Origin of the sequence: Mycobacterium hackensackense (genome assembly GCF_025822555.1) — a bacterium.
GTDB classification, from domain to species: domain Bacteria; phylum Actinomycetota; class Actinomycetes; order Mycobacteriales; family Mycobacteriaceae; genus Mycobacterium; species Mycobacterium fluoranthenivorans.
The window spans coordinates 399,373-457,043 of sequence record NZ_JACKUC010000030.1 but is presented as its reverse complement, the minus strand read 5'-3'; the positions used below and the strand labels follow the sequence as shown (position 1 = coordinate 457,043).

At 68.0% G+C, this 57,671-nt stretch carries 48 protein-coding genes and 1 tRNA gene (2 of these 49 only partly in view); 28 read left to right on the top strand and 21 right to left on the bottom strand.

Annotated elements, in window-relative coordinates; all coding sequences use genetic code 11:
* Both H7J86_RS11645 and H7J86_RS11640 read right to left on the bottom strand, forming a co-directional pair.
* Positions 1–536, bottom strand: the start of a protein-coding gene (locus H7J86_RS11645) for an APC family permease (RefSeq protein ID WP_267291094.1). The gene continues 895 nt to the left of window position 1, outside the view; the window shows 536 of its 1,431 coding nt (coding positions 1–536); it begins with the start codon at positions 534–536; the stop codon falls past the left edge of the window.
* The gene (locus tag H7J86_RS11640) at positions 533–1,639 is read right to left on the bottom strand and encodes a DmpA family aminopeptidase (RefSeq protein ID WP_267291092.1); all 1,107 of its coding nucleotides are present in this window, start codon (positions 1,637–1,639) and stop codon (positions 533–535) included. The genes H7J86_RS11645 and H7J86_RS11640 overlap by 4 nt, the downstream gene beginning before the upstream one ends.
* Positions 1,640–1,736: 97 nt before the next feature.
* On the opposite strand from H7J86_RS11640, the gene H7J86_RS11635 reads away from it, so the two are divergent.
* The 4 genes from H7J86_RS11635 (at position 1,737) to H7J86_RS11620 (ending at position 5,722) form a co-directional block, all read left to right on the top strand.
* Positions 1,737–2,348 carry a TetR/AcrR family transcriptional regulator gene (locus H7J86_RS11635; RefSeq protein WP_267291090.1) on the top strand — a complete coding sequence of 204 codons (612 nt, stop codon included), beginning with the start codon at positions 1,737–1,739 and terminating at the stop codon, positions 2,346–2,348.
* 158 nt (positions 2,349–2,506) lie between these two features.
* Positions 2,507–2,872: a nuclear transport factor 2 family protein gene (locus H7J86_RS11630; protein WP_267291088.1), complete on the top strand. Its 366-nt coding sequence runs from the start codon at positions 2,507–2,509 to the stop codon at positions 2,870–2,872.
* Between the two features lie 76 nt (positions 2,873–2,948).
* The gene (locus tag H7J86_RS11625; RefSeq protein WP_267291086.1) at positions 2,949–3,308 is read left to right on the top strand and encodes an AAA family ATPase; all 360 of its coding nucleotides are present in this window, start codon (positions 2,949–2,951) and stop codon (positions 3,306–3,308) included.
* Positions 3,309–3,340: 32 nt separating this feature from the next.
* Entirely contained in the window at positions 3,341–5,722 is a 2,382-nt protein-coding gene (locus H7J86_RS11620) for a LuxR family transcriptional regulator (RefSeq protein ID WP_267291084.1), read from the top strand.
* Here the strand turns inward: H7J86_RS11620 and H7J86_RS11615 are convergent.
* Positions 5,694–6,701 carry a 1-aminocyclopropane-1-carboxylate deaminase gene (locus tag H7J86_RS11615; protein WP_187098058.1) on the bottom strand — a complete coding sequence of 336 codons (1,008 nt, stop codon included), beginning with the start codon at positions 6,699–6,701 and terminating at the stop codon, positions 5,694–5,696. The two genes, H7J86_RS11620 and H7J86_RS11615, sit on opposite strands and share 29 nt — an antisense overlap.
* Before the next feature lie 77 nt (positions 6,702–6,778).
* Here H7J86_RS11615 and H7J86_RS11610 point away from each other — a divergent pair, with 77 nt between their 5' ends.
* From H7J86_RS11610 to H7J86_RS11600, 3 genes are all read left to right on the top strand, one after another.
* Positions 6,779–7,435 (top strand): GntR family transcriptional regulator, encoded by a 657-nt coding sequence (locus H7J86_RS11610; protein WP_187098059.1) that lies wholly within the window; start codon positions 6,779–6,781, stop codon positions 7,433–7,435.
* A gap of 361 nt (positions 7,436–7,796) precedes the next feature.
* Positions 7,797–8,624, top strand: a complete 828-nt coding sequence (locus H7J86_RS11605) for an alpha/beta fold hydrolase (RefSeq protein WP_267291082.1) — start codon at positions 7,797–7,799, stop codon at positions 8,622–8,624.
* A 37-nt stretch (positions 8,625–8,661) separates the two neighbouring features.
* Positions 8,662–10,197 carry a GMC family oxidoreductase gene (locus H7J86_RS11600; protein ID WP_267291080.1) on the top strand — a complete coding sequence of 512 codons (1,536 nt, stop codon included), beginning with the start codon at positions 8,662–8,664 and terminating at the stop codon, positions 10,195–10,197.
* A 74-nt stretch (positions 10,198–10,271) separates the two neighbouring features.
* On the opposite strand, the gene H7J86_RS11595 is transcribed toward H7J86_RS11600, so the two are convergent.
* The 4 genes from H7J86_RS11595 to H7J86_RS11580 all read right to left on the bottom strand — a co-directional run bounded on the left by H7J86_RS11595 (position 10,272) and on the right by H7J86_RS11580 (position 14,649).
* Entirely contained in the window at positions 10,272–10,865 is a 594-nt protein-coding gene (locus H7J86_RS11595) for an Rv1733c family protein (protein ID WP_267291079.1), read from the bottom strand.
* A gap of 105 nt (positions 10,866–10,970) precedes the next feature.
* The gene (locus H7J86_RS11590; protein ID WP_267291077.1) at positions 10,971–11,894 is read right to left on the bottom strand and encodes a 3-hydroxyacyl-CoA dehydrogenase; all 924 of its coding nucleotides are present in this window, start codon (positions 11,892–11,894) and stop codon (positions 10,971–10,973) included.
* A complete protein-coding gene (locus H7J86_RS11585) occupies positions 11,891–13,156 on the bottom strand; it encodes an iron-containing alcohol dehydrogenase (RefSeq protein WP_267291075.1) in 1,266 nt (421 codons plus the stop codon). Before H7J86_RS11585 ends, H7J86_RS11590 begins: the two co-directional genes overlap by 4 nt.
* On the bottom strand, positions 13,153–14,649 hold the full coding sequence (locus H7J86_RS11580; protein WP_267291073.1) for an NAD-dependent succinate-semialdehyde dehydrogenase: 1,497 nt from the start codon (positions 14,647–14,649) through the stop codon (positions 13,153–13,155). Before H7J86_RS11580 ends, H7J86_RS11585 begins: the two co-directional genes overlap by 4 nt.
* A 99-nt stretch (positions 14,650–14,748) precedes the next feature.
* Here H7J86_RS11580 and H7J86_RS11575 point away from each other — a divergent pair, with 99 nt between their 5' ends.
* Entirely contained in the window at positions 14,749–16,503 is a 1,755-nt protein-coding gene (locus tag H7J86_RS11575; RefSeq protein WP_267291071.1) for a sigma-54-dependent Fis family transcriptional regulator, read from the top strand.
* Position 16,504: 1 nt separating this feature from the next.
* Here H7J86_RS11575 and H7J86_RS11570 read toward each other — a convergent pair whose 3' ends face one another.
* Entirely contained in the window at positions 16,505–17,236 is a 732-nt protein-coding gene (locus H7J86_RS11570) for an SDR family NAD(P)-dependent oxidoreductase (protein WP_090358595.1), read from the bottom strand.
* A 186-nt stretch (positions 17,237–17,422) separates the two neighbouring features.
* Here H7J86_RS11570 and H7J86_RS11565 point away from each other — a divergent pair, with 186 nt between their 5' ends.
* The 4 genes from H7J86_RS11565 (at position 17,423) to H7J86_RS11550 (ending at position 22,015) form a co-directional block, all read left to right on the top strand.
* Entirely contained in the window at positions 17,423–18,367 is a 945-nt protein-coding gene (locus H7J86_RS11565; protein WP_267291044.1) for an alpha/beta hydrolase, read from the top strand.
* Positions 18,368–18,381: 14 nt separating this feature from the next.
* Positions 18,382–20,013: a flavin-containing monooxygenase gene (locus H7J86_RS11560; RefSeq protein ID WP_267291042.1), complete on the top strand. Its 1,632-nt coding sequence runs from the start codon at positions 18,382–18,384 to the stop codon at positions 20,011–20,013.
* A gap of 362 nt (positions 20,014–20,375) precedes the next feature.
* Entirely contained in the window at positions 20,376–20,756 is a 381-nt protein-coding gene (locus H7J86_RS11555) for a hypothetical protein (protein ID WP_267291040.1), read from the top strand.
* Positions 20,753–22,015, top strand: a complete 1,263-nt coding sequence (locus H7J86_RS11550; RefSeq protein ID WP_267291038.1) for a DUF6575 domain-containing protein — start codon at positions 20,753–20,755, stop codon at positions 22,013–22,015. Before H7J86_RS11555 ends, H7J86_RS11550 begins: the two co-directional genes overlap by 4 nt.
* Before the next feature lie 86 nt (positions 22,016–22,101).
* Here H7J86_RS11550 and H7J86_RS11545 read toward each other — a convergent pair.
* Positions 22,102–22,175, bottom strand: a tRNA-Gly gene (locus H7J86_RS11545).
* Between the two features lie 145 nt (positions 22,176–22,320).
* Between H7J86_RS11545 and dcd the strand changes: the two genes are divergently transcribed.
* The 5 genes from dcd to H7J86_RS11520 all read left to right on the top strand — a co-directional run bounded on the left by dcd (position 22,321) and on the right by H7J86_RS11520 (position 27,176).
* A complete protein-coding gene (dcd, locus tag H7J86_RS11540; RefSeq protein ID WP_090358604.1) occupies positions 22,321–22,890 on the top strand; it encodes a dCTP deaminase in 570 nt (189 codons plus the stop codon).
* 212 nt (positions 22,891–23,102) lie between these two features.
* Entirely contained in the window at positions 23,103–24,740 is a 1,638-nt protein-coding gene (locus H7J86_RS11535) for a DUF7159 family protein (protein ID WP_267291036.1), read from the top strand.
* Positions 24,741–24,759: 19 nt separating this feature from the next.
* Positions 24,760–26,070, top strand: a complete 1,311-nt coding sequence (locus H7J86_RS11530) for a cytochrome P450 (protein ID WP_267291034.1) — start codon at positions 24,760–24,762, stop codon at positions 26,068–26,070.
* A 2-nt stretch (positions 26,071–26,072) separates the two neighbouring features.
* Positions 26,073–26,798: a maleylpyruvate isomerase family mycothiol-dependent enzyme gene (locus H7J86_RS11525; protein ID WP_267291032.1), complete on the top strand. Its 726-nt coding sequence runs from the start codon at positions 26,073–26,075 to the stop codon at positions 26,796–26,798.
* Between the two features lie 9 nt (positions 26,799–26,807).
* Entirely contained in the window at positions 26,808–27,176 is a 369-nt protein-coding gene (locus tag H7J86_RS11520) for a nuclear transport factor 2 family protein (RefSeq protein ID WP_267291030.1), read from the top strand.
* Here H7J86_RS11520 and H7J86_RS11515 read toward each other — a convergent pair.
* Both H7J86_RS11515 and H7J86_RS11510 read right to left on the bottom strand, forming a co-directional pair.
* On the bottom strand, positions 27,173–28,414 hold the full coding sequence (locus H7J86_RS11515) for a YibE/F family protein (protein ID WP_090358614.1): 1,242 nt from the start codon (positions 28,412–28,414) through the stop codon (positions 27,173–27,175). The genes H7J86_RS11520 and H7J86_RS11515 overlap by 4 nt on opposite strands.
* Before the next feature lie 31 nt (positions 28,415–28,445).
* Positions 28,446–29,738 (bottom strand): pyridoxal phosphate-dependent aminotransferase, encoded by a 1,293-nt coding sequence (locus H7J86_RS11510; RefSeq protein ID WP_170847278.1) that lies wholly within the window; start codon positions 29,736–29,738, stop codon positions 28,446–28,448.
* An 89-nt stretch (positions 29,739–29,827) separates the two neighbouring features.
* Between H7J86_RS11510 and H7J86_RS11505 the strand changes: the two genes are divergently transcribed.
* Positions 29,828–30,229, top strand: a complete 402-nt coding sequence (locus H7J86_RS11505; protein ID WP_235632891.1) for a hypothetical protein — start codon at positions 29,828–29,830, stop codon at positions 30,227–30,229.
* A 60-nt stretch (positions 30,230–30,289) separates the two neighbouring features.
* Here H7J86_RS11505 and H7J86_RS11500 read toward each other — a convergent pair whose 3' ends face one another.
* The 3 genes from H7J86_RS11500 to H7J86_RS11490 form a co-directional block, all read right to left on the bottom strand.
* Complete coding sequence (locus tag H7J86_RS11500) at positions 30,290–33,298, bottom strand: heterodisulfide reductase-related iron-sulfur binding cluster (protein ID WP_267292875.1); 3,009 nt, start codon at positions 33,296–33,298, stop codon at positions 30,290–30,292.
* Positions 33,299–33,602: 304 nt separating this feature from the next.
* The gene (iniR, locus tag H7J86_RS11495) at positions 33,603–36,110 is read right to left on the bottom strand and encodes an isoniazid response ATPase/transcriptional regulator IniR (RefSeq protein WP_372517257.1); all 2,508 of its coding nucleotides are present in this window, start codon (positions 36,108–36,110) and stop codon (positions 33,603–33,605) included.
* Positions 36,111–36,119: 9 nt separating this feature from the next.
* Complete coding sequence (locus H7J86_RS11490; protein ID WP_267291028.1) at positions 36,120–37,958, bottom strand: Hsp70 family protein; 1,839 nt, start codon at positions 37,956–37,958, stop codon at positions 36,120–36,122.
* A gap of 196 nt (positions 37,959–38,154) precedes the next feature.
* Between H7J86_RS11490 and H7J86_RS11485 the strand changes: the two genes are divergently transcribed.
* The 4 genes from H7J86_RS11485 (at position 38,155) to H7J86_RS11470 (ending at position 43,493) form a co-directional block, all read left to right on the top strand.
* A complete protein-coding gene (locus H7J86_RS11485; protein WP_267291026.1) occupies positions 38,155–38,682 on the top strand; it encodes an Rv0340 family IniB-related protein in 528 nt (175 codons plus the stop codon).
* A gap of 259 nt (positions 38,683–38,941) precedes the next feature.
* Entirely contained in the window at positions 38,942–40,030 is a 1,089-nt protein-coding gene (locus H7J86_RS11480) for an IniB N-terminal domain-containing protein (protein ID WP_267291024.1), read from the top strand.
* A gap of 78 nt (positions 40,031–40,108) precedes the next feature.
* Positions 40,109–41,956: a dynamin family protein gene (locus H7J86_RS11475; protein WP_187098080.1), complete on the top strand. Its 1,848-nt coding sequence runs from the start codon at positions 40,109–40,111 to the stop codon at positions 41,954–41,956.
* Positions 41,957–41,978: 22 nt separating this feature from the next.
* Positions 41,979–43,493, top strand: a complete 1,515-nt coding sequence (locus tag H7J86_RS11470; RefSeq protein WP_090358626.1) for a dynamin family protein — start codon at positions 41,979–41,981, stop codon at positions 43,491–43,493.
* 12 nt (positions 43,494–43,505) lie between these two features.
* Here the strand turns inward: H7J86_RS11470 and H7J86_RS11465 are convergent, their stop codons facing one another.
* From H7J86_RS11465 to H7J86_RS11450, 4 genes are read right to left on the bottom strand one after another with little or no spacing between them, the layout of a single operon-like run.
* Positions 43,506–43,901, bottom strand: a complete 396-nt coding sequence (locus H7J86_RS11465) for a hypothetical protein (RefSeq protein WP_139169989.1) — start codon at positions 43,899–43,901, stop codon at positions 43,506–43,508.
* Positions 43,902–43,941: 40 nt separating this feature from the next.
* Positions 43,942–44,880, bottom strand: coding sequence for an LLM class F420-dependent oxidoreductase (locus tag H7J86_RS11460; RefSeq protein WP_090358630.1), 939 nt, complete (start codon positions 44,878–44,880; stop codon positions 43,942–43,944).
* Positions 44,881–44,890: 10 nt separating this feature from the next.
* Positions 44,891–45,514 (bottom strand): TIGR03085 family metal-binding protein, encoded by a 624-nt coding sequence (locus H7J86_RS11455; protein WP_090358632.1) that lies wholly within the window; start codon positions 45,512–45,514, stop codon positions 44,891–44,893.
* 15 nt (positions 45,515–45,529) lie between these two features.
* On the bottom strand, positions 45,530–46,090 hold the full coding sequence (locus H7J86_RS11450; protein WP_187098081.1) for a hypothetical protein: 561 nt from the start codon (positions 46,088–46,090) through the stop codon (positions 45,530–45,532).
* A gap of 91 nt (positions 46,091–46,181) precedes the next feature.
* On the opposite strand from H7J86_RS11450, the gene H7J86_RS11445 reads away from it, so the two are divergent.
* Positions 46,182–47,003 carry a hypothetical protein gene (locus tag H7J86_RS11445; RefSeq protein WP_267291022.1) on the top strand — a complete coding sequence of 274 codons (822 nt, stop codon included), beginning with the start codon at positions 46,182–46,184 and terminating at the stop codon, positions 47,001–47,003.
* Here H7J86_RS11445 and H7J86_RS11440 read toward each other — a convergent pair.
* The 3 genes from H7J86_RS11440 to H7J86_RS11430 all read right to left on the bottom strand — a co-directional run bounded on the left by H7J86_RS11440 (position 46,987) and on the right by H7J86_RS11430 (position 49,636).
* On the bottom strand, positions 46,987–48,303 hold the full coding sequence (locus tag H7J86_RS11440; protein ID WP_090358638.1) for a DUF445 domain-containing protein: 1,317 nt from the start codon (positions 48,301–48,303) through the stop codon (positions 46,987–46,989). The two genes, H7J86_RS11445 and H7J86_RS11440, sit on opposite strands and share 17 nt — an antisense overlap.
* A gap of 66 nt (positions 48,304–48,369) precedes the next feature.
* Complete coding sequence (locus H7J86_RS11435; RefSeq protein WP_267291020.1) at positions 48,370–49,200, bottom strand: Abi-alpha family protein; 831 nt, start codon at positions 49,198–49,200, stop codon at positions 48,370–48,372.
* 184 nt (positions 49,201–49,384) lie between these two features.
* Positions 49,385–49,636, bottom strand: a complete 252-nt coding sequence (locus tag H7J86_RS11430; RefSeq protein WP_267292869.1) for a hypothetical protein — start codon at positions 49,634–49,636, stop codon at positions 49,385–49,387.
* Positions 49,637–49,832: 196 nt separating this feature from the next.
* Between H7J86_RS11430 and H7J86_RS11425 the strand changes: the two genes are divergently transcribed.
* The 5 genes from H7J86_RS11425 to H7J86_RS11405 all read left to right on the top strand — a co-directional run.
* Positions 49,833–52,439: a LuxR C-terminal-related transcriptional regulator gene (locus H7J86_RS11425; RefSeq protein WP_267292867.1), complete on the top strand. Its 2,607-nt coding sequence runs from the start codon at positions 49,833–49,835 to the stop codon at positions 52,437–52,439.
* 127 nt (positions 52,440–52,566) lie between these two features.
* Positions 52,567–52,875 carry a hypothetical protein gene (locus H7J86_RS11420; protein ID WP_187098085.1) on the top strand — a complete coding sequence of 103 codons (309 nt, stop codon included), beginning with the start codon at positions 52,567–52,569 and terminating at the stop codon, positions 52,873–52,875.
* A gap of 212 nt (positions 52,876–53,087) precedes the next feature.
* Positions 53,088–55,958: an ATP-binding protein gene (locus H7J86_RS11415; protein WP_267291018.1), complete on the top strand. Its 2,871-nt coding sequence runs from the start codon at positions 53,088–53,090 to the stop codon at positions 55,956–55,958.
* Positions 55,955–57,475 carry a response regulator gene (locus H7J86_RS33385; protein ID WP_267291016.1) on the top strand — a complete coding sequence of 507 codons (1,521 nt, stop codon included), beginning with the start codon at positions 55,955–55,957 and terminating at the stop codon, positions 57,473–57,475. Before H7J86_RS11415 ends, H7J86_RS33385 begins: the two co-directional genes overlap by 4 nt.
* 4 nt (positions 57,476–57,479) lie before the next feature.
* Positions 57,480–57,671: the 5' portion of a peptide ligase PGM1-related protein gene (locus H7J86_RS11405; RefSeq protein WP_090358647.1), read on the top strand. The gene runs 1,371 nt beyond the window's last position; 192 of the gene's 1,563 nt are visible here — the first part of the coding sequence; it begins with the start codon at positions 57,480–57,482; its stop codon lies off the right edge, out of view.

The window sequence follows — 57,671 nt, the reverse complement described above, 5'->3', positions numbered from 1 at the left end:
ACCACGACGATGCCGATCTCGCATGCCAGAGCGACGCCCAGGACCTTCGCGCTGAGCTCGATGTGCCGGTAGCCGAGCACCGCCACGATCAGCAGGACCGCGAAAGCATAGACAGGCCAGGGGATCACGGGTCCGCCGTAGTGCGTCACCGTGTCGTTGATGGCCCAGCCGATGTACCCGTAGATACCGATCTGGATGGCGGTGTAGGCGATCAGCGCGACGACGGCGATACCTTTGCCCATGCGTTCACCCAGGCCGACGGTGACGTAGGAGAAGAAGGCGCCGGCCTCGGGGACATGGGGCGTCATCGTCACGAAGCCGATGCTGAAGACCAGCAGCACCAGGGCCGCGATGACGAAACCCATGGGTGCACCGGCGCCGTTGCCGAGCCCCATGGCCAGTGGCATGTTGCCACCGATCACGGTCAGCGGGGCGGCCGCGGCGACGACCATGAACACGATTCCGATGGGGCCGAGATGCCCGGTGAGGCGCTTGCCCGTGCCGTCCGGGACGGTCTTCTCCGGTGTGGTGGTCATGAGATCTCCTGAGCGTCAGAGGTATTGGTGCGCATGGCCTGGCGCAACAGGTCGTGGTCCACGGCGTGCGCGGTGAAACCGCGGTGGCCGGTCAGGGTGGTGGCGGCGACCATGGCGTTGACGATGGCCTCCTCGGTGGCCTCGATCGTCAGATCGAACAGCCGGGTCATCAACTGCGGTGCGACCATCCGCAGGGGGATCTCGGGGCGTGGCGTCGACGCGTCCTCGTCCCATGCGTACGGGGGGATGCCACGGTTGCCGGTGGAGAAGGCCAGCATCAGGTCCCCGCTGTACTGCTCGCCGGTGCCGCCGACCCGGCTCACCGCGAGCGCGCTGCGCTGAGCCAGCCGGGTGCACTGATGGGGGAGCAGCGGGGCGTCGGTGGCGACGATGACGATGATCGAGCCCGAGCCCGGTTCGTACTGCCTCGGCAGGTCGGGCAACGGAACCCGGTCCGGTCCGATCAGCTGCCCGACGGGGACACCGTTGATCCGGAGTCGTTCGCGCCGTCCGTGATTGGCCTGTACCAGGACGCCGATCGTGTACTGGCCGGAGACCGTGTCGGTGACGCGTGACGAGGTGCCGATGCCACCCTTGAAGCCGTGGCAGATCATCCCGGTGCCGCCACCGACATTGCCCTCGGCCGGCGCGGCGGAGGAGGCATTCTCGAGCGCGGCCCGGGCATGCTCGGGCCGGACATGGAAACCGTTGATGTCGTTGAGCAGACCGTCGTAGGTCTCGCCGACGACGGGCAGGGACCAGTAGATGCCCTCACCCCGGGCGCGCACCTGCGCTGCCACCAACTCATCGCGGACCACGCCGACGCTGTGGGTGTTGGTGAGCCCGATCGCGGTGGTGAGTTCACCGGATTCCCGGATCCATTCCAGGCCGGTCAGCTCGCCGCTGCCGTTGAGGCGGTGCGAGCCGGCGAACACCGGTTCGGTCCAGATGCCGTCGTGGGGGACGATCACCGTGACGCCGGTGTTGATGCCTTCGCTCTGCAAGGTGGTGTGTCCCACCCGCACCCCTGGGACATCGGTGATGGCGTTCTTCGGTCCGGTGGGGTGTTCCCCGATGACCACGCCGAGGTCTCTGGCACGCATTGGTTCCGCCCGATTCATCGAGAGTTATTTTCCTGATTGGAAAAGAACTATGCGCCCGGGTGCCGCACGGCGCAACAGAAAGGGCAAAATTGGTCCCATGGCACGGCCGAACAAGCAGGTGGAACGGCGTCACGACATCATGGATGCGGCGATCGCGCTGATCGAGCGCCATGATCTGGCCACCCTGAAGCTTGCTGACGTCGCCGAACAGCTCGGACTGACCACCAACGCGGTGCGCTACTACTTCAAGGACATGACGCAGCTGCTCTCGGAGCTGGCGCTGCGTTCCGATGTCCGGTTCTACGACGAGCGACTCAAGCTGCAGAGCCCGTCGGGGGATGCGCGCGAGCAGTTGGTGATGACCATTGCCGCCGGCCTGCCCACCGGTCCCGACGATGCCGAGTGGCGGGCGATCTGGCGGGCCGTGCTGTCCGCCGGATTCGAGCTCGATCAACGCAGGGATGTGCAGGGCATCTACCACCGCCAGGTCGACCTGTACACGGACCTGCTGCTGGCGGGGGCGAAGCGTGAGGCGTTCCGGCTGCAGCAGCCGGCGCGCGATATCGCCATGACACTGATGTCGATGGAGGACTACTTCGGTTACCGGATCGTCGCGCGCGATCCCGGGTTGAGCCGGGCCGTTGCGCTGCGGTTGATGCGGCAGTACGCGGAGTTGGCGACCGGGGTGTCGTTGCCCGAGATCGACTAGCTGCCGGCAGTCCTTCGGGGCAGTGTCAACACATGCTGACGCCGCGCGAAGGACAGGTGCTACGAACTGGCCGATTGTTCGTGTCGCTGAGGCTTCTGGGCCAGATTCAGGCGGCCGGCGCTTGACTCTCCCCCTGGGGGAAACTCCACGGTGGAGTCATGACGACGAACGACACAACAACCAGGGCCACTGCGTGGAACGCTCTTCCCGCGGTGGTCAGGACCTACCTCACTGCGCACCGGGCCCGAGACGTGGACACCGCGATCGGCACCTTCAGTGCCGGCGCGTCGGTGACCGACGAGGGCCGCACCATCCATGGCCGCGAGCAGATCGGCACCTGGCTGGGCCGCGCGGGCGGTGAATACACCTTCACCACCGAGTTCACCCGGGCGACCACGATGGATCACGCGCACGTCGACGTCCTCCAGCGGCTGGAGGGAGATTTTCCGGGTGGCGTGGCAGATCTGCACTACCGATTCACCCTGGACGGCGACCTGATCAGCGGACTGGTCATCGAACCCTGAACCATGCCGACGGCCCGAGCCGGCTTGACAATGCCGTAGCTCCAATATGCAATATATCGCAGCTACGGGGGTGAGTATGGCGGAACTGTTCGGTCGGGGCGTTGAGCTGCATCGGATCGAGCGCTTCCTCGATGGGGTGCGACGAAGTGGCAACACCCGGCTCGTCCGCGGCGAACCCGGCGTCGGCAAGTCCGCCCTACTCGACGCCGCGGCCGACCTGGCTCGTGCGGCCGACATGCTCGTGCTGCGTGCCTCGGGTTCGGAGTTCGAGGCCGACGTCGGCTACTCCGGACTCAACCAATTGCTGCTGTCCCTGCGCGACGACTTGGACCGCCTGCCGCCCGGACCGCGCGATGCGCTGGCGGTGGCATTGGGATTCGGGCCGGGCCCCCACCGGGTGCGCTGCTCGTCTGCAACGCCGCGCTGTCGCTCCTGATCGCAGTCGCGGAACGGAAACCGTTGCTGCTGTTGATCGATGATGTCCAATGGATCGACCGCGCCAGCGCCATGGTGTTCGGCTTCATCGCGCGCCGGGTGGCGGGTCACCCCATCGGGCTGGTGATGTCGTGCCGGGCCGGTAGCGATTGCCTGCTCGATCGCCGCGGACTGACCGAGCAAGTCGTCGAGCCGCTCGACCGCGAGGCCTCCGAGCGCCTCGTCGACGACCAGTTTCCCCACCTACCCCCCGGCGTTCGACAACGGGTGCTCGACCTGGCCCAGGGAAACCCACTCGCGCTGGTGGAACTGCCCGGCCCGCTTACCGGCCCGGCGCCGCTCGTCGACCAGCCCGAGGTCGTGCCGTTGAGCGATCGCCTCCAAGCGCTGTTCACCTCCCGCATCGCGGCCCTCCCGGATGCCACCCGTCGGCTGCTGCTCGCGGCGGCCTTCGATGGCAGCGGTGACGTACGCCTGTTGCGTCAGGCCGGTGGTGAGCGACCCGGCCTCGCCGATCTCGCCCCGGCCGAGCGCGCACAGCTCGTCCACGTCGATGACGGCCCCGCTCGAATCACCTTCCGGCACCCCCTGATCCGGGCGACGATCGTCGCGATGTCCACCCACGAGGAGCGGCGTCACGCTCACCTCGCGCTGGCCGGGTCGCTCCACGGTGACCAGGAACGGCAGGCCTGGCATCTGGCTGCGGCGGCGGTCGGGCCGGACGACGCGACGGCTGGGGTGCTCGACCGAGTGGCGCGTCGAACGATGCTTCGCGGCGATGTGCTCGGAGCCGTGTCGGCACTCGTCCGTGCAGCCGAACTGAGTACCACGCCCCAGGCGCGAGGGCGTCGGCTGGCCGAGGCCGCCTACATCGGCGCCGAGTCCGGCGGCACCCTCGGTGACCCGGAAGCCCTTCTTGCCGAGGCACATCGGGTCGGTCCCGACTCCATGGGAGCGTTGCATGCGGCGAACGCCGCGACGTTCCTGATGCTCAACGGCGGCGGGGACGTCGACACCGCGCACCGACTCCTCGTCGGTGTTATCGAAGCCGCCGACCACGGTCACCGCGCGGATGACACGGCGCTGATCGAAGCTATGCACACCCTGCTCCTTCTCTCCTGGTACGCAGGTACGCCCGCACACTGGGAGTCGTTCTTCCGGGCGCTGCGGACCCTGACCCCCGAACCGCCGGAGATCCTGGCACTGGCCAGCAGGACCTTCGCCGACCCGCTGCGAAGCGGCGCCGCGGCGGCACCCGAGCTGGAGCGTCTCCTCGCCACACTCCCCGGTGAGAGCGATTCGTCGCGCATCGTCCGGATCGGCGCGGCATCGGTGTTCCTCGACCGCCTGGCAGACACTCGTGAGGCGCACTGGCGGGTGGTCCGCCACGGCCGCAGTGGCGGCTCCCCGCGTCGACACATCGGCGCCTTGATGCACCTGTGCCTGGACGACTACCTCACAGGACGATGGGACGAAGCCGAGGAACTCGCCCATGAAGGACAAGAGCTCTGCACCGCAACCGGTTTCACCTTCTTCACGTGGTACTTCCTGTACAACCGTGCGCTGATCGCGGCCGGCCGGGGTCGCGACGACGAGGCGTTCGCGCTGGCCGACGAGATGAGCCATTGGGCACGACCCCGAGCCGCCACCAGTGTCCTTCTCTATGCGCACCACCCCCGAGCGCTCGCGGCGGCGGCCACGGGCGACTTCGAGGCCGCATTCCGCCACGCCGCTGCGCTGAGCCCGCCCGGCGTCCTCACCTTCCACGTCCCACAGTGCACGTGGGTCATGTTCGACCTCGTCGAGGCGGCACTGCGCACCGGTCGCGGCGCGGACGCCCGCGCCCACCTCGAGGTCATGCGGGAGACCGATGTCGCGGCGCTGTCGCCGCGGATGGAGCTGATCCAGCGCGGGGTGGAGGCACTGGTCCTCGACCACGAGGCGGCCGACGCCCGGCTCGAGGAATCACTGGCCTCCCCGGCCTCGGATCGGTGGCTGTTCGAGGCGTGCCGCATCCGCCTGTCCTACGCCGAAGGTCTGCGGAGACGCAAGGATTCGCATCGAGCGCAGCGGCACCTCATCGCCGCCCGCGACGGGTTCGCCGCCCTGGGGGCGAAGCCATGGCTGGCGCGTGCCCGACAAGAGCTGCGCGCCGGCGGATTTCGGTCGTCGCGCGAGCCATCGGAGTCGACGTTGACGTCGCAGGAGCTGCAGATCGCGCACCTGGCCGCCAGCGGGATGACCAATCGGCAGATCGGCGAGCGGCTCTACCTGTCGCACCGGACCGTCGGCGCGCACCTGTACCGCGTGTTCCCCAAGTTGGGCGTGTCCTCACGGGCCGGGCTTCGCGATGCGCTGTCCGCCGACCCGGGCCTGCACGGCCCGGTCAGCCGAACGCGCCCGCGTACGCGTTGAGTGCGGGCTGCCCACCCAGATGTGCGTAGAGCACCGTCGACTCCGGTGCGATGTCCCCACGCCGGACCAGGTCGATCAGCCCGGCCATCGACTTCCCCTCGTAGACGGGGTCGATGATCATCCCTTCCAGACTGGCAGTCAGTCGGATCGCGTCGATGGTGGACTGCACCGGGATGCCGTAGAGGTCGCCGGCCCACCCCTCCAGCACCGTGATCTCGTCGTCACGCAGCGACCGGCCCAGGCCGATGAGATCGGCGGTGTGCCTGGCGATGCGGGCCACCTGTTCACGGGTCTTGACGATGGTCGCGGAGGCGTCGATGCCCAGGACGCGGCGGGGCCGGTCCTGGCCGGCGAATCCGGCGATCATCCCGGCGTGCGTCGAGCCGGTGACGGTGCAGACGACGATCGTGTCGAAGAAGACGCCGAGTTCCTGCTCCTGCTGCTGCACCTCGTAGGCCCAGTTCGCGAAACCGAGTCCGCCGAGCGGATGTTCGGACGCCCCTGCGGGGATGCCGTAGGGGACGCCCCCGGCCGCGCGCACCTCCTCGAGCGCCGTCTCCCAGGAATCCTTGATGCCGATGCCGAATCCGGCGGGGTCCAGGCGGACGTCGGCACCCATGATCCGGGAGAGCAGGATGTTGCCGACCTTGTCGTTGACGACGTCGGGCCAGTCGACCCAGCGTTCCTGTACGAGCCGCGCCTTCATCCCGAGCCGTGCCGCCACCGCGGCCACCTGGCGGGTGTGGTTGGACTGGTAGCCACCGATCGAGACCAGAGTGTCGGCACCCTTGGCCAGGGCATCGGGAACGATGTACTCGAGCTTGCGCATCTTGTTGCCGCCGTAGGCGAGTCCCGAGTTACAGTCCTCGCGCTTCGCCCAGATCCGCGCGCCCCCGAGGTGATCGCTCAGGCGCTCCAGTGGGTGGACGGGGCTGGGACCGAAGAGCAGGGGATGGCGTTCGAAGTCGGCAAGGGACATGATTCCTCGTTCCGTGGAGTGGGGATCGGGTGACGGGTCGACGTTCGCGGGACGCGTTCGACGGTGCATGATGGGGTATGCCGGTTCCCGTTGCCAGCGCCTCCGAAGGGCGGCAATTGCTGCGCGACAGCGTGTTCGTGCGGATTCGCGACGCCATCATCGACGGCACCCTCGAGCCGGGAGAGCGTCTGGTCGACGGAGAACTCAGCGGCTGGCTCGGAGTGAGCCGGACACCGATCCGGGAAGCGCTGGCGCGCCTCGATGCGGCGGGTCTGGTCGAGACGAAGCCGGGCCGGTACACGATCGTCAGCCCGATCGATCCGCGCACCCTGGCCGACGCGCAGGCGGTGACGGCGGCCATGAACGAGCTCGCGGTGCGCACGGCGGTGCCGCTCCTCACCGGTGACGATCTGGCCGGTATGCGCGCGGCCAACGCCGCTTTCGCCGAGGCGCTGCGAACCGGAGACGTCGTCGCGGCCGTCGCGGCCGACGACGCGTTCCATCGAATTCCCGTCGACCGCGCGGGGAACGCAGCCATTGGCATGGTGCTCGACCAGTACACGCCGGTGCTCAGGCGGGTCGAGCGCATCCGATTCGCCTCGCTGCGCGGTCGCGACTCGGTGGCCCAGCACGCCCGGATCATTGCCTTCGCCGAGGCCGGTGAGGCGGATGCCGCCGCGACCGAGACGCGGAAGAACTGGCTGACCCTGGATGCGCACGCCTCCGACGGCTGACCAACGGCGATCGACTTCGGCTGCACCACTTGCTTTTCCGATGAAGTGGTGCCACATGACGACCCCTTCGTGACCGTGGTCGAGGCGACCCGCGGAAAGCGGCGCACCGGCCAATCTGCAAGCGATATGCAATATATCGGAGCTACCTGAGACCGGGCAAGCCGGTATGACGCAGTCGAGTCGAATGACTGCATCGTGCGAGATCGGGACGCGGCGCTTCGGTAGTCGGATGACTGATTCCCTGCCCCTCCACCTGCGCGAGAGTGGTGCGCAGGGGCCGACGGCGGCACCGATGGAACAGCCGCGGCCGCCGTCGCCAGCTCACCCGAGACCGCATCCCGGTCGAAATCCGAGGAGATCAATGAGATTCACATCCCTGTTGACGACGATCACCGCCGGTGCCGTGCTGGCACTCTCGGGCTGCGGCGGCGCATCGGCCGAGCAACCGGGCTCGCCCGAGCAGCCCGCCCCGGCGGTCAAGCCCACCGTGGTGCTGGTCCACGGAGCGTTCGCCGATGCCTCGAGCTGGAACGGCGTCGTCGCGAGTCTGAAACGGGACGGCTACCCGGTGATCGCTGCGGCGAACCCACTTCGCGGGCTGCATGACGATGCGGCCTACGTCGCCGGCGTCCTCAAGAGCGTGCCGGGACCCGTCGTGTTGGCCGGCCACTCGTACGGCGGACCGGTGATGAGCGAGGCCGCCGCAGGCAACCCGAACGTCAAGGCACTGGTGTACATCGCCAGCTTCATCCTGGAACCGGGCGAGAGCACATCCCAGCTGGCCGCCAAGTTCCCCGGCGCTCAGCTCGGGCCGGCCCTGCAGACCGTCCCCGTCCCGCTTGCGGGCGGTGGCACGGCCAATGACCTCTACATCAAGCAGGACGAATTCCCTCGGGTGTTCGCCGCCGACGTGGCACCGGAGGTCGCCGAGCTGATGGCGGCAACCCAACGGCCCATCACCGAAGGCGCGCTGAACGAGCCGGCCACCGAAGCCGCGTGGAAGAGCATCCCGTCGTGGAACATGGTCACCACGGCGGACCTCGCGATCCCCGCCGAATCGATGCGCTTCATGGGTGATCGGGCGAAGTCGCACTCGGTGGAGATCGCGGCATCCCATGCCGTGACCGTCTCCCACCCGGACGCCGTCGCCGACCTCGTCGATCAAGCCGCTCGCGCCACCGTCTCGTGACCGCCAGGCGGTCCGTCACCCGTGCCGAGGAGATCTGATGGGAAGTGATTGGCAGATGCAACGATTCAACGAATACGACTACGTGGTGATCGGTGCCGGATCGGCAGGGTGTGTGATCGCCGCCCGCCTGTCGGAGGATCCCGCCACGCGGGTGTTGCTCCTCGAGTCCGGGCCGGCGGACACCCGGCCCGAGATCTCCGCCCCACCCGCGTGGCCGGCGCTATGGGGCACCGAGGTCGACTACTCCTACGACACCGTCCCGCAGACCGGCACCGCCGGGCTAGCCCACAACTGGCCGCGTGGCCACACGTTGGGGGGCAGCAGCAGCATCAACGCAATGGTGTACTTGCGCGGGCACCCGAACGACTTCGACGGCTGGGCCAAGTCGGGTTGTGCCGGTTGGGATTACGAGTCGGTGCTGCCCTACTTTCGACGCATCGAGACGGTTCCGGCCGCGGACCCGCGCTACCGTGGCACCGACGGCCCGATGGCTCCGGCACCCGCCGCGGCCGAGGTGGCAAATCCGCTGTCCCAGGTGTTCCTCGACGCCGCAGTCGCGGCCGGTTTCCCGCTGACCGACGACTTCAACGGTGCAGACCCCGAGGGCGCCGGTTGGCACGACCTGTCGATCGCCGGGGGGATCCGGCAGAGCACCGCCGCCGCCTATCTGCACCCCATACGCGGCCGAGCCAACCTGACGGTCATGACCGATTCGCGAGCGCACGCACTGAGATTCGCGGGGACGCGTTGCATCGGCGTCGATTTCGTGCAGAACGGCCGTGAAACGACCGTCCACGCCGCTGCCGAGGTGGTCATCAGCGCGGGCGCGGTGGACTCACCGCGCCTACTGCTGCTGTCGGGCATCGGGCCCGCCACGGAACTCCGTGCCGCGGGCGTCGACGTCATCCACGACCTGCCCGGGGTGGGTCGCAATCTGCACGACCATCCCTTGTGCGGCGTCGTCTATGAGGCGGCGCAACCCATTCCGGCCGCAAGGACGAACCACGCCGAGACGTCGCTGCTGTGGCGCAGTGACCCCTCGCTGGCCGGCCCGGACATGCAGCTGATGTTCATCCACGTGCCGTTTCACCCACCGCACCTGGCCGCACCGCCGAACAGCTTCACACTGGCGGTCGCGACGGTGCCGGATGCACGCGGTTCGATCCGGCTGACGGGGCCGGATCCGGACACCCCGCCGCTGATCGATCCGAACTATCTCGGCGTGGAATCGGACGTACGGCGAATGGTCCATGGGATCGAGGTGGCTCGCGAGATCGCCGCCGGCGAACCGTTCGCACCCTGGCGGGCGCGCGAAGTACTCCCGGGCCCCGGCGCCGCCGACGACGAAGGGCTGCGAGCCTTCCTCGCTCGCGGCACCAGCACGTACTACCACCCCGTCGGCACGTGCGCGATGGGCATCGGCGCCGACGCCGTGGTCGGGCCGGACCTGCGCGTGCACGGGCTGGCCGGCCTTCGCGTGGCCGACGCGTCGATCATGCCTCGGGTGGTGCCGGTGAACACGAATGCCGCCACGATCATGATCGGCGAGAAGGCGGCCGACTTGATCCGCTGACGGGAATCCGAACCTGCGCCCCGCGCGAAGGACGGGTGCTACGGACCGGCCGATTGTCCGTCCGAGCATCGCCTCTAGCCCTGCCTGTTGGCCCAACCGTCGTCATTGTGCGCGAACAGGCGGATCTCGCGCTCCCAGGCGCGGTCGCGGGCCCGGTCCAGACCGCGCCGGATCATGTGGGTGCAAAACGCACTGCACAACACCATGCCGATCCAGAGGGTCACCGCGATGGCGACCGAGTTCAGCTCGGCATCGGCCGGCGTCAGCGGCGCGGCAACCACCTTGCCGCTGTCGTCCAGCCAGATGATCATGTGGTCCCCGACCCCGACCGTCGCGGTGCCGGCGACCGACTCGGTACGTGTCCGCGTGCCCTCGTGCCACTGCGCTTCGACGTATGCCGGCGTTTCGAAGTCTGTCGGCAGGCCGACGCCCTCGACGACCGTTGCCTGCACCGGATGCCGGTGGTGCGCCTCCTGCTCGGCTGTCTGCATGCCCCACCCGCGAACGAGGGCGCCTGCCGATACCGCCACCGGGATCGCCACGAGTGCGGTGATCACGATGCCGAGAACCGCCAGGGCCTCGATACGGTCGACGACGCGGACCAGCGGGTTGAGACCGAGTGCGCGGAGGTACCAACCACTACGTCCAGCAAACAATGTGAGGCGCATTACATCGCTACTAGCGGTGCTTTTGTCGTTTCGCGCAAACATTGCTTACAGCCTGGCACTGCCGCGGGCGGCCTGCCAGTCGAACGGCGACCCTGGCGACGGATATCACACCGTCGGGCTCGCCTCGCGCAATCGGAGCAGCTGCCGATCGCGCCACCGCACGCGCTCGTCCCAGTCGTCGAGGTCCAGTAGCGCCCTGCGCTGCGCGGTCACCTCGGCGACCAACTCGGGTGTCCAGGGATCGGACTGTCCGCGCTCGGCACCCATCCGTTGGTACGCCGGCCCCATCTTGTCCGCATGCGATTCGATGCCACCCCGGGTGTTCAGGTCGGCGGTCTCGAACGGGCCGATGATGCTCCAGCGGCGACCCAGTCCGCTGCGCACCACTTCGTCGATATCGTCCACGCTCGCCACCCCATCGCGGACCAGACAGTAGGCCTCGCGCAGGAGCGCACCCTGAAGCCGATTGAACACAAAACCCTCGACTTCGCGGCGCACCAGCACGGGCCGCAACCCCGCCGTGCGGTACACCTCGACCGTGCGCTCGGTGATGGACCCTGCCGTCGACGGTGATGGCACCACCTCGATGACGGGCAACAGGTAGGGCGGGTTTCCCGGGTGGCCGACCAGGATGCGTGCCGCGATGGCGGTATCGAGCCCCTCGGCGAGCCGGCTCGCCACGATCGCCGAACTCGAGCTCGCCAGCGGCACCTCCGCGGCGGTCTGAATTGCTGCCTGCCGCAGCAATTGCTGCTTCACGTCGAGCCGTTCGGGTGCACATTCCTGTACGAACCCCACGCCGAGCAGTGCGGAGTCCAGATCGGAGGTGAACCTAACCCGCGCCTCGACAACGGCGGGGTCGGTGATGCCCAGTAGCTTGAGCCGCTCCCGCAGATCCTCGGCAGCCCGGGGCAGGGCCGCGGCGACGGGATCGTAGACGGCGACGTCGACGCCGCTGCAGGCGAAGAGGATCGCGAACGACACCCCGATGGAGCCCGCCCCGAGGACTGCCACGGGTGGCCGGCTCACAGCTGCCACCAACTCCGGTCACCGTCGTAGCCACGCTCCAGGATCGCCACGACCGATCCGGTGGTCAGCTCACGTGGGTTGTTGGCGGTCAACCGGGTGGCCAGCATCGCCTGCTTGGCGACGAAGTCGAAGTCCTGCGGCGTGAGGCCGAGCGTGCGCAGATCCAGGGGCGCACCGAGTGTCTCCAGAATGGCTTCGATCCGCTCGATCGCCGACTGTGCCTGGCGCTCTTCGGAATCCGACTGCTGAGCCACCCCGAGGATACGGCCGATCTCGGCGAACTCCGGGATGCGGGCGGGCAGGTTGTAGCGCATCACGTACGGCAGCAGCGCGCTGATCCCGAACCCGTGCGGGGTGTGGGTCAGGTTGCCGATCGGGGACTGGATGGCATGCGCGCCCGCCGTCCCCGCGGTGTTGATGGCCATACCCGCGCAGTACGCGCCGAACAGCGTGTCGGACCGCGCGGCGAGATCGACCGGATTCGCCGCCACCGCCGGCAGTGACGTGTTCAGCAGTGCGAGCCCGGTGCGGGCGTAGACGTCGGCCAACACGTTCTTGCCCGTGTACAGGGTGGTCGCCAGTTGGTCGGCGTCGGGGTTTTTCGCTCGCCCCGTGAACGACTCGATGAGGTGAGACAGCGCGTCTGCGCCCGAGGCGGCGGTCAACCCCGGCGGGCAGGTGAGCGTCAGTTCGGGATCGATGATCGCCGCGTAGGCCTCCAGGTGCGGGCTCGCGACCCCGACCTTCATGCCCTGGTCCTCGTCGAAGACCACCGAGATACAGGTGACCTCCGCGCCGGTGCCCCCGGTGGTGGGGACCGTGATGACCGGTATCCCCGGGCCGGGCACCAGGAACTGTCCGTAGTAGTCGCGGACGTCACCGCCGTGCGTCAGCACCACCGAGGCGACCTTGGCCAGATCCATACACGACCCGCCGCCGATCCCCACGATGGCCTGGATCGAGTCGCCGCCGAACCGCTCGGCGATGTCGACGACGTTGCGGCGCGGCAGATCCGGCTCGGTGCCCTCGTACACGGACACCGAAACACCCTGCCGTACCAGCGTTTCGACGACGCTGCCGAACTCGGCGCTGGTTGCCATCCTGGCGTCGGTGACGATCAGGACGCGCTGGGCGATCTCACCGACGACGCGAGCGATCTGCCGACGCTGGCCCGGTCCGAACAGCACCATGGCCGGTTGGCGGAGCAGTCCCAGGCCCAGGTGGTTGGCGGTGTGCAACGGCGAGCCGATGGTGGCGGTCATGACAGGCCTTCCTTCTCGTCGACGGTGACGGCGAGGTACTTGGCCTCGAGATAGTCGTAGATGGCGTCGTGCCCGCCCTCACGACCGAGACCGGAGGCCTTCACACCGCCGAAGGCCGCCGCGGGGTCGGCCATGATCCCGCGGTTGACGCCGACCATGCCGAAGTCCAGGCGTTCGCCGACGGCGACTGCTCGCGACAGGTCCTTGGTGAACACGTAGGCGGCCAGGCCGTACCTGGTGTCGTTGGCGAAGGCGACCGCGTCGGCCGTCGACCCGACCTCGTAGATGGTGGCGACGGGAGCGAACAGCTCGCGGCTGCACAATTCGGCGGGCCTGCCGGTGACACGAAAGACGGTGGGTTCGAAGAAGAATCCGGGACCGGGACGTGCGGAGCCACCGATGAGGAGCTCGGCGCCCGTCGCGCGCAGTGTCTCGACCAGCTCGACGACGGTGTCACGCTGGCGCTGCGAGATGATCGGCCCGACGTCCACACCGGGCTCGAATCCGTTGCCGACGTTCAGTGCCCGAGCGAGCTCCACGAAGCGCGCGGTGAACCGCTCGGCCACCGCGCTGTGCACGATGATCCGGTTGGCCGCCACACACGCCTGACCCGCGTTGCGGAACTTACAGATGACCGCCTGCTGGGCGGCGAGTTCGACATCGGCGTCATCGAGCACGATGAACGGTCCGTCGCCGCCGAGTTCCATGGAGGTGTTGATGATCCCGGGTGCGGCCTGCTCCAGCAGGGTGGCACCCACACCGGTGGATCCGGTGAAGCTGATCTTGCGCAGCCGCTCGTCGGCCATCAGGGCAGCGGACACCGGAGCCGATGCCGTGGTGTGGATGAGGTTCACCACACCTGCGGGAAAGCCCGCCTCGCGCAGTGTTTCGACGAACAGCGCACACGTCAGCGGAGTTTCCTTGGCGGACTTGACGATCACCGGGCAGCCGGCGGCCAGCGCCGCGCCCGCCTTGCGCGCGATCATCAGCATGGGGAAGTTCCACGGTGTGATGAGCAGCGCCGGACCCACGGGCTGATGCGTGGTGATCACGCGGTACCCGCCGTGCGACGCGGGTGCCCAGGTGCCGTGCAGATGCGCGATCTGCTCGGTGTACCAGAGGAAGAACTCCGCGGAGAGCGCGAACTCCGCGCGGGATTCCGTGAGCGGCTTGCCGCTCTCGGCGGTCATCACGTCGGCGAAGGCGTCGGCGCGGGCCAGCAGCAGACGATGGGCGCCGGTGAACAGGTCGGCGCGCTCGCGCGGCGCGATATGGCGCCAGCGGTCCTGCACGCCGGCCGCCGCATCGAGCGCCGCGATCGCCTCGCCCGCGCCGCCGTCGGCCACGGTCGCGATCTGCTCGCCGGTGGCGGGATCGACGACCGCGAACGTCGAGTCCGCCGAGCGCCATTCACCTCCGATGAACAGTCCGGTGGGGATACGTCGGCCGTGCACCACGGCCGTGTCGAGGGGTGTGGCCAGCGTCGTCGTCATGCCCAGTGACGCTAGGACGGGATGGTGCCGCCGGATACGACTGCGTCTTTTTGAGACAGTCGGAGGATCGGGTGGGCCGGCCCTCCTACGGTAGGCTGTGTGATTCAGCTCTCACTTGAGGAGTGGTCGGTGTCGACACGGCCCAGCGGTTCGCGGCTCGAAGAACTGCGCGCGCAATTCCTCACCGCCTCCGACCCCGACCTGGCCGTGCCGCCGGACCTGCTCGAATCGTGGTTGCGCTCCAAGAGCGCGCTGGGCGCCCCGGCCAACGTCCGCGACGTGCCGCGCGTCGACGAGGACCTGCTGGACAACCATCTCCTGGAGATGTTCCAGGCGCCGATGGCCCGCGCCGCGGAGGACCTGGCCGGGTCGGGGATGGGCCTGCTGCTGGCCGACGCCCAGGGTCGCATCGTGCAGCGGTGGTCCCTGGACTCTTCGGCGATGACGCAGCTGGATCGCATCGGCACCGTGCGCGGTGCGGTGCTGGCCGAGGACGCGGTCGGCACCAACGGCGTGGGTACCGCGATCGCCTCGGGTAAGAGCGTGCTGATCGAGGGCGCCGAGCACTTCGCCGACGTCTATCGCGACGCCCTGTGCACCGGGGCGCCGGTGTGGCACCCGATCACCGGCAAACTCCTGGCCGCGGTGACGATGTCGACCAAGATCGACGAGCGGAGCGGCCTGCTGCTACCGCTGACGAATTCGCTTGCCGCCCAGCTGCAACAGCATGTTCTCGATGTCGCCCAGCCCGGGGCGCGGGCGATGCTCGCGGCCTTCCTCGACGCCTCGAAACGTCACGACGGGCCGGTGGTGGCGTTCGGTCCCGACGGGCTGACGATGCGCAGCCGACGCGCGGGGGAGTTGACCCAGACCGATGTCGACCTGATCGGACACCTGTGCGCGGGTCTGCGGCACGACTCGCGGATGAGCGCCGACCTGTCCACCGGGCACACGGCGATCGAGGCCTGTGTGCTCGACGGCGACGCCGGGGTGGTGGCGGCCCTGCGGCCCGCACCGCGTGTCATGTCCGGGCACGGTAAGCCGTCGTCGGATGGGCTGGTGGGACAGACGAAGTCGTGGCTGTCCGCCGCACACCACGTCAGCCGGCACATCGCGGCCCGCACCGCGCTGTTGATCGCCGGTGAACCGGGCAGCGGTAAAACCTCGCTGGCGCTGGGCCGTCCGTATCGGCCCGGCTCGGCGCAGTCCGACGTCACGGTGCTGCACACCGCCCAGCGTCAGATCGTCGGTGATCAGGTCTGGTTGCAGGAACTCTCCGATGCCGTCGCCGGTGCGGCGCGGGTGGTCGTCCGCGGCGTGGAGCATCTCGACTCGCAGTCGTTGTCCGCTCTGCGTGCACTGGCTGACGCGTATGCGGGCCGGGGTTCGCTGCTGCTGACGGTGAGTGCGGCCACGCAGGCCGACGCCGAGGCCGCCGCGACCAGGCTCGGGGTCGCAATGGTGTGGGTGCCCCCGCTGCGCGAGCGGGCCGCAGACATCCCGGCGCTGTGGAATGCGCTTGTCGCACAACGTGCTCCGGGCCTACGGCTGGCGCTGAGCGACGGGGCGCGCCAAGCACTCGAGGCGGCGGGCTGGCCGGGCAACCTCGCCGAACTGCGCACCCTGGTCGCGCAACTGGTGACCGACGGCGTGCGCGGTGTGGTGCACGCCGACCACCTGCCCGACTCGCTGCGCGCCCACCGCTCCTGGTCGATGATCGAGCGGACCGAGATGGAGACGATCCGCCGGGCCCTGCAGGAGGCCGGTGGAAACCGCTCCAAGGCGGCCGAGCTGCTCGGTGTCTCCCGCGCGACGATCCATCGAAAGCTCAAGACCTACAACCTCTCCGGCTGAATCACTGGGCCAGGTAGCCGCCGTCGATCACCAGTTCCGAGCCGGTGACGAAGCTGGCCTCGTCGGAGGCCAGGAACACCACGCCGTTGGCGATCTCCTCGGGGCGGCCGGCGCGGCCCATCGGCGTCTGCGCGACGACGAACTCGTTGATCTCCACTTCCTGCGCATCGGTCAGCGGTGTCTTGATGAAACCCGGGTGTACTGAGTTCACCCGGACGTTGTCCTTGGCGTAGCTGATGGCCGCGCTCTTGGACATGTTGCGCACCGCGCCCTTGGTGGCGTGATAGGCGTGCGCGCCGGCGACCGCGGCGTTACCCCAGATCGATGAGACGTTGATGATCGAGCCGCTGCGCCGGCTCACCATGTGGGGGATCACCGAACGCATGCCCAGGAAGGTGCCGGTCTGGTTGGTGGCGATGACGCGCTCCCATTCGGCCACGCTCAGCTCGTGTAGGCCCTGGTAGGCGATGATCCCCGCGTTGTTGGCGAGTACGTCGATGCGACCGAAGCGGTCGAGTATCTCCTCGATGACGGTGGCCCAGTCCTCTTCCTGCGACACGTCGAGCTGGCGGTAGTGGATACCCGGATGGCGCGGGCCGAACGACTCGTCGGTCTTGGACCTACCGGTGGCGATGGTGGTGGCCCCCTCGCGGGCGAAGGCCTCGGCGATGGCGTGGCCGATACCCCGGCACGATCCGGTGACCAGTGCGACCTTGTCGTTCAAACGATTCATGGCGGCTTCTCCTATGAGTGGGTGCCGCAAGCGTGGCGCGGCGGTCGGCCGCAGCGGTGAGCTGCGTCACGCTGAGACAGCACTGCATCAATTTGCGACACCTTTCGAATGTGCTTGTGACGCAATCACACACTGACTTCAGTGCGGCAGATCACAGCCGCTGCCACCGAGAGTTCAGGAGTTCCCATGACCGCGCGACCGACGGATCCGCTGGGGCGCATCTACGCCGAGTGGACCGAGGAGTTCATCGCCAACCCCGACATGTCGCTGCGGCTGATGCGCTGGCTTTTCGAGGATTGGCAGCGCGTCACCACCGAACCCGAAGGTGTGACGTACAAGTCGACCGAGATCGGCGGCGTCCCGGGCATTCTCGTCACCCCGCTGACCGCCGACCGGTCGCAGGTGCTGGTGTTCCTGCACGGTGGAGGGTTCGCCCTGGGCTCCCCGGCGAGCCACCGCAAGCTGGCCGGGCACGTCGCCGGCGCGTGCGGCACCCACGCGTTCGTCGCGGACTTCCGGCGCGCGCCGGAGCATCCGTACCCGGCTCAGCTCGACGACGCCACCGCGGTGTTCGACGCGCTCGTGGCCGACGGTACCGACCCGGCCGACATCACCTTCGTCGGCGACAGTGCGGGCGCCAGCATCGCGATCGCCACGACCTTGCGCCTGCTGCAGGCCGGCCGGCCGACTCCCGGACTGGTCATCACGGTGTCACCGTGGCTCGACATGGAGAACACCGGGGAGACGCTGGTGTCCAACGACGACACCGACTTCCTCATCGCCCGAGAAGGGCTGCAGGGCAACATCGACCGCTACCTGTCCGGTGGGGCCGATCCGACCGACCCGCTGGTCAATCCGCTGTATGCCGACTTCACCGGATTCCCCGCGCTGTACATCACCGCCTCCGACATCGAGTCCCTCTACGCCGACGCCACCCGGTTGCACGCACTGGTGCAGGACGCGGGTGTCGATGTCACCTTCGATGTGGCGGCCGGGCAACAACATGTATTCCCGCTGCAGGCCGGGCAACTCCCCGCCGCGGATGCCGCCATCGCCACGATCGCGCAGTGGTATCAGACCCGCCGCGCCGCCAACGCACACCGCATCGCCACCCAACCCGCGACCGCCTGACGAAGGACCTGACCATGACCGAAACTCATGACGCCATCGTGATCGGGGCCGGCTTCTCCGGCCTCGCGATCCTGCACCACCTTCGCGAGATCGGCTTGGACACCGTCGTTCTCGACGCCCAGGATGGGGTCGGGGGAACCTGGCTGGCCAACCGCTATCCGGGAGTCCGCACCGACAGCGAGTACAGCTACTACTCCTTCTCGTTCTCCAAGGAGGTGCGCGAGGAGTGGACCTGGACTCAGCGGTACCCCGCCGGAGCGGAGGTGCTGGCGTACCTCAACTTCGTCGCCGATCGTCTCGATCTGCGTCGGGACATCCGGCTTGAGACCCGGGTCGAGTCGGCGGTATACGACGAAGCCGCCAACACCTGGACGGTGTACATCGAAGGTGGTGCCCCGCTGGTCGCCAAGTACCTCATCAGCGGGATGGGGGTGCTGTCGCAGGCGATCTACCCGGATATCCCCGGTATCGACAGCTTCGCGGGCGAGAAGCACCACACCGCCCACTGGCCGCGCGACGGCGTCGACCTGGCGGGCAAGCGCGTCGGGCTGATCGGACTCGGCGCCTCGGGTATTCAGCTGGTGCCCGAGATCGCGCCGCAGGTGGGCGAATTCGTGGTGTTCCAGCGCACGCCGAACTTCATCGTGGAGTCGACGAACGACGCGGTGACCGCCGAGGACATGGCGTGGCTGCGCGACAACTACGACGCGATCTACGAGAAGGCGGCCAACCACCCCTTCGGGGTGGCGATGGAGCCCGCGCAGTTCAGCGCCCTGGAGGTGTCCGACGAGCGGCGTCGGGAGATCTTCGAGGGTAAGTGGAACGAGGGTGGGTTCCACTTCGCCAACGAGTGCTTCAACGATCTGGCCACCAACCACGCGGCCAGCGAGCTTGCCTCGGAGTTCATCCGATCCAAGATCCGCGAGATCGTGAAAGATCCTGCCACTGCGGATCTGCTGAGCCCGAAGACATACTCGTTCAACGGGAAACGGGTCCCGACCGGCCACGGCTACTACGAGGCGTTCAATCTCGACCATGTGCGGCTGGTCGACACCGCGGCCACGCCCATCACGGCGATCACTCCGGCCGGGGTGCGTGTGGGTGATACCGAGTACGAGCTCGACGTGCTGATCTTCGCTACCGGCTTCGATGCGATGACCGGCACGCTGACCAACATCGACATCGTCGGTCGTGAAGGAATCACGTTGCGCGACAGGTGGGAACGGGACGGACTGCGCTCGCACCTCGGCATCGGGGTGCACGGCTTCCCCAACTTCTTCATGTCGTTGGGGCCGCAGACCCCGTACTCGAATCTGGTGGTGCCGATCCAGCTCGGGGCCCAGTGGCTGCAGCGCGCCCTGCGCTGGGCACGCGAGAACGACGTGGACGTCTTCGAGGCCAGTCTCGAATCGGAGGACTGGTGGGCCGAGGAGACCGCACGCACGGGCAAGGCGACGGTGATGTACACCGAGGGCAAGAAGGCAAAGGCATGGTTCCTCGGCGAGAACGTGCCCGGTAAGCCGGAGGCGTTCCTGGTCTACATGGGTGGTGGGCAGGTGTACCAGCACTACTGCCGCGAGCTCGAGGAGTCCGGCTACGCGTCGATGCTCGCGGAGCGCCGGGTGCCGGAGGCGTTGAGTTCATAGAGCCGACAGGAAAAGCCCTGATCCCGCGGAGGCGGGGTCAGGGCTTTTTCGCGTGGAGCCGATGACGGGAATCGAACCCGCGTATTCAGCTTGGGAATCTACGCACACCTCTTCGAGGACGATCACGACAAGCCAATGGCGGCGTTGGGTGTGATGACTGCCGTGGCGCCCCCAGGCGGCAAGGTAATCCCCATAACCGGTGCACGGTGGCTGCCAGACTCCATGAACAGTTCTGCATCGAAACCAGCTCAAGATGCTGAACAGGTCCCGACCTGCGATTAGAGTGTTGGTAAGGACGGCGAAGTATTCGACTCGTCGGTGGTCTCACCGATACTGCTGACTATGACAAGGAGCCCCGGTTGGTGGCGTGGCCAGAGCACTTCCCGGAGTCTTGTCCGCCAGAAGATGCGGAACCAGCACTCGGCAGTTTTTATCGACTCGTGGATGTGCCTTCCTCTGAGGAGGACTTCTTGAGCCACCTGGAACTAAAGCAACTTGGCATTCGTAACTTTCGTAAATTTACCGATGAATGCGTTGCGGCTGGTCTGAGCGTCTATTCCAAGGTCGAAGACATTTACGAACTGCAAAATCTGTTTCCAAAGATGCAAAGTAAAGCCATTGCTCACGGAGAGTTGACGGGCGATGGAGTCATAAAGCCGACCCCAACCAGGGGTAATAGTCACCACACATGGTGGCTGCCACTTGAGAGCGAACCCCAAACTTATTTTACGAGTGTGACGTGAACTGGCTGCCTCGGGATACGCCGCTAGGCGAACTGAAGCTAGAGGAGACTTTCGTTTTTTACGACGGCCCTCGTCTATTCAGTTGTCGAAGTTTGACTGATCAGCTTTATTTAGTCGCGTGGGCAGATGATAGTGATGAAGCCGATCGATGGCTCTATATGCCGATTTCCGACGCGCGGTTGAAGATCATCAAATCTGGCGGTATGTCGGTCCGGTCTGGTTATCTGAACGCCGAGGGCATTGTTTACATTGTCACTATTCCTTATGATGTTTCTGTCGAAGACTCTTTGCAAATGGTCGCACCGAAAGGGATCCCCGCTGATATTTTGCCGGGCGAGCATTGGCTTGACTTAGATACGCAAACCGCCGAGCCGGCCATACCTCCCACTGAACTCGAGCGGCGCGCCAAGCAGGAACACCGTACGCGTGTCCGCTTGGAATTTGACCGGCCAGTTACGTACCGGTCGGAGGCTCCGACGCGTGAGGTTGGACAGATCCTCATTCGTACCCAAATGTTGCTCGACGCCGTTGGAGCGGCAATCGGCGAGGAGCAGGGCGTTGCGCAGGTGGGCCGTATATCAAAGGACAAGCTCCAAAAAACTTCGAGCGATGTACTAGCATTTGCGGCCGCGAGCTTCGTGATTGAGATAGGTGCGAGTTCGTTTGATGACCTTTTTGGCGAATCAGTTTTTGCTGATTCTGTCCTCCAAATAATCGACTTACTCGACCCGCAGCTCAAGTCCCCCGACATTCAAAGTCGCTTAAGTGTTGTCGGCATACGGGCGGCTAAGAGCTTTCGAAAGTTTGTTGTCGAATTAGCAGATTCTGGCGGGAATGTTGCTGTCTCGGCGGCAGGGACAAATATTAGATACGTGGAGCGTCAATTGCCGTCGTCTCGACTCGAAACGCTGGTAAGCATTTTGAGTCACCTCGTTCCTGACGAGGAAGTGGTGGAGATTCGGGAACGCATGGAGTTATTTGCGTACGACGCAAAGAAGAAGCGGTTCGGTCTGAAGGATTCAGATGGCCTCGACTACGAGGGCCGGGTCGATGAGCGTGTGGTCGCCGGAAATCCAAATCCAACTATCAATCGCCGATACCTCGTGGTTGTTGAGGCGTCGAGCGTGCTGGATGAGGCAATTGGCGAGACCAAGACCTCGTATGTGCTGGTACAGCTGATCGCTGTTGACGCTGACGACGATGGCCGATCAGCGGCATCGGGTGTAACCCGACGCGAAGTACCTCCGGGCCGAGCTTGAGGTTCCGAGCATGGGAACCTCTGGGTACGGCCGGGGTGCAGAATTAGGACTAGACCCCTCAAGGGCCCCATCCGCGCTGGTAGGCGTGGAGCCGATGACGGGAATCGAACCCGCGTATTCAGCTTGGGAAGCTGATGTTCTGCCATTGAACTACATCGGCGTACCGGCGAGGCCGGTGATCAGGAAGATTAGCACCGCGTCCCTCGGGCACCCCAACCGACGTCCGTCATCAGATGATGACAACTTTCACGAGACAGTCCCTGGGCAGCGCGTCGCGAACACCGCGGTCTGGTTAGGCTCATCGCGTGCTGCTCTCCGATCGCGATATCCGCGCCGAGATCTCCGCCGGCCGTCTGGCAATCGACCCCTTCGACGACTCCTTGATCCAGCCGTCCAGCGTCGATGTCCGCCTCGACAACCTGTTCCGGGTGTTCAACAACACCCGCTACACCCACATCGACCCCGCGCAGCGTCAGGACGACCTGACCTCCCTGGTCGAACCCAAGGAGGGCGAGCCGTTCGTGCTGCACCCCGGCGAGTTCGTGCTCGGGGCGACGCTGGAACGCTGCAGCCTGCCCGACGACCTGGCCGGGCGGCTGGAAGGCAAATCGTCACTCGGCCGGCTGGGCTTGCTGACGCACTCCACCGCGGGGTTCATCGACCCCGGCTTCACCGGCCACATCACGCTGGAGCTGTCGAATGTGGCGAACCTTCCGATCACCTTGTGGCCCGGAATGAAGATCGGCCAGCTGTGCCTGCTGCGGCTGACCAGCCCCGCGGAGCACCCGTACGGCAGCGCCGCGGCGGGCTCCAAATATCAAGGCCAGCGCGGCCCGACACCCTCGCGTTCCTACCAGAACTTCATCAAGCCATAGCTCCTGCACAGGCTGCGCTGGCATGGTGAGCATCGGAGACGGCCGAGCCTTCTGACCGACACCCGAGTAGGGTCGGTTAAGTGGTCTAGCTAACGCCGTCGGTGGGTAACGACGCCGCTGTTGAGGGCGATGAACTATCTAGTCGGCGCTTTGTGCCGCAGGGGGCGGGCTCGGCGACCTGGATAGTGCAGCAAACACTTTGGAGGGGTTAAGTGGACATCGTATTAGGTGTGTCATTGACACCTACGACGGTGCGAATGGTGCTGGTTGAGGGCGCGAAGGCCGACGGAGCCACCGTCGATCACGATGTCTTCCCGGTGTCGCCGTCGAATGACTCGGCAACTCCCAGCGCGGCCGATCAAGTGGTCGCAGCGGTGCTCGGAACGCAGGAGAGCGCACAAGCCGGCGGGCACCATCTGGCCCATATCGGAGTCACCTGGACCGACCACACCGAAGCCGCGACACTGCGCGACGCACTCGCCGCGCACGGCATCGCCGACGTCATGCTGGTGTCCGAATTGCACGCCGCCAGCGCGCTGGCCCAGGCGGCCGGCGCCGCGGTGGGTTACCACTCGACCGCGCTGCTGTTCCTGGACCGCGACACCGCCACCCTGTCGGTCGTCAACGGCGACGACGGATCCGTGGTCAAGGTGCTCAGCCGCAGCCTGCACAGCACCGACGCCATGGCCGTACTGGCCGATATGGCCGCCGCCGTCGCCGGCCGGGAATCCGCGCCGCAAGGCATGTTCGTCGTCGGCTCCGGCGTCGACGTGTCCTCGGTGAAGGAGCACCTGGAGCACCTGGTCGACATCCCGGTCAGCGCACCGGAGGAATCCGAGCTGGCGCTGGCCCGCGGTGCCGCACTGGCCGCCGCCAACGCCCCCACCTTCGAGGCGTCCACCGTCGGCCTGGCGTACTCGCAGGACCCCGACGGGCCCACCGCCGGCTCGGCATTCGCCCTGGCTTCCGCAGACACCCAACTGGCGGTGTCATCGGCAGCGGCTCCGCTGTTCACCGGCGACGTCGACGCGGCGTTCGCCGAAGCACCCGCGCCCGTGGAGGAGGACCGCAAGCCGTTCCTCCTGGTCGGCAGCGCATTGACCTCGATCTTCGTCGTCGGTGTCGTGGCGCTTGCCGTGTCGTTGGCCGTGAGCATCCGGCCCACCGCCGATCAGCGTCCCTCCCCGGCGCAGAACGCGGTCGCGCCGAGCGCACAGCCGGCCGCACCCGCACCGGTGCCCGAGGCCGCGCCCGTACAGCCGGCCGCACCGCCACCTCCGGCGGAGACCATCAAGGCTCCGATCCCGGTGGTGCAGGAAGCCCCGCAACCACGCAAGGTCTACGTCGAGCAGGCGCCCGCTCCGGCGGCGCCCGCCCCCGAACCCGCCGCTCCGCCGCCGGCACCGGCTCCCGCGGCACCGGTGCCTGACCCGGTCCCGGTCTACGTCCCCCCGCCGGCACCGGCGCCGGTATTCCAGTGGCCGCACCCGGTGTTCCGTGCCCCATGGGATCCGCCCAAACAGCAGTACCCCGACAACGACTACCCGGATCAATATCCGGGCGGCGCCAACGGCGGTTACCCGGGCCAGTACCCGGGCGGCTCCAACGGCGGCTATCCCGGCCAGTACCCCGGTAACTCCAACGGTGGCTATCCGGGCTCCGGCAACCCGGGCGGCAACGGTGGCTATCCGGGTCAGTACCCCGGAAGCTCGAACGGCGGGTACCCCGGCTCGGGCAGTCAGGGCGGCTACGGCAACGGGAACGGCAACGGCAATGGGCGGGGCGATCGCGGCGACGACGGGCCGAAAAAGAGCGGCCCGTGCTTCCTGATCTTCTGCGCTCCCCGCTGACAGCCGTAAGCTCGCACCCATGCGGCAACGGATTCGTTGGCTTGCTCTACACGGGGTGGTGCGCGGACTTTCCGCGGTGGCGGCGCGACGGGGCGACCCTCAGGGTCGGCTGATCGCCGACCCGCAGGCCCGCGCCGACCCGGGCGCCTTCGCCGATGAGATGCGTGCGATGGGCCCGGTCATCCGGGGCCGCGCGGTACTGCTCACCTTCGACCACGCCGTCGCACACGAGGTGCTGCGGTCCGAGGACTGGCGGGTCAGCTCGCTGGGCATCAACCTGCCCAAGCCGCTGCGCTGGATCGTCGAGCACACCTCCAACGATCTGCTGCACCCGATCGAGCCGCCGTCACTGCTGTCCATCGAACCGCCCGAACACACCCGGATGCGCAAGCTCGTCTCCTCGGTGTTCACCACCCGAGCCGTCGCCCGGCTGCGCGAACGCGTCCAGGAACGCGCCGATCAACTGCTCGACGAACTCGGCGGTGACACCGTCGACGTCGTCGACCGGTACTGCTCGCAGCTGCCGGTCGCGGTCATCGGTGACATCCTCGGGGTCCCGGAACCGGACCGTCCCAACATTCTGCACTTCGGCGAATTGGCCGCACCCAGCCTGGACATCGGGTTGACCTGGGCGCAATCTCAGCAGGTCGACGAGGGTATCGCCGGATTCGACAACTGGTTGGGCGGACACCTGCGCCAGCTGCGCCGCAACCCCGGTGAGGATCTGCTGAGCCAGATCATCGCGGCCTCCGACGGCGGCGCCGCCGGCGAACCGCTGACCGAACGCGAGCTGAAGGCACTGGCCGGGCTGGTGCTGGCGGCGGGCTTCGAGACCACCGTGAACCTCTTGGGCAACGGCATCAGGATGCTGCTGGACCACCCCGAGCACCTGGAGACCCTGGCCGCGCGACCCGAACTGTGGCCCACCGCCGTCGAGGAGATCCTGCGGCTGGATTCGCCGGTGCAGATGAGCGCCCGGATCGCCGGCCGCGACGTCGATCTGGCCGGCACCGCCGTGCGGCGCGGTGAGCTGATCATCCTCCATCTGGCCGGCGCCAACCGCGACCCCGCGGTGTTCGCCGATCCGCACCGCTTCGACATCGAACGCGAGAACGCCGGACGGCACCTGTCGTTCTCCGCGGGCAGGCACTTCTGCCTGGGCGCGGCGCTGGCGCGGGCCGAGGGTGAGGTCGGACTGCAGACGTTCTTCGCGCGGTATCCCGACGCGCGGCTGGCCGGGACCGGCGTGCGGCGGGACACCCGGGTGCTGCGCGGGTGGTCGACCCTGCCGATCGCCCTCGGCGAAGCGCGTCCCGCGCTACGGTCGTAGGTGTGGACTTCCGGGCGGTGCTGCTCGAGCAGACCGAACTCTTCGGCGAGGTGATCCGCCAGGCGGATCCATCGACACCCGTCGGCACCTGTCCGGGCTGGACGCTGAACAAGTTGTTCCGCCATGTGGGTCGCGGAAATCGTTGGTGTGCAACGATAATCAGCGAACGGCTGACTGAACCGCTTGATCCGCGCGACGTTCCGGACGGTAAACCACCCGAGGATCTCGACGCCGCCATCGACTGGTTGAACGCCGGCGCCCAACTGATCCTCGATGCCGTGGACCACGTGGGTTCGCAGAAGGTGTGGACGTTCCTGGGGCCGCGCCCGGCCGGATGGTGGGTGCGCCGTCGCGTACACGAACTGACCGTGCACCGCGCCGATGCCGACCTCGCCGTCGGCGCGGAATTCACCCTGCCCGTCGAACTGGCCGCGGACGGCGTGAGCGAGTGGATCGAGCTGAGCACGGCACGCGGACACGGGCTCGCCCCGGGGCAGCGACTACACCTGCATGCCACCGACGACGGGCTGGGCCCGACGGGGGAGTGGCTGGTGGTCCACGACGAAGACGGCCTGGCCTGGTCGCATGCCCACGCCAAAGGTGATGCCGCCGTGCGAGGTCCCGCACTGAACCTGCTGCTGGCCATCACCCGCCGCCGCACCGACGGTGTCGAAGTCCTCGGTGACACCGCCGTATGGGATGACTGGCTGACCAACACGCCGTTCTAGAGTTGGCGCATGAGTACTTCCGAGATCGCGACCGTCCTCGCCTGGCATGACGCCCTGAACGCCCGGGATTTCGACACGCTGGATCAGTTGTGCAGCGACGACATCGAGTTCGGCGATGCCGGTGGCGCCGCGCAGGGACGCACCGCGTTACGGGACTGGGCGCAGACTCTGGGCGATACGGTGACCGTGGGACGGCTGTACGTGCACGACGGCGTGGTGGTGGCCGAGCAGACCGTCACCGGCGATGACGGCGCGGACGCCGACACCTTCGGCTCGGCCTTCCGGGTGGTGCACGACCACGTCACGTCGGTGTTCCGGCATAGCAGCCTGGACGCGGCGCTGGCGGCGACGGAACTCACCGACGACGATCTGGTCTAGCCGCCCGGCTTCTGGTGCGCCGGTCCCGGCGTCGCCAGCACCGCCGCGATGCCCGTCGTCAACGGCACCGACAGCGCCAGCGCGATCCCACCCACCGCGGACCGGGCGATCTCGATGGCCACGCTCTCACTGGTCAGCACGTCGCCCAGCGAACGGTTGGCCACGCTGAACAACAGCAGCAGGGGTAACGCGCTACCCGCATAGGCCAGCACCAGGGTGTACACGGTGCTGGCGATGTGATCGCGGCCCACCCGCATGGCGCCGGTGAAGATGGCCCGCCGGGAGGTCGCGTGTTCGGCCAGTTCGAAGGCCGTCGACGCCTGGGTGACGGTGACGTCGTTGAGCACACCGAGGGAACCGATGACGAACCCGGCGAGCAGCAGGCCGGTGATCGACACATGTCCCAGATACGCCGCGACCTCGTTGTTCTGGTCCTCCGAGAGCCCGGTCAGCTGGGCCAGTTCGATTGCACCCCAAGACAACACAGCGGCCACGAGGAGTGCGGTCAAGGTCCCCAGCAGGGCCGCGCTGGTGCGCAGGCTGACGCCGTGCGCCAGATAGATGACCGCGTACAGGATGGCCGAGGACGCCACCAGGGCGACCGGAACGGCCGAGGCGCCGTCGCGCAGCGCGGGTAGCAGGAACACCACCAGGACGGCGAACGCGACCACGATGCCGATCAGCGCCCGCAGGCCGCGCCAGCGCGCCACCGCGACGACCACGATGGCGAACGCCGCGGCCAGCCCGACCAGCGCCCAGGTCCGCTCGAAGTCGAAGAAGGCATACGTGGTGGCGCCGGCGTCGTCGACCTGGCGGCTCAGCCGTACGTGATCGCCCGCGGCGAGCTGCGGCTGGCCCGGGCCACCGCTGAACTCCAGCAGGGTGTCGGCGCCGGCATTGGGTCCGGACTCGATCGACACCAGGGAGTGCACGCACCGGCCGCCGCCGTCGGGGGCCTCCTGCGGTGAGCCGGTGAGCACGGCACCGGTGGACGGACTGCCGCAGTTGGCCATCTGAGTGGACAGCACGCGGCCGGCTTCGGTGGTCACCGCGCCGCCGGCCGAATTCTGGAACGGCAGCGGGATATCGACCTTCTGCTGGGTCGGCCACAGCCACACCGCGCCGATGACGGTCGCGATGCCGATGGCCACGAGCAGGCCCACCACGATCCGGGCGGCCAGCGGCCCCAGGGGGGAGGGGCCGTCCAGGGAGTGCGAATGCCCGTGCGAGTGCGTCACCCGCCCAAGGGTAGGCGGTCCGGCTGAGCCGCTACTGGCGGTAGCTCACCAGGAAGTTACCCAACCGCTCGATGGCCTTGGACAGGTCCCGAGCCCAGGGCAGTGTGACGATGCGCAGGTGATCCGGTGTGGGCCAGTTGAATCCGGTGCCCTGGGTGATCAGGATCTTCTCCTGCAGCAGCAGGTCCAAGACCAGCTGCTCGTCGTCGTGGATGTCGTAGACCTCGGGATCCAGCCGCGGGAAGGCGTAGAGGGCACCCTGGGGCTTGACGCAGGACACCCCGGGGATCTCGTTGAGCTTGGTCCATGCGACGTCGCGCTGTTCGAGCAGGCGTCCGCCCGGCAGCACCAGGTCATCGATGCTCTGGTGTCCGCCGAGGGCGACCTGAATGGCATGCTGCGCAGGCACATTCGGGCACAGGCGCATATTGGCCAGCAGGCTGATGCCCTCGATGAAGCTGGTGGCGTGTTCCTTGGGGCCGGTGATGACGAGCCAGCCCGACCGGTAACCGGCGACCCGGTAGGCCTTGGACAGACCGTTGAACGTCAAGCACAGCAGGTCGGGCGCCACGGACGCCATCGCGATGTGCTGGGCGTCGTCGTAGAGGATCTTGTCGTAGATCTCGTCGGCCAGCAGCAGCAACTGGTGCTTGCGGGCGAGATCGGCGATCTGCGTGAGGGTTTCGCGGGTGTACACCGCGCCGGTCGGGTTGTTCGGGTTGATCACCACGATCGCCTTGGTGCGGTCGGTGATCTTGGCTTCCAGATCGGCGATATCGGGATTCCAGCCCTGCGTCTCGTCGCACAGGTAGTGCACCGGGGTACCGCCGGCCAGCGAGGTGGACGCCGTCCACAAGGGGTAGTCCGGCGCGGGGATGAGCACCTGATCGCCGTTGTCCAGCAGGGCCTGCAGCGTCATGGTGATGAGCTCGGAGACACCATTGCCCAGGAAGACATCGTCGACGTCGAACTTCGGGAAGCCGTCGACCAGTTCGTAGCGGGTGAACACCGCGCGCCGCGCACTGGGGATGCCCTTGGAGTCGGAGTAACCCTGGGCGTTGGGCAGAGCCTGGATCATGTCGCGCATGATCACGTCGGGCGCTTCGAAACCGAACGGGGCCGGGTTGCCGATGTTGAGCTTGAGGATGCGGTGACCTTCGGCCTCCAGCCGCGAGGCGTGCTCGTGTACCGGCCCGCGGATCTCGTAGAGGACGTCCTGCAGTTTGGTGGACTGCGCGAACGTCCGCGGCCGCGGGTGTTGCCCGGTGTTCTGCCACGACAGCTGATTGGTGCTCACGCGGCTAATTCTCCCACGGGCCCGCAAACCGATTTTCCGGACAAGGTTGCAATTTGACGTCGGGGTCGAAGTTTTCTGCGTGATCGGTGTTAAGTTCCTGAACCACTATGACGTCGATGACACGTTTGATGGGCACGGCATTCGGGATCACCGCCGCCGCTGCGCTCGCATTTGCTGCGTCCGCGCAGGCCGACCCACCACTGCTCAACGGGACCTATGCGGGCGGCGACGCCGAGAATGTCTGGACCATCGCCAGCACCTGCGGCTTGACCGGCTGTACCGGCTCGGTCGCGAGCAATCAGGGCTGGACCAGCCCCATGACCTTGACGGACGGCCGCTGGAACTTCTCGGTCACCAAACCCGATGGCTTCATTTGCGATGACGGTAGTTACCAGCCGGCCGTCATTTCGATATCGGTCGATCCGGCAACACTGGGCGGAGTGATTTCCGCGGACTCGAATGGCGCCTGCCCGGGCGGCATTCTGAGCCAGACGCCATTCCAATTACGTCAGGTCTGACGTGATTTGTGCACGTTTAGCGGCGGTAACCGCCGCTAAACGTGCACAAATCGCTGAGATTTAGCGCTTGCCGGGGCGGCGTGCGCCCTTGGCGATGCCGAGGCCCTTCACCGGGGCCTCGTCGCCCACCACGCGGTCGTCGTTGCCGGTCGCACCGTTCGACGACGGGGCCGCGGGGGCTTCGGCGACTGGCTCGGGCTCGACCGCCGCAGGCTCGGCCGCCGGAGCGGGCGCAGCCTGGGCGGCGGCCGGGGCCGCCTTCTTGGCGCCGGGACGGCGGGCGCCGGCAGCGAGACCGAGACCGACCACCGGGGGCTCCGGCTTTGCCGGCTCCGCGGGAGCCGCGGGAGCTTCGGCCACGGGCTCAGGTGCCGCCGCAGGTGCGGCCGGAGCCGCCGCCGCAGGCGCCGCCTTCTTGGCGCCGGGTCGCTTGGCCCCACCGGCGATACCCAGACCCTTGACCGGGGCGGCGGGAGCTGCGGCCTCGGCAGCGGGCGCCTCGGCGGACGGGGCGGCAGCAGCGGGAGCGGCCTTCTTGGCGCCGGGTCGCTTGGCCCCACCGGCGATCCCCAGACCCTTGACCGGTGCGGCGGGTGCCGCCTCGGCAGCGGGCGCCGCGGCAGCCGCAGCGGGAGCGGCCTTCTTCGCGCCGGGTCGCTTGGCCCCACCGGCCATACCCAGCCCGGTGACCGGCTTGACGTCGGCGGCAGCGGTCGAAGCGGTGGCGGCTTCTGGCACGGCCTGTTCCACCGCGGGAGCAGCAGCCGCGGCGGTGGCTTGCGCCTTGGCCTCGGCCTCGGCTCGTGCTTCGGCGCGGGCGGCGGACGCCGCGGCGGCCGTGCCCTTCTCGGGCAGCGTGTAGATGCTGGTGTCCAACGAGTTCAGCAGCAGCTGAGCGACGTCGAGCACCTCGACCTTTTCGATGTCCCGGGACGCGGCGACATCGTCGACACCGTCGGTCATCATCACGCGGCAGAACGGGCAACCGGTGGCGATCGCCGAGGCGCCGGTGTCGATGGCTTCCTCGGTGCGCTCGGTGTTGACGCGCTTGCCGATGTGCTCTTCCATCCACATCCGGGCGCCACCGGCACCACAGCACAGGCCGCGATCGGCGTGCCGGGGCATCTCGGTGAGCTTCGCGCCGGCGGCACCGACCAGCTCACGCGGTGCCTCGTACTCCTTGTTGTGCCGACCCAGGAAGCACGGGTCGTGGTAGGTGACCTCTTGGTCGACGGAGGTCACCGGGATCAGCTTCTTGTCCCGGACCAGGCGGTTGAGCAGCTGGGTGTGGTGCACGACGGTGTAGTCGGAACCGAGCTGCGGGTACTCGCGGTTGATCGTGTTGTAGCAGTGCGGGCAGGTCACCACGACCTTGCGCTTGGCCGTCTCGACACCCTCGAACAGCTCGTTGATGGTCTCGACGTTCTGCGCCGCGAGTTGCTGGAACAGGAACTCGTTACCGGCGCGCCGCGCCGAGTCGCCGGTGCAGGTCTCGCCGGTGCCGAGCACCAGGTACTTGACGCCCGCGGTGGCGAGCAGTTCGGCGACGGCCTTGGTGGTCTTCTTCGCGCGGTCCTCGTAGGCGCCGGCGCAGCCGACCCAGAACAGGTACTCGAAGCCCTCGAAGGAGTCCACGTCCTGGCCGTAGACGGGGACGTCGAAGTCGACCTCGTCGATCCAGTTGGTGCGGTCCTTGGCGTTCTGGCCCCAGGGGTTGCCCTTGTTCTCCAGGTTCTTGAACAGCACGCCGAGCTCACCGGGGAACTCCGACTCGACCATCACCTGGTAGCGGCGCATATCGACGATGTGGTCGATGTGCTCGATATCGACCGGGCACTGCTCGACGCAGGCACCGCAGTTGGTGCAGGACCACAGCACGTCGGGGTCGATGACGCCGCCCTGTTCCAGGGTGCCGACCAGGGGGCGCAGCGCCTGCTCGGGGCCGTGGCCCTCGATGCGCTCGTAGCCCGATTCCGGGACGTGGTGCCCGTTCTCGTGATGGTGCTCCAGCGCCGCGAAGTCGACGGAGCCTTCTTCGGGGAACGGCTTGCCCTCGATCAGGTAGGGCGCCTTGGCGAACATGTGGTCGCGCAGGTTCATGATCACGAGCTTGGGCGACAGCGGCTTACCGGTGTTCCACGCCGGGCACTGGGACTGGCAGCGGCCGCACTCGGTACAGGTGGTGAAGTCGAGGTAGCCCTTCCAGGTGAAGTCCTCGATCTTGCCGCGACCGAAGACGGCGTCCTCGGCGGGATCATCGAAGTCGATCAACTCGCCCTTGTGCTCCATGGGCAGCAGCGGACCCAGACCATCGGGCAGGCGCTTGAAGGTGACGTTGATCGGGGCCAGGCCGATGTGCAGGTGCTTGGAGTGCAGCACGATCAGCAGGAACACCAGCATGACGCCGATATGGCCCATCAGTGCGATGGTCTCGATCCAGGCGTTCGCGGTGTGGCCCAGCGGGGCCAGCAGGGCGGCCATGCCGTCGGAGAAGAACGCGCCGAACTGGTACGGGAAGTCCTCGCCGAGCACGTTGACCGCGGCGCCGCGGAAGATGGCGTAGGTCAGGATGACCAGGAAGATCATGAAGAGGATCTCCCACGCACCACCGGTGTGCGAGCCGTAGAAGCGGGACTCGCGACCGAGCTTCTTGGGTTCGCGGGTGACCCGGATGATGGCGAAGACGATGATGCCGGCCAGCACGGCGAGGGCGAAGAAGTCCTGCAGGAAGCCCAGGACCGCCCAGCGGCCGACGATCGGGATGTGGAATTCGGGGTCGAACAGGACGCCGTAGGCCTCGACGTACACCGAGCCGAGGACGAAGAAGCCCCACATCGTGAAGAAGTGCGCGATACCGGGGATCGACCACTTCAGCAGCTTCGACTGGGCGAAGACTTCCTTGTTCTGGTTGAGGAAGCGCCGGACCAGATGGTCCTTGCGGCCGCGCTCGTCGCCGACCTTCTGGCCCGAGTTGATCAGCTTCGTCAGCCACAGCACGCGCCTGGCGGCGAACACCAAGACGATCGCGGTCATCAACAAACCAAGGATCAACCGCCCCGTCGTGAGCATGTGCTCCAGGCTGTCTTCCACCGCGGGCCTCCCGTAATTTAAGTTACTCATTGGTAACTTAAGGTGTGTTACTCGCCAGTAACTTAGGCTAGATGCCTGCTCATAGTTGCATCCGGCCGGGAAGCGCCGCTAGCAAGGCTGACCTAACTCACTCTTTGTCACCCGGCGGAGCCCCGCGACGGGACCCGGCGACCTGGGTCCGCCGGTACCGGAAAAGTCTTGGTGACACTGGCCGATGGCTGTGTAACGGCATTGCGGTCCGTATCCGGCAAACGCCAGATGTGGTGGTCACCACAGTCGCGTCTCAGGCCGGCGTGCCCACCAGCGCCCGCAACATGGACAGCATTTCCGACCGCGATTCGGCGCCCAGCCGGCGGCGGATGCGGGCGACGTGGTGTTCGACGGTCTTGGCGGAGATCAGCAGCTGATTGCCGATATCGCGGTAGGGCATCCCCTGCAGCACCAGCTCGGCGACCTCACGTTCCCGGTCGGACAACCGGGCCCAGGTCGGCGTCGAGGTGGCCGGTTCGGCGGCGGCGCGGGCCGGTGCACTGGGCACGTCCCGGTCGGCCGTCTCGGCATTCTGGATATCGGATTTGAGATCGCGGGCCAGCGCCAGCATGGCACCGGACACCTTCCCGTCCGGGGTGTGCAGTGCGGCCTGGCTCGCGAGTCGGGTGGCATCCCAGGTCAGGCCGAACCGGGTCAACCCGCGCGCCGCGACGGCCACCTCCTCGGGATCGACCTGGTGGGCCAGCACGCGTAACCAGGTGCGGCCCGCGGTGGCCAGGCTGCGGGCGAACGGACTCTGCCCGGCCGCGGCGGCCAGTGCCTGACCGTGCGGGGCGACGGCGTCGGGGGAGTTGGCCAGGATCCCGGCGTGCACGCCGGCCCAATGCAGTGGCACCGACCAGAGCACCGGGTCGCCGAGCGCGCTCAACAGGGCGAACGCCTCGTCGATATGGTGCTGGACCCGGTCGACCTGGCGCAGTCGGGCCGCCGCCACCCAGAGTTCCCCGAGTGGCAGCGCGCAATAGATGTCGAGGGAGTATTCGGCCAGCACGTCCACGGCGGCGTACCAGTACTTCTGCGTCGCCCCGCCGTCACCTCCGCGGCGGGCGATCGCCGTGCGCAGTGCCGCCGACCACAGCGCGTCGCGACGATGCAGCGACGACGGCACCGACGCGGCATCCGCGCTCGCCGCACTCAGCTGACCGTCCAGCATGCGCACCCAGCCCAGCAGCAGTCGGTGTCGGGGCCCGGTGAAGCCGTGATCGTCGGACGCGTCGGCACCGACGGCTCGTCCGATGATGCTGCGGGCCCGCACCGCGTCACCTCCGTGCAGGGCGGCCAGGGTGACGAGCGCGGCGGGACTGTCCGGGCCGACGCCGGTGTCGGTGCGTTCGGCCGTGATCGACTGGCTCAACCGCCCGATCGCGGCGGCGAACGGCTGATCCAGGGTCTGCAGCAGACCGTCGGCCAGGTTGCGTGCCGCGCGCGCAGTCGAGGTGGGCGGCCCGGAATCCGGCACGGCGAGCGCGGCTCGGGCCGCCTCGGCGTTGCCGACCCCGATGGCCACGATCGCCGCGGCCGATCCGACGAAGGCGTCAGGATAGGGCCCCAGCCAGGCGAACAGATCGGCGGCCTGCCCCGCGGCGCCGTCGTGGACGGCGACACTGGCGGCGATCCGGACCGCGGCCGCGCGTTCGGCCGGATCTGCCGAACCGAGCAGCCCGTCGGCCAACCGGGCCGCCGTCGCACAGTCACCCGTCATCGCCAGGGCGTCGGCCAATCCGGCGCTGTGCGCGCCCGGTCCCGCACCGGCGTCGGCGGCTGCCCGGTACAGCCGGGCCGCGCGTGCGGGCTGGGCACGGTTCGCCGTGGCCAGGGTGATCAGCGTGTCGGCGAGCAGGGCGTCCCGCATTCCGTGCTCGGCCATCCTGAGTGCGAGATCTGTGGAGAGCAAGCCGATTTCGGTTTGCGATCGGAGCAGGGCGAGTTCGGTGTCGTGATGCCGGGCAGCCCCGAGGATCTCGGCGACCGCACGGTGCAGGATGCCCAGGAACGGCCGGCGGTGGGCGGCGTCGAGGAGCCCGGTGGCCCGCGCGCGGTCCATCAGATCCTGTGCGCTGTCGGCGTCGACCCGCAGCGCGGCGGCGATATCGTCGGCGCCCAGTCCGGGGCTCAGGGAGCAGAGCAACAGGGTGTCCAGCACCGCCCGGTCGAGGCGGTGCAGTCGCTCCACGAGCGCGACCCGGGTAGCGGTGCCGATGACCGTGACCGCGGATTCCCCGTCGGGCGCACCGATGGCCTCCGGGATGGCCCGCGCCGCCCGGCCCACCAGAAACGGCAGGCCGGAGGTGGCCGCCTGCACGGTGCGCACCAATTCGTATGGGACACCGGTAAATTCGGTGGGCGCCAGGGCACCGAGGGTGAGCACCGGGTTCTCCCGGGCCAGGGCGGTGAACAGGCCGCCCAGGGCGGGACGGTGTGCCAGCGGTTCGGCGGCGACCACCACGGTGAGCTCGGGCCGGGCGACCAGCGCGGTGAGCCGGGCCAGGTCTGCGTCGTCGAGCAGCTGGGCATCGTCGATGACGATTGCGGCACTGCCGATTTCGGATCCGGCGGGTACCGACGAGGACACCGCCCGGCCGGCTCCGCGCAGCGCGGTGCGTACGGCGTTGATCCGCGTGGTCTTGCCGGTGCCGATACCCCCGGACACCAGGACCTTGGCCGGTTCGGTCGGTGCGTCGATCAGGGTGGCGAGCGGGTCACCCGGCCGGCCCCCGTCGCTGCGCTCGCCCAGGCCCACGGGCGCGCGCTATTCGTTACCGGACACGACGACCGTCGTCTGCGGCGCCTGGGTGACGGTGGCCGCCGCGGCGGCCGTCGTGGTGACGGGCTCGGGCGCCTTGGTCGTCGTCGGCGGCGCGGCCGAGGTGGTCGGCGGTTTCGTCGTGGTGGTGGTCGGGGGCTGGGTGGTGGTGGTCGTCGTGGTGGGCGGGGTGGTCGTGGTGGTGGTGGTCGTGGTCGTGGTGGTTGTCGTCGTCGTGGTGGTGGTCGTGGTCGAGCTGGTGGTCGACGGTGTCGTCGTCGTCGTGGTGGTGGTGCTCACCGGGGGCGGCGGAGGTACCTCGGAGGTGGTGACGATGCCGTCGGAACCGGTGACCGTCACCGTCTCCGTCGTCAGCGGGGCTGCGGTGCTCTCACCGGGCTGGGTGGAGAAACTCGTCGCCGTCTCGATCACCGTCCCGCCGGGACCGCTGGTGCCGGTCAGGGTGACCGCGAGGCCACCGCCGGCCAGCAGTACCGCCGCGGCAGCCGCGCCGAACAGCAGCGGCGGCCGCTTGTACCAGGGCAGGGGTGCCGCCTCGCCCTGGAGTTCCTCCTCCTGCGGGGTGAAGGCCACCTCGGGACGGGCGCTGCTGAACCCGGTGTCGTAATCCGGGCCCTCGTAGGGCAGGGGTTCACCGGTCGGAAGCGGGTTGTCCTCCGACCACGCCAAACCCGGGGCGGCCGCAGTCGGCGGCGCCGCGGCTCCGGCTCCGGCCCACCCCATGGTCGGGGCCAGGCCGGTCGGCGCGGCATCCGGGCTTGCCGCCGGCGCCAAACCCGTCGCGGCCGCGGCCTCGGAGGCCAGACCGGCCACCAGGGCCGCGCCCACGGCCGTGTTGACCTGGGCGTAGGGGGTGGTGATCACCGGCGCCTGCAACCGCTCGGACAGCCGCTGCGTCACCAGCGGGATCGCCGCGCCCCCACCGACAGTGGCGATGGCCGACACGCTGGAGACGGGAATTCTGTTGTGCTGTAAGACTTCGTCGATGGCACCGAGCAGGCCGGCCAGCGGGGCTTCGATCACCTGATCCAGCTCGGCGCGGGTGACCCGGATATCGGAGGTGTAGCCGGGTAACTCGGCCCGCACCACCGCGGTGGTCTCGGCGGACAGCCGCTCCTTGGCCCGGCGGCACTCATCGCGCAGCCTGCCGAGCGAACCGACCGCCGCGGTGCTGCCCGGGTCGGTGTTGTTGGCCTCGGCGATGCCGGCAAGGACGTGGTTCAGGAGCGCTTGGTCGATCTGATCCCCGGAGAAGTCCGGATAGCGCTGGGTGGCGCCGATGGGCGCCAGATTCCCGCCCGCGTCGGCCAGCGTGATGCTGGTGCCGCTGCCGCCGAGATCGATCAGGGCGACAACACCCTGGGCGGGCAGACCGGGGCCGCTGCGCAGGCCGGCCAGGGCCGCGAGCGAATCCGGCACCAGGGTCGCCGACGACAGGCCGGGCTTGGCGCGCAGGGCGATCTGCAGGGCGGATACCGCGGCCGGGCTCCAGTGCGCGGGCACGGCGATGGTGATGGGCTGGCCACCGCCGACGGTATGGGCCATCGCGTCCAGCGCCTCGGCGAGCACCTGGTCGCCAGGGTGTGACGAACCGTCGGAGGCCACCAGGGGGATGGGATCGCCCACGCGGTCCACGAACCCGCCCAGCACCAGACCCGGCTGGTTCAGTCCGCTGTTTACCCCGGTATTTTCTGAGGGCAGCCCGACCTCGGCTGGGCGGTCGTTGAACAGGGTCAGCACCGCGCGCCGCACGACCGGCGGCCGGCCTTCGCGGGCCGCCACCAGATTGGTTGTCCCTATCGACAACCCGAGCGAGTCGCCCATGTGATCTCCTGTCGACAGCCGTGACGCCCTCACCTTAGTGGTAGCCGAGACCGGTACGCGTCAATCCCCCTAACGTGTCGAAACCCCTAATGGGGCATCCCCTAACCCGGGCGTCGTCGCGGTGGGTTCGACACCGATTTGCGCCTCGACGTGCACCGATAACATCGAGGGAACTCACAGAAAGGACGGTGGCACGATGGCCAATGAACTGCTGGACTTCGTCATGTCGCTGGTGCGGGATCCCGACGCGGCCGCGCGCTACGCCGCGGATCCGAATCAGGCCATCGCGGACGCGCACCTGACCGATGTCACCACCGCCGATGTCAACCACCTGATCCCGGTGGTCAGCGAGTCGCTGTCCTCGCCTGTGTCGACCGGCGGCGCCGACCTGGGGTTCGACCCCGGCGGCAGCGTCTGGACCAGTGGAGCCGCGACGGCAGCCTTCGACTCCTTCGGTGACTTCGGTGGCGTGAGCGATCACGTGCCCGTGGTGGTCACCGACGATCTGCACACGGCGGTGAACTCGCTGCCGGATGCCTTCGAGCGCAGCGTGCCCACCGTGGTCGATGACTACTCCGCCGACGTCCCGACCTTTGCTGTGGATCCGCACCCGATCGACGACGTGCCGGTCGTCGACACCGGCCTGGACACCCACTGGAACCAGACCACCGACAGTGATCACCACCTGCCGGTCGATGACGGTGGTTTCGACATCTTCGGCTGACCTGCCCAGAAATGCCCGCTCACCTGCAAGGGAGCGGGCTTTTTTGTGTCCGGGAGCGGTTGTCCCCCGTCATCCCCTAACCCCCTAATGGGCATACCCCCTATACCCCCGATGGGGGTTGTGAAGGCAGGGGTTTCGACCCCGTTTCCGTCGTCGCTCGCCACCCATAACGTTGTCTTCAGTTCGCCGGACCACCCGGAAACAGACCAGAAGCACCTACCGAAGCGCCACCCAGAAAGTCACTCAGAAAGGCACTCCCATGACCACGATCATCGACTACATCCTCGACCTGTTCCGCAGCCCCGACATCGCGGCCGCCTTCGTCGCCGACCCCGACCAGGCGATGCGGGACGCGGGCCTGCCGAACGTCAGCGCCGCCCAGCTCGCCTCGGTCGCCGCCAGCGTGGCACCGGCCGGCGTCGCACTCGGCAACGGCGACCCCGTGTACGGGCTGCAGAACGCGGTGTCCAGCTACCACAACTTCGCCTCCCCGTTCTCGCCGCAGACCTCCTACACCTCGCAGCCGACGTTCGCGCCACAGACCGACTTCGCCAGCCACAACAGCACCGATTTCGCCAGCCACAACAACGTGCCGGTGCTCAGCCCGAACCAGGACGCCGGCGCCAACGCCCAGCAGGGCGCGTTCAACCTCGGCTTCGGTGACATCACCCTGTTCGGCAGCAAGACCACCACGACGACCACCGCCACCAACGGCGGTGTGGTGGTCGACGGCGAGAACAACGGCACCGTCACCACCGGCCACGACAACACCGTCGGCGACGGCAACACCAACGTCCACGACGTGCTGACCGGAAGCCACTCGCCGGTGATCGTCGGGGCCGGCAACCAGGTCCACGACAGCTCGCAGACCGCCGGCGGCGACGTCATCTCGCACAACAGCGGGCCCGTCATCAAGGACGTCGACACCAGCGGCGGCAACGGTGGCGGCGCCAGCGCCGGCGGCGGCATCCTGGGCGGCGGGCACGCCAGCGGCGGTAGCGGCGGTAGCGGCGGCAGCGGTGGCAGCATCGTCATCAACGACAGCCACGGCTCGACCAACACCACCTCCGTCGGCGGCAGCCAGACCACGGTCGGACACGACCTGGGCAGCGGGAACACCAGTGTGGTGGACACCTCGAGCCACACGACGACCACCACCTCGGTCAGCGGACACTCGACGATCGACAGCTCGGTGCACGCCGACAGCTCGGTCCACGAGGACAGCTCCGTGCACACCACGGTGACCGACGAGTCGGTGCACCAGGCCGGCGGTATCAACACCTACGCCGATACCGACCTGCACAACACCACGAACATCGAGCCGCACACCGATTTCCACGCGTTCTGATCGACACCCGATTGGCGGGGACCACAAGGTCCCCGCCAATCGGCGCGCATGGGAGTTTGATGGTCTGGAGAGGACGAGATGACAGCACCGCAGGATCACAAGGTCGCGGCCGGCAGGCCGGCCAGGCCTGTCGACGTGATCGTCGAACTCATCGACCACAGCTCCCGGATCGCCGGCGCGCACGACCGCGCCGACCTGGTGGAGCGCCTCGGCATCGCCAAGGACAGGATCACCGACCCACAGATCCGGGTGGTCATCGCCGGCCAGCTCAAGCAGGGCAAGAGCCAGCTGCTCAACTCACTGCTGAACATGCCGGTGGCGCGGGTCGGCGATGACGAGAGCACGGTGCTGGCCACCGTGGTGCACTACGCCGAGACCGCGTCGGCCCGGCTGGCGGTCGCCGGGCCCGACGGCGAACCGGAATTCGTCGATATCGATATGTCGGAGCTGCGCAACGATCTGCGCCAGGCCCCGGCGGCGCAGGGCCGTGAGGTGTTGCGTGTCGAGGTCGGGGTGCCCAGCCCGATGCTCAAGAACGGTCTGACCTTCATCGACACCCCCGGCGTCGGCGGCCACGGCCAACCGCACCTGTCGGCCACCCTGGGACTGCTACCCGAGGCGGATGCGCTACTGATGGTGAGCGACACCAGCCAGGAATTCACCGAGCCCGAACTGACCTTCATCCGGCAGGCCGTCGAAATATGCCCGTTGACAACAATTCTGGCCACCAAGATCGACCTGTACCCGCACTGGCGGGAGATCGTCGCGGCGAACGCCGCCCATCTGCAGCGCGCCGGCCTCAGCACGCCGATCACTCCGGTGAGCTCGGTGCTGCGCAGCCACGCCATCACGCTCAACGACAAGGACCTCAACGAGGAGTCCAACTTCCCGGCACTGGTCACCTTCCTCGGCGACAAGGTGTTGTCCCGTGAGACCGATCGCGTCCGCGATCACGTGATCGACGAGATTCGCGCCGCGGCAGATCATCTCGCACTCGTGGCCGAAGCCGAACTGTCAGCGCTCAACGATCCCGACACCCGCGAGAAGCTCACCGCCGACCTCGAACGGCGCAAGCAGGAAGCTCAGGACGCGCTGGCCCAGACCGCGTTGTGGCAGCAGGTGCTCAACGACGGGATCGCCGACCTGACCGCCGATATCGATCACGATCTGCGGAACAGGTTCCGGCACATCACCGCCCACACCGAAGGCGTGATCGACGGCTGTGACCCCACCCAGCACTGGGCCGAGATCGGCGCCGAACTGGAGAACGCCATCGCCACCGCCGTGGGCGACAACTTCGTCTGGGCCTTCCAGCGGGCCGAGGCGCTGGCCGCCGAGGTGGCCCGGACCTTCATCGAGGCGGGCCTGGATGTCATCGAGGCGCCGCACGTCAGCGCGCGTGAGATGGGCGCCAGTCTGGGCGAGTTCAAGGCACTTGCGCGGTTGGACGCCAAACCGATCAAAGCCGGCCACAAGGTGGTCACCGGGATGCGCGGGTCCTACGGCGGTGTGTTGATGTTCGGCATGCTGACCTCGTTCGCGGGCCTGGGCATGTTCAACCCGTTGTCGCTGGGTGCGGGACTTCTGTTGGGGCGCAAGGCCTACAAGGAGGATATGGAGAACCGGATGTCGCGGGTCCGCAACGAAGCCAAGACCAGCATGCGCCGGTTCATCGACGACGTGTCGTTCGTGGTCAACAAAGAGTCTCGAGATCGGCTGCGCGCCATCCAGCGTCAGCTGCGCGACCACTACCGGGGTATCGCCAACCAGGCGTCGCGCTCGCTCAACGAGTCACTGCAGGCCACCCTGACATCGGCCAAGCTGGAAGAGAACGAGCGCAACACCCGCATCAACGAGCTGGAGCGCGAGCTCAACATCCTGCGGCAGGTCATCGACAACGCGGACAAACTGTCCGTGGCAGGTTGACCCGCTTAAACTGGTCGCCCGTATGAGCACCAGTGACAATGTGCGCGCGATTCTGGGCGGCACCATCCGCGCGTATCAGGCCGATCCGGCATACCGGGACCGGCCCGACGTGCACAACGAACTGCTGCGGATCGGCAACCGGCTCAACGAGCCGATGCGCATCGCCCTGGCCGGCACCCTCAAGGCGGGTAAATCGACCCTGGTCAACGCCTTGGTGGGGGAGGACATCGCCCCGACCGACGCCACCGAGGCGACCCGCCTGGTCACCCGGTTCCGGCACGGTCCCACCCCGAAAGTCACCGCCAACCACCGCGGCGGCCGGCGCTCGAACGTGCCGATCGTGCGGGTTCCGGGCGACCGCCCGGATCGGCGAAGTCTGACGTTCAGCTTCGACGGCCTGGACGAAGGTGACATCGAGGACCTGGACGTGCAGTGGCCGGCCGCCGAACTCATCGACACCACCATCATCGACACCCCCGGCACCTCGTCGCTGTCGCGCGATGTGTCCGCCCGGACGTTGCGGCTGCTGATTCCCGAAGACGGTGTGCCGCGGGTGGACGCGGTGGTGTTCCTGCTGCGCACCCTCAACGCCGCCGATATCGGGCTGCTCACCCAGATCGGTGAACTGGTCGGCGGTGAGGCGGGCGCGTCCAGTGCGTTGGGGGTGATCGGGGTGGCGTCAAGGGCCGACGAGATCGGCGCCGGCCGCATCGATGCCATGCTGTCGGCCCGGGATGTGGCGACCCGGTTCACCGCCGAGATGGAGAAGACCGGGATCTGCCAGGCGGTCGTCCCGGTGTCCGGGCTGCTGGCGCTCACGGCACGCACCCTGCGGCAGAGCGAGTTCGTCGCGCTGGAGAAGCTGGCGGCCGTCGAACCGGCCGAGCTGACCAAGGCAATGCTCAGCGTGGACCGGTTCGTCCGGGAAGACAGCTCGCTGCCGGTGGACGCCGCGACCCGGGCCGCCCTGCTCGACCGGTTCGGGATGTTCGGGATCCGGATCTCGATCGCGGTGCTGCGCGCCGGGATCAGCGACTCGGTGGCGCTGGCCGACGAACTGCTGGAACGCAGCGGGCTGATCGCCCTGCGCGATGTCATCGACCAGCAGTTCGCGCAGCGCTCCGATCTGCTCAAGGCGCATACCGCACTGCTGGCCCTGCGGCGGTTCGTCCAGGTCCACCCGATCTACGCCAGCAGGCAGATCCTGGCTGACATCGACCCGCTGCTGGCCGATGCGCACGCGTTCGAGGAACTCCGGCTGTTGAGTCAATTGCGTTCCCGGCCAACCACGTTGAACGACGACGAGATGGCGTCGCTGCGCCGGTTGATCGGCGGGTCCGGCACGGACGCGGCCAGCCGGCTGGGGCTGGGATCGGCCGATCCCTACGACGGCCCGCGGGCGGCGTTCGCGGCGGCGCAACGCTGGCGCCGCCGCGCCGACCATCCGCTCAACGATCCGTTCACCACCAGGGCGTGCCGGGCGGCGGTGCGCAGCGCCGAGGGGTTGGTCGCCGAGTATCACGCGCAGGGCCGATGAGTTTGCGCGCCGCTACGGGGACAGCGTCCTGGTCTCGTTCAAGCGAGGCCGGCGGCGGGTCGTGGTGGCCTCGTCGTCGCGGGACTGGCTCGTCGTGCGGCGGGTCGTCGTCGTGGTGGTCGAGGACGTCGTCGATGACGTGGTGGCGTCCGGGTCGTTGATATCGGTGGTGGCCGGCGGGCTGGTGCTGGTGATCGTCTCGGTGGTGGTCGTGGCAGCCGAACTCGACCGTCCCGAAGTGTCGGAGAAGCTGGGGGTGACGAATTCCGTCGGAGCCTGTTCGGGCTGGTTGAACTGGCGGGACACGAACAACGCCCCCCAGACGATCAGCGCGATGGCGGCCAACGCGGCGAGGCTGGCGGCGGTCAGCGTGGACGTGCGTTCATGCCACTTACGCTCGTCCGTCACGGGCACCGATAGTAATCACGCGGTGCGGCATCCTGCTGGGTCAACCGAGTTGGCCGATGACCTCGGATGCGAAGAACTCCAGGTGATCGAGATCTGACATATCCAGAACCTGCAGGTAAACGCGTTGCACACCGGCCGCGGTGAAAGCACCCAGCTTGTCCACGATCTCCGCCGGGGTGCCGACCGTCGGGGAGTTTCCGCGCATCTCGTCCAGTTCGCGCCCGATGGCGGCGGCGCGGCGGGTCAGCTCGGCCTCGTCGCGACCCGCGCACAGCACGAACGCCGCGGAGTACGTCACCGACTCGGGTGCGCGGCCGGCCGCGTCGACGGCCGCGGCCACCCGCTCGAACTGGGCCGAGGTCGCCTCGAGGGAGTCGAACGGAATGTTGAACTCCGTGGCGAACCGGGCGGTCAGTGCCGGGGTACGTTTGGGTCCCTTGCCGCCGATGATGATCGGCAGCGGTGCCTGTACGGGCTTGGGCAGCCCGGGCGAATTCTTGACGGCGTAGTGCGTGCCGGTGAAGTCGAAGGTCTCGCCGGCGGGCGTACCCCACAGCCCGGTGAGGATCTCCAGTTGTTCGGTGAGCCGGTCGAACCGCTCGCCCAGCGCCGGGAACGGGATGGCGTAGGCCTGGTGCTCCTCCTCGAACCAGCCCGCGCCGATCCCCAATTCGACTCGGCCACCGCTCATCTCGTCGACCTGGGCAACGGCGATGGCCAGCGGGCCGGGATGGCGGAAGGTGGCCGAGGTCACCATGGTGCCCAGTCGGATGGTCGAGGTCTCGCGGGCGATCCCGCCGAGAGTCACCCATGAATCGGTGGGGCCGGGCAGGCCGTCACCGCTCATGGCCAGGTAATGGTCCGATCGAAAAAACGCGGAGAACGCCAACTTCTCGGCGGCCTGCGCCACGGCGAGCTGGTCACCGTAGGTGGCACCCTGTTGCGGTTCGACGAAGACGCGGAAGTCGGTTGTTCCCATGTCAACAACACTAGAGCCCGCGACGGGCCGCCCGCAGCGCGGCGACCGCGTCGTCGTCGCCACGCAACGTCACCTGTGCGGGTTCGCGGCCCGCGGCGAACAGCAGCAGCTCGCCCGGTTCGCCGGTGACCGTCACCGGGGCGCCCTTGCCGGCGGTGGCCAGCACCTTGCCGTCCGGGGTGGCGAGACTGACCCTTGCCGGTGATTTCGACAGCGTCATCCGCGCGAACTGAGCAACTTGGCGAGTCAGGGCCTTCACCGTCTCGTCATCGAGAACCCTTGGCTCCCAATCTGTTCCAGCGCGACGGACATCCTCGTGGTGGATGAACATCTCGGCGACGTTCACCAAGGGGTCCAGGACGGCGAACGGGGAATAGGCCGGCGGGCCGGAGGCGACCTTGTCGATCAGTTCGGCCCAGTCGTTGGCGGCGGTCACCTGCTCCTGCACCTTGGCCGTGTAGCCGGCCAAGGCGGGTATCAGGATGCCGGGCGCGGCATCGATCCGGCGTTCCCGTACGACCAGGTGCGCGGCCAGGTCACGGGTGGTCCAGCCCTCACACAGGGTGGGGGCGTCGGGCCCGGTCCCGCGCATCGTCGCGACCAGCGCCGCGCGTTCGCGTCGTGCCACCGACATCTGTTCGTCTCCCGTCTAGAAGGTCTGCACGCCCTCGGTGCGTACCACCATGCCGTGTCCGGTGCCATCGTTGGTGAACCGCGTCCCGTCCGCGGACGCGGCAATGGTCCAGCCCAACGCCCGATACGTCTTGTAGTCCAGGGGGACGGTCGGGATATCGCCGAGATTGCCGAGGATCCACTGGACCTGGCCGTCGGCGGTGAGCCGCACGCCGTTGGCCGGGGCGCCGTCCACCACGGGGGCGTTCTGGAACTGGGATTCGCAGCCCACCTCGGACGTGGAGATCTGGCAGCGGGTCAACCCGGACTTCGTCTCGATGAAGACGTACCCGTTCTGCGGGGCGAGGGTGTCGGAGCCGGGAGGTGCGGCGGTGGCCGTCGGAGCGGTGGGTGACGGACCGGGCGGGCTCGACGGTACTGCCGTGCTACGACTGGGGCGCGGGGTCTGCACCGTCGGCTCGACACCGTTGTTGTCGGGCGATCCGGTGGGTTTCCCGTGGATCAGGTCAGAACAACCGCCCAGGGTGACCACGATCGCGGCCGCGCACACCGCTGCTCGTATCCCCCTGCCCGTCACACGTCGAGGCTACCGGCTGGAGGGTCGCTGCTTCGGGAACGTTTGGTCGCATCTGGGTAACTTCACAGCATGCCGACCTAGGGTCGGCGAAATGCTCGGGATGAAAGGCGCCAGACACGGTGCCCGCCTGTGGGTCCAGTTTCTGGACTCGCCGTTCTCCGGCCTCGCGCCGTGGGTGTGGATGGCGATGCTGGCCGGGCCGGGCCGGTTCGAGGTGGCCGTGTCCGGCGCGTTGGCGGTGTCCGCACTGGTCCTGACGATGTGCTGGCAACGCGGGATCCCCGTGCACGCCATCGAGTTTCTCGGGGTGTCCTACTTCGTGGTGCTGGCGATCATCGGGCTGCACGCCTCGAGCGCCACGAAGGCATGGCTGGAATTGTGGTCCGGTGACATCACCAACGCGCTGCTGGCGCTGTACGCGACGGTCACGCTGGTCCTGCGGCGGCCCTACACGATGGTCTATGCGCGGCACAAAGTGCGCCCCGAGCGTTGGGGCACATCACTTTTCGTGCGGGTCCACCTGGTGGTCACCGGTGTGTGGGCCGGTGCGTTCGGGTTTGCCGCGACGGTCGGTTTCATCGGCGACGCGGCGGTGCACGACACGGACAACTTCTGGACCGGCTGGGTCCTGCAGCTGGCGGCGCTGCTGTTCGCGGTGGCGTTCAACGATTTCTATCCGGACTACGCACGGGCCAGGGCGCACGGCCACCCCGAGGTTCCGTCGAGGGTTCGGCTGGTCGAATGGGTGCCGCCGTTCCTGCTCGGTACCGCGGTGGCCGGCTGGGTGCTCGGTGCGGTCCTCGATGCGGGTTGTCTGGCGCTGGTGCTGGCCGCCCTGGCGTGCGGGGCGCTCATGCGCCGGCCGGCGGCACCCCGTTCGGCGGCCGCTGACCGGATCACTGCCTCAGGATGACCCGGGTCAGCTCGGACAGCGCGGTGTGCGGCGGCTCGTTGCCGAAGTTCTCGATCAGCTGCACCTGGATCTCGCCGACGACACCACCCAGGACAGCGCCGACGGCGATCATCGTCGGCTCGTCGTCCTTGAACACCGGGCGCAGGATGGACTCGTACTCCTCGTTGGAGAGCTGGCCCATCTTGTCGATGATGGTGCCTTCCAGGTCCATGGCGCCGACGGCGTAGTCCTGGGCATATTGCAGGGTGTCGGGGAGCCGCTGCAGCACCATCTCCACCAGCGTGTTCTTCAGAGCGTTGTACCGTTCGGTGCCCACCGCGAACTTCACCAGCGGGGTGGCGATCCCGGTCTGGGCATCGATGGCCGCGTCGACCTCCTTGGCGATCAACGAGAACACTTTGTCCGAACCCGGGCCGCGCAGAACCCCGTCGAAGAGGATCTCGGGGGAGAACAGATCCTCGGACAGGATCCGGGCGTAATCCGCGGTGACGGTCTCGCGTTGGGCGTGCAGCAGCCCCTGGAACGGGATGAAGCCCAGGATCTTGGTCGGCTTGACCGGCCGGAACAGCATGTTGAGCGCGATGTAGTCGCTGATGAACCCGACGCCGAAGCCGAACGCGGGCATGATCCAGGGGTTCTGGAACAACGCCCAGGCCACCATCTGCACCAGACCGATGACGAGCCCGAAGTAGATGCCGCTGCGCCGCACGAATGCCATGGCATCGTCGCCGAGCCCACGCATCAGCTTGTTGAGTTTGTCCTTGTTCTTCACCAGGGTCGTGATGGCCAGGTACTGCACATCGATATAGCGCGGCAGGTCGGCGCGCATCTCGTTGAGCATGTTCTCGATGACCTGCGGGATCGTGGTGTTGATGCGGGACTGGATCGCTTTGCGACCCGCCTCGGGCAGGGAGTCCCACAACCCTGGCCGGATCTGTTCGGCGATATCCCGGGAGATCTCGTCGGCGGCCCGGATCAGCGGTTCCCGCAGTGCCTCGACGGCCTCGGCGGCGTCGACCTTCTCCAGCATCTCCTCGGGTTTGAGCAGATTCTGGGTGAGCAGCTCGATGGTCTTGGAGCCGACCTTGCCGGCGCGGCGCGGCACGATGCCCTGCCAGCCGAAAGGGCCGATGCCCTTGAACTCGAGCGGCCGGTACAGCATCTCCAGCGCGACGATCTTCGTGCTCCAGCCGACGAAGGCGGCCACGAACGGCATGGACAGATAGATCAGCCAGTTGACGCTGAAGTCGGCCTTGATCTGCTGCCAGGTCTGGATTGCGAGAATCGTCTCGCTGCTCATGCGCGATCCGCAAGCTGCTCGCTGGTGCTCATCTCCGCGATCCGCCCTGGGCTTCTCGCTGCAACGTCACGGACCGTCCTGTTGCATTGCTGCCTCCCACAATCCGCGACCCAGACCGGACAGGCCCAGGGTCTGCTTTTCCACCCGCGCGGTGAGTGGTCCGCGGGACGCGCCCTTGATGGCCCGCAACACCATGGGCTCGGCCATGAGTATCTCGTAGTCGGCCTTCTTGGCCGGATCCTCCGGGCCGATCTCAACCAGACCAAGTGATAGCAGATGACCGACGTATTGCGGGACCATATTCGGCAAAGCCACATTGGCCGTGCGGCCGATCAAGCAGGCGTTCTCCAGCGCCGGCTGGCCGGTGTTGCGGGACCGGGAGTAGACGTGCACCAGCGGTGAGGCCGAGCCGTCGGACAACGCGCCGACGATGCGCGCCTCGTCGGCCACCAGCTGATCCAGCAATCGGTGGAACAGTTCCACCTGGCTGCCGGCGGTGCTCTGATCCAACGCCCGGTCGAGCAGTTTGCCCATCTTGGTGTTCAGGGACTCCGGCGCATCCGGGTCGGCCGACGGCGGGGTGCGGGGCGCGGAATCGAGTTGCTCCAGCCTGTTCTTCACCATCGTGGCCAGCTGCTCCTCACCCCAAGTGGCGAGTTTGAACCCCACCTTGGCGGCGTCCAGGGCACGGTCGGCGATACCGAACGGGTCGAATCGCTTCGGGACCAGCGGGCGCCTGCGGGGGGTGCGGATGATCACCGCGAGATCGCCGACGGGGGTGGCCAGCTTGAAGGCCCGACGCTCGTGGCCGTCCCGGTTCTGTGGCTGGTCCACGGTGATATCCGCGCCGACGTCGGGGTCGACGTCCGGTACGTGCTTCGAAATGTCTTGCGCCATCGAACTCCCCAGGTGCGCCGAGATCAGCCGTGGTCGAACGCGACCGACGGTTGGTGATTACGGGCACGGTACCCGGTGGAGCGGCGGGACGGGCCGGGTGGGCCTTTGCCTAATTGCAGCTGCCTACTGCGGCTGCCTATTGCGGCGGCAGCAGCGGTGGGCGGCACACGTTGCCCACCGGATCTCACCACCAGCCGTCATCGCACGCCAGCGGCACGGTGGCGACCGCGGGGCGGCAGGTGCTGGCCACCGGATCCCACCAACCGTTCTCACAGTTGGGCACCAGCGGCGCCTGACAGGTGTTGGCCACGGGGTCCCACCACTGCCCGCCCTCGCAGTCGGCGTAACCGATGGCCGGGTTCACCGCGGCGGTGAACGCGAGGGGTAGGAAAGCTACGGCGGCGGCCGTGGACAATCTCCGGGCCGCGCGCTTCACGGTCGTCTGCATGGTCTGAAACCTTAAGACGAACATGGCGTACCGGCATCGGTCAGGGCGCGGATCCCGGGTGGTGTCGCCTGGTGAGCCTTTCCTGCCGCCGTTCGCCGGGTGGCACTGGCTCGGGCGTCGCGATCGCGCCCGGTACTTTCCGGCCACACGGCGGGGACCGCTCTCTTACGCTTCGGTGGTGCGCATGTCCTGGCCGCTGACCGGCCGGGCTGCCGAGATGAGCGTGATCGAGGCGGCCATCCTGGCCCCGGGTGTTCCCGGGGTTGTGGTGTGCGGCGAAGCGGGCGTGGGCAAGAGCAGGATCGTCCGGGAGGCCCTGTCGGCTTCGGCAGCGCGGGGAGCCCGCACGTGCTGGGCGGTGGCCACTTCGTCGGCACGAATAGTCCCGCTGGGCGCCTTCACCGCATGGGCGCAGGCGGGGGTGACCGATCCGATCCGGTTGGTCCACGGGGTGATCGAGGCGCTCACGGCGGCGCAGCCCGGCACTCCGGTGGTCATCGGCGTGGACGACGCGCCGCTGTTGGACGATCTGTCGACGTTCGTCGTGCAGCAGATCGTTCAGCGGGAGGCGGCGAAGGTGGTCCTCACCGTGCGCGACGGTGAGCCGATTCCCACTGCCGTGCGGGAGATCTGGCACGGCGCTGAGTTCGATCGCATCGACCTGGCGCCGCTGACCCCCGACGAGGTGGCCGCACTGTTGTCGGCGACCCTGGCCGGGCCGGTGGATCCCGATGCGGCGCAGCGACTATGGGCACTGACGAAGGGCAACGCGCTGTATCTGCACACTCTTGTCGAGCGCGAGCTGGCCGACGGGCGGCTGGCGAACCGGCACGGCCAATGGCGCTGGACGGGCGACCCGGTCGTGGCTCCGAGCCTGGTCGAACTGATCGAATCCCGGATGGGCGATCTGCCGGCGCCGGTGAGCGATGTGCTGGACGTGCTGGCGGTCGGGGAGCCGATCGAACTGGCGGCGCTCACCCGAATCACCGGCGCCGGCGCGGTCGAAGAGGCCGATGCCCGCGGGCTGATCAGGCTGGAGAACATCGACGGTGCGGTGGAGGCGAGGGTCGCGCATCCGCTGTACGGCGAGGTGCGCCGCGCCCGTGCGGCGGCCACCCGATTGCGGCGGCTGCGCGGCTTGGTGGCAGGCGAATTGGCCGGATCGGCCGAACGTGACGACGTCCGGGTAGTGGTGCGCCGCGCCACCTTGACCCTGGACTCCGACGTGGCGCCCGACGCGGCGCTCCTGGTCCGGGCCGCACACGGTGCGGTGTGGCTGGCGGATCTGCCCCTCGCCGATCGGCTCGCCGAGGCGGCGATCAGAGCCGGGGCGGGGTGGGAGGCCAACTTCGTTCGCGCCCATGCGCTCTCCTGGCTGAGTCGGGGTGACGCGGCCGAGGCGGTCCTCGCGGACATCGACGTCGCTGAACTGAGCGATGAGGAACGGGCCAGATTCGCGTTCCTGCGGGCCAGCAACATGCTGTGGGTGCTCAGCGATCCGGCCCGAGCCAGGGAGCTCATCGACAGCGCGTCGGACCGTCTTGCGCCCCGGACAACCGGCTATATCCAGGCGTTTCGCACGGTCTACTGGTTCGCCATGGACCGGCCGGAGCAGGCGATCGAAGCGGCCGAGGGTCTCGCGTTGGACAACCTTCCGGCTGTCGCCGACGCCGAGGTGGCGTGGGCGCTGGCGGCGATATACGCCGACGCCGGCCGCACCGAGGAAGCGGTGGCGATCGCCGATGCCGGGTACACCATCGCGGCCCGCTCTTTCGATGCTCCGCAGATGCGGTTCAACATCGCCGACGCGCATGTCTCCGCGCTGCTGCTGGCCGGGCGGGTGGGCGAGGCCCTCGACGTGGCCGAGCGGGTGCGCGCCCAGGCTGCGGATCTGCCGGGGGCGGCGCATCTACTGGGGGCCGCCGTGGTGGGACGCGCTGCCCTCGGCGCCGGCCGGCTCGACACCGCCCGGATGTTGTTGGAGGACGCGGCCTCGGCTCTGTCGGCATCCGGTCATGCGATCGGATGGGGTTTCCGCTACCACTTCCCGCATGCCATGGCGCTGGCCATCCAGGGCCGTGCCCGTGAAGCGGCCGATGTGCTTGCCGAATTCGATGATCTGCCGCGCCCGTTCCGCTCGCTGGACCACGAGCGCAGCCTGGCCCACGCCTGGGTGAGCGCAAGCGCGGGCACGCTCGGTGAAGCCGTCGCCATCCTGCTCTCCGCCGCTGAACGTGCCTCTACCAGAGGGCAATTCGGAGCCGAGGTGATGTGCCTGCAGACCGCGGCCCAGTTCGGGGACTGCTCGGGAGCGGCCCGACTGCGTGAACTCGCCGAGCAGATCGGTGGGAACCGGGCGCGCGTCGCCGCCCGGTTCGCCGCGGCGCTGCGCGACGGTGACGCCGGTGAACTCGCCGCGGTGGGCGAAGAATTCGAGCAGATCGGTGACCTCGTCGCCGCCGTGGACGCGACGGCCCTTGCCAGTGTCGAGTATCGCCGCCGGGAACTGCGCGGGTCGGCGCTGACCGCCGCGAGCCGGGCGGAATCGCTGGCCGCCACGTGCGGAGGTGCCGACACGCCCGCACTACGCGCGGCCGCCGAACGGCTGCCGTTGACCGACCGGGAACGCGAAATCGTCATGCTGGTCGCCCACGGGCTGTCCAACCGGGCCATCGCCAAGCGGCTGACGGTAGCGGTGCGCACCGTCGAGAGCCATGTCTACCGGGCGATGGCGAAGACGGGCACCTCCAGCCGAGAAGAGCTGGCGGCGCTGTTTCCCGGCGCTAAGTAGCAGCCGGCCGTGCGGCGGCCAGATTGCAGTGGTCCGCTACTCAGTCCACCGGGTCCGAACCGGCCCACGATTGCCTTCATCGGGACCTGAACGGAGGTTCCGCCGGACACCCGAGGAAGGCACGATCATGAAGAACATCCTCATCTGCGCCGTCGGTACGGCCGCACTGCTCGCCGCGTTGCTGGGCGACGCCCGGCCCGCCGTCGCCGCCCCCGCCGGACCCTCCACCGTCGATGCGACCATCGCCGATCTGGAGGCGCAGGGCTACACCGTCATCGTGGACCGGATCGGCACCGCGGTGGGTGCGGACTGTTCGGTCCGGTCGGTCCGGCCCGGTCAGCTTTACTCCCGCACCGACACCGGCGCGCCTGGGGCGGGCACCAGCCTGGTCACCACCTTGCTCAGCAAGACCGTCTACGTGGATGTCGGGTGCTGACCGACGACGCCCGACGCGAGTGCTTGCTTCGGCAACTATGTTGTGGCGCAGGGCAGCCGGGCTTCATGCCCGGCCGGGCACCGTCAAACGGTCATTGCCCGCCGCCGCGTCGAACGGGCGGTTACCATCGCCTCGAAGAGGGCTGACGATAGAGGGATCATGAGCGATCGGGGCACTCTGGCGGCCACCGCGCGGATGTGCGAGACCTTCGGATGACGACGTGCGCCGGGGGGCATTCGTCGGCCGCCGGGGACTTCTGCGATATCTGCGGCGAACCCGTCGCCGGTGCCGGTGAAAGCGCACCGGCACAGCCCGTTTCGCCTGCCGTCACGGTGTGTCCCACCTGTGGGGCGCACCGCAGCGGACGGTTCTGCGAGGGCTGCGGGGTCGACACCGGACCGGCCGCGGAATGGGTGGCCGTGGTGACCGCCGACCGCGACTTCTACGACCGCGTCGCCGCACGCAGCGAACTCGATTCGCCGGCCTACCCGCAGGCCTTCGAGCAACGTCGAATCACTCTGCGAGGCAAGGAGACTCTCATCGGAAGGCGGGCCGACGGCCGGGATGCGGCACCGGATATCGACCTCGGCGCCGAGCCCGCCGACCGCGGGGTGTCCGCCCGGCATGCCATGGTGCGGTTGCGGGAGACCGGGCCGACGATCATCGATCTGGGGTCCACGAACGGAACCAGCCTCAACGGCAGTGCAGACCTGCTCGGCAGCGATGTCGAGACGCCGCTGAAGGACGGTGACCGCATCCACGTCGGAGCGTGGACCACGATCACGCTCGTGCGGGTCGCGAACGAGCAAGCGGCACCCGATCCGGGCGAGCGGACCGCCCGCACGTCGAGAGACTCGTTCCAGCTGCACCGCGAGCTGCGGGACGCCCGCGAACAATCCGCGTCCAGCCGGGAGATCCTGTCCGCGCTGGCGCGCGATGTCGCCAATCCCGGTGCCGTGCTCGATACGGTCGTCGAGTACGCCGCCAGGCTGTGCCGGGCACGCGCCGCCCAGCTCTTCCTGCTCAGCGGCGATATGTTCCACGTCTCACGCGTGTCCGCGGAGACCCCGGAGGAGTATCGCCGGCTGCTGGTGGCCCATCCGATCGCCAGGAACAGGCTGTCGACCGTCGGGCGGGCAGCCGAGGACATGTGCACCCATCAGGTTGCCGATGTGCTCAAGGACGACGACTACGGACGCCTGGACCTGCAGCGGCTGGCCGGGTTCCGCACCTTGTTGTCCACCCCGATGATCGTGGCCGACGAGGTGGTCGGCGTGCTGTCCATGTGGCGCACCGAGGTGGCGCCGTTCGACGCCAGGGAACGGGAGTTGCTCGAAGAGTTCGCCGCGCAGGGGGCGATCGTGCTGCGGCAGGTAGACCTGATGCGCAGCCTGGAATCCAGGGGAGCCGAGCTGGCCAGCAAGGTCGCGCAGCTGGAGGCGCTGCGGGAGGTGGGTGAGGCGGTCGGCTCCAGCCTCGATCTGGATGAGGTGCTCGACCAGATCGTCCGGAATGCCGTGCGCCTGACCAATCTGGGTTTCGGTGACATCACCCTGGGCACCGACGGCGGATCGATCCTGGAGTACCACGAATCCACCGACTCGTTCGATGTGCGCGCGTCGTTCGGCGGCAGCCCGGAACTGCTCGCCCGGCTGCGGCTGATGGCGATCGATCGCCACTCCACGGTGGTGGCGCGGACGGCGCTGCAGCGCAGGGTGCTGGAGATCGCCGATATCGCACAGGCGGAGCCCGACCCTTATCTGGACGCCGTGTTGCGTGAGGGTTGGCGCTCGATGCTCGCGGTCCCGATGGTCCGCAGCGACACGATGGTCGGGGTCCTGGTGATCCGGCGGCGCGGAACGGGATCGTTCCCACCCGATGTGATCGAGATGCTCGAGGCGTTCGCCAGCCAGTCGGCCCTGGCCATCGTCAACGCGCGGCTGTTCGGCGAATTGGAGACCAAGACCCGCGAGCTCGAGATCGCGGGCAGACACAAATCCGAGTTCCTGGCGAGCATGTCCCACGAACTGCGAACCCCGCTCAACGCGGTGATCGGGTTCTCCGAAGTCCTGCTGGACCGGATGTTCGGTGAGGTCAACGAACGCCAGGACGAGTATCTGCGCGATATCCGCAACTCGGGTCAGCACCTGCTCGAGCTCATCAACGAGATCCTGGATCTGTCCAAGGTCGAGGACGGCCAGATGGAGCTTGAGCCAAGCACTTTCGTGGTCGGTACCGTCGTGGAGGCCGCGCTGGCCATGGTCCGTGAGCGGGCCGCCCAGCACGATATCGAACTCACCGTCCACATCGGCGGCGATGTCGAACTGATCGAGGCCGACGAGCGCAGGTTCAAGCAGGTGCTGCTCAACCTGCTCTCCAACGCGGTGAAGTTCACCCCGGACGGCGGGAGCGTCTCCGTGCGTGCCGAGCGGGAGGGTACCCACCTGGTGGTGACGGTGACCGACACCGGAATCGGGGTGCCGCCGGAGGATCAGGACCGGATCTTCGAGTCCTTCCAGCAGGGCGGCCGCGGCGCTCCGAAAGAGGAGGGCACCGGCCTCGGTCTGACCTTGTCGCGGCGCATCGTCAGACTGTTCGGCGGCCGGATGTGGCTGGACAGCACCGTGGGGGCAGGGAGCACCTTCGGGTTCTCGGTCCCGGGCCTGCCCGCGCAGGCCGCCGCCGACGGCGTGGCCCGTCCCGACGGGCAGCCGGTGGTGCTGGTGTTCGACGAGGACCGGGCATCGCAGGATCTGGTCGACGCCTACCTGGGGCAGTTCCCCGTCGATGTCATGCGCGCGTGGGACGGCGACAAGGCCGTCGACCTGATTCGTGCGGTGCGGCCCGTCGCCGTGGTGCTCGAGGTGCGGCTGCCCCGGCTGGACGGCTGGCAGGTGCTCGAAGCGCTCAAGGCCGATCCCGCCACCGCGACGATCCCGGTGGTGATCGCCTCGACGGTGGACCACCGCTCCCGGGGACTGGCCTTGGGTGCGGCCGCGTATCTGCTCAAGCCGGTGCGCCGGGACGAACTCGTCGGTGCGCTGCGCAGCGTGGGCGTGCTGCCCGCGGCGGGGTCGTCGTGAGCGGCCGGCGCGTCCTCGTGATCGAGGACAACACGCTCAATCTCAAACTGGTGCGCGACATCCTCCAGTTCGCCGGGCACCAGGTGTCCGAGGCGCGATCGGGGGAGGACGGTCTGCGTCTGGCCCAACAGGACCCACCCGATCTCGTACTGATGGACCTGCAGCTTCCCGGAATCGACGGCTTCGAGACGCTACACCGGTTGCGGCAGGGCATTCTCCGGCCCGGCGTACCCGTCGTGGCCGTCACCGCGCTGGCGATGGCCGAGGATCGGGAACGCGCCGCGCAGGCCGGATTCGACGGTTACCTCGAGAAGCCGATCAGTGTGCGTGCCCTGCCCGGGCAGATCGAGGAGTTCCTGGCCGCGGCGCCGGCCGCCACCGACGAGGCCGCCGCCGTGACCATCCTCGCGGTGGACGACGCCCCGGCCAATCTGCGGTTGCTGGAGGCGGTGCTGACACCGCACGGCTACCGGATCGTCACGGCGGCGTCCGGGGCGGAGGCGCTGGACATACTGTCCCGCGAGAACATCGACCTGGTGCTGCTGGACGTCGTGATGCCGGAGATGGACGGACACGAGGTCTGTCGCCGGATTCGCGCCGTCCCGTCGACCGAGTTCCTGCCCGTGGTGATGATCACCGCCAGCGGCGGTGAACAACGGCTCACCGCACTGGAATCCGGGGCCGACGATTTCGTCTCCAAACCCTTCGACCAGAGCGAGTTGCTCGCCCGGGTCGCATCGTTGGCGCGGATCAAACGATTCCAGGACACCATCCGGCGTCAGGCCGACGAGTTGGCGGAATGGAACCGCGAGTTGGAGGCCCGGGTGGCCCGGCAGGTGGCCGATCTGGAACGCACCAACCGGTTGCGCCGTTTCCTGTCGCCACAATTGGTCGATCTGGTGGTGGGCGACGAGAGCCTGCTCAGCAGTCACCGTCGCGAGGTCGTGGTGCTGTTCACCGACTTGCGCAAGTTCACCCCGTTCGCCGAGACCAGTGAGCCCGAGGAGGTGATGGGGGTGCTCGCCGAGTATCACCGCGTCATCGGTTCGCTGGTCCACGCCTACGGGGGCACTCTCGAGCGGTTCACCGGCGACGGGATCATGGTGTTCTTCAACGACCCTGTGCCGTGCGAAGATCCAGCCGAACGTGCCGTTCGGACGGCCTTGGGCATCCGCGACGAAGTGCGCGAGCTCGCGGTGCGCTGGGAGCGCAACGGCTACGACCTGGCGCTGGGTATCGGTATCGCGCAAGGTTTTGCGACGCTGGGCCGGATCGGGTTCGAGGGTCGATTCGACTATGCCGCCATCGGCAGCGTCACCAATCTCGCGGCCCGGTTGTGCGGAGACGCCGGGCCGTGGCAGGTGCTGGTCACCAACCGGGTCCTCGCGCCCATCGCGGAGATCTGCACCTCGGAACTGTTCGGAGATGTGCAACCCAAGGGATTCAGCCGATCGGTGCGTGTCCACCACGTCAACGGCATCGCACCGCCACCGGAGCCAGACAAGAAGGATTGGTGACACCATGCCCGATACCCGGACGTTGGCACTTCTGGACGACGCGGAGCGCTACCGCACCTTCGAGGATCTGCAGCGGACCATGCCCTCGGTGTGGGAGTCGATGCGGCTGGGACTCGAGGACGAATCGGTGGTCGTGGTTCCCTCGATCAGCATCGAGCGACCGACCGCCCGCAGCGGAACCATCATGGCCGCCATG

What these genes read in the sequence shown, in the direction of transcription:
- H7J86_RS11415 (WP_267291018.1), top strand. Translation starts at nt 53,088, where the DNA reads ATGACGACGTGCGCCGGGGGGCATTCGTCGGCCGCCGGGGACTTCTGC.
- H7J86_RS11630 (WP_267291088.1), top strand. Translation starts at nt 2,507, where the DNA reads ATGACGACGAACGACACAACAACCAGGGCCACTGCGTGGAACGCTCTT.
- H7J86_RS11565 (WP_267291044.1), top strand. Translation starts at nt 17,423, where the DNA reads ATGACCGCGCGACCGACGGATCCGCTGGGGCGCATCTACGCCGAGTGG.
- H7J86_RS11635 (WP_267291090.1), top strand. Translation starts at nt 1,737, where the DNA reads ATGGCACGGCCGAACAAGCAGGTGGAACGGCGTCACGACATCATGGAT.
- H7J86_RS11640 (WP_267291092.1), bottom strand. Translation starts at nt 1,639, where the DNA reads ATGCGTGCCAGAGACCTCGGCGTGGTCATCGGGGAACACCCCACCGGA.
- H7J86_RS11460 (WP_090358630.1), bottom strand. Translation starts at nt 44,880, where the DNA reads ATGGGAACAACCGACTTCCGCGTCTTCGTCGAACCGCAACAGGGTGCC.
- H7J86_RS11570 (WP_090358595.1), bottom strand. Translation starts at nt 17,236, where the DNA reads ATGAATCGTTTGAACGACAAGGTCGCACTGGTCACCGGATCGTGCCGG.
- H7J86_RS11490 (WP_267291028.1), bottom strand. Translation starts at nt 37,958, where the DNA reads ATGGGCGACTCGCTCGGGTTGTCGATAGGGACAACCAATCTGGTGGCG.
- H7J86_RS11435 (WP_267291020.1), bottom strand. Translation starts at nt 49,200, where the DNA reads ATGGCGCAAGACATTTCGAAGCACGTACCGGACGTCGACCCCGACGTC.
- H7J86_RS11560 (WP_267291042.1), top strand. Translation starts at nt 18,382, where the DNA reads ATGACCGAAACTCATGACGCCATCGTGATCGGGGCCGGCTTCTCCGGC.
- H7J86_RS11505 (WP_235632891.1), top strand. Translation starts at nt 29,828, where the DNA reads ATGACACGTTTGATGGGCACGGCATTCGGGATCACCGCCGCCGCTGCG.
- H7J86_RS11455 (WP_090358632.1), bottom strand. Translation starts at nt 45,514, where the DNA reads ATGTCGGTGGCACGACGCGAACGCGCGGCGCTGGTCGCGACGATGCGC.
- H7J86_RS11585 (WP_267291075.1), bottom strand. Translation starts at nt 13,156, where the DNA reads ATGACCGCCACCATCGGCTCGCCGTTGCACACCGCCAACCACCTGGGC.
- H7J86_RS11625 (WP_267291086.1), top strand. Translation starts at nt 2,949, where the DNA reads ATGGCGGAACTGTTCGGTCGGGGCGTTGAGCTGCATCGGATCGAGCGC.
- H7J86_RS11500 (WP_267292875.1), bottom strand. Translation starts at nt 33,298, where the DNA reads ATGCTCACGACGGGGCGGTTGATCCTTGGTTTGTTGATGACCGCGATC.
- H7J86_RS11470 (WP_090358626.1), top strand. Translation starts at nt 41,979, where the DNA reads ATGAGCACCAGTGACAATGTGCGCGCGATTCTGGGCGGCACCATCCGC.
- H7J86_RS11580 (WP_267291073.1), bottom strand. Translation starts at nt 14,649, where the DNA reads ATGACGACGACGCTGGCCACACCCCTCGACACGGCCGTGGTGCACGGC.
- H7J86_RS11530 (WP_267291034.1), top strand. Translation starts at nt 24,760, where the DNA reads ATGCGGCAACGGATTCGTTGGCTTGCTCTACACGGGGTGGTGCGCGGA.
- H7J86_RS11605 (WP_267291082.1), top strand. Translation starts at nt 7,797, where the DNA reads ATGAGATTCACATCCCTGTTGACGACGATCACCGCCGGTGCCGTGCTG.
- H7J86_RS11425 (WP_267292867.1), top strand. Translation starts at nt 49,833, where the DNA reads ATGTCCTGGCCGCTGACCGGCCGGGCTGCCGAGATGAGCGTGATCGAG.
- H7J86_RS11485 (WP_267291026.1), top strand. Translation starts at nt 38,155, where the DNA reads ATGGCCAATGAACTGCTGGACTTCGTCATGTCGCTGGTGCGGGATCCC.
- H7J86_RS11615 (WP_187098058.1), bottom strand. Translation starts at nt 6,701, where the DNA reads ATGTCCCTTGCCGACTTCGAACGCCATCCCCTGCTCTTCGGTCCCAGC.
- H7J86_RS11595 (WP_267291079.1), bottom strand. Translation starts at nt 10,865, where the DNA reads ATGCGCCTCACATTGTTTGCTGGACGTAGTGGTTGGTACCTCCGCGCA.
- H7J86_RS11610 (WP_187098059.1), top strand. Translation starts at nt 6,779, where the DNA reads ATGCCGGTTCCCGTTGCCAGCGCCTCCGAAGGGCGGCAATTGCTGCGC.
- H7J86_RS11480 (WP_267291024.1), top strand. Translation starts at nt 38,942, where the DNA reads ATGACCACGATCATCGACTACATCCTCGACCTGTTCCGCAGCCCCGAC.
- H7J86_RS11600 (WP_267291080.1), top strand. Translation starts at nt 8,662, where the DNA reads ATGGGAAGTGATTGGCAGATGCAACGATTCAACGAATACGACTACGTG.
- H7J86_RS11420 (WP_187098085.1), top strand. Translation starts at nt 52,567, where the DNA reads ATGAAGAACATCCTCATCTGCGCCGTCGGTACGGCCGCACTGCTCGCC.
- H7J86_RS11445 (WP_267291022.1), top strand. Translation starts at nt 46,182, where the DNA reads ATGCTCGGGATGAAAGGCGCCAGACACGGTGCCCGCCTGTGGGTCCAG.
- H7J86_RS11440 (WP_090358638.1), bottom strand. Translation starts at nt 48,303, where the DNA reads ATGAGCAGCGAGACGATTCTCGCAATCCAGACCTGGCAGCAGATCAAG.
- H7J86_RS11475 (WP_187098080.1), top strand. Translation starts at nt 40,109, where the DNA reads ATGACAGCACCGCAGGATCACAAGGTCGCGGCCGGCAGGCCGGCCAGG.
- H7J86_RS11520 (WP_267291030.1), top strand. Translation starts at nt 26,808, where the DNA reads ATGAGTACTTCCGAGATCGCGACCGTCCTCGCCTGGCATGACGCCCTG.